The sequence below is a fragment of the uncultured Shewanella sp. genome (assembly GCF_947501665.1).
Taxonomy (GTDB): Bacteria; Pseudomonadota; Gammaproteobacteria; order Enterobacterales; family Shewanellaceae; genus Shewanella.
Genome location: NZ_CANMWS010000012.1, coordinates 1 through 57,671 on the forward strand (window position 1 = coordinate 1; position 57,671 = coordinate 57,671).

General features: G+C 39.4%; 48 protein-coding genes (1 of these 48 running past the window's edge). 27 read left to right on the plus strand and 21 right to left on the minus strand.

Annotated elements, in window-relative coordinates:
• Both Q0976_RS10550 and Q0976_RS10555 read left to right on the plus strand, forming a co-directional pair.
• A partial coding sequence (locus Q0976_RS10550) for a hypothetical protein (protein ID WP_299493748.1) occupies nucleotides 1–3,149 on the plus strand: 3,149 nt, incomplete at its 5' end.
• Between the two features lie 215 nt (nucleotides 3,150–3,364).
• Nucleotides 3,365–3,535, plus strand: coding sequence for a hypothetical protein (locus Q0976_RS10555; RefSeq protein ID WP_299493750.1), 171 nt, complete (start codon nucleotides 3,365–3,367; stop codon nucleotides 3,533–3,535).
• A 1,234-nt stretch (nucleotides 3,536–4,769) separates the two neighbouring features.
• Here the strand turns inward: Q0976_RS10555 and Q0976_RS10560 are convergent.
• The 5 genes from Q0976_RS10560 to Q0976_RS10580 form a co-directional block, all read right to left on the minus strand.
• On the minus strand, nucleotides 4,770–5,624 hold the full coding sequence (locus tag Q0976_RS10560) for a CsgG/HfaB family protein (protein WP_299493752.1): 855 nt from the start codon (nucleotides 5,622–5,624) through the stop codon (nucleotides 4,770–4,772).
• A 2-nt stretch (nucleotides 5,625–5,626) separates the two neighbouring features.
• Entirely contained in the window at nucleotides 5,627–6,037 is a 411-nt protein-coding gene (locus Q0976_RS10565; protein WP_299493754.1) for a curli assembly protein CsgF, read from the minus strand.
• Nucleotides 6,038–6,059: 22 nt separating this feature from the next.
• Nucleotides 6,060–6,533 (minus strand): CsgE family curli-type amyloid fiber assembly protein, encoded by a 474-nt coding sequence (locus Q0976_RS10570; protein ID WP_299493755.1) that lies wholly within the window; start codon nucleotides 6,531–6,533, stop codon nucleotides 6,060–6,062.
• On the minus strand, nucleotides 6,530–7,168 hold the full coding sequence (locus Q0976_RS10575; RefSeq protein ID WP_299493756.1) for a response regulator transcription factor: 639 nt from the start codon (nucleotides 7,166–7,168) through the stop codon (nucleotides 6,530–6,532). Before Q0976_RS10575 ends, Q0976_RS10570 begins: the two co-directional genes overlap by 4 nt.
• A gap of 939 nt (nucleotides 7,169–8,107) precedes the next feature.
• Nucleotides 8,108–8,668: a curlin gene (locus Q0976_RS10580; RefSeq protein ID WP_299493757.1), complete on the minus strand. Its 561-nt coding sequence runs from the start codon at nucleotides 8,666–8,668 to the stop codon at nucleotides 8,108–8,110.
• Between the two features lie 385 nt (nucleotides 8,669–9,053).
• Between Q0976_RS10580 and Q0976_RS10585 the strand changes: the two genes are divergently transcribed.
• On the plus strand, nucleotides 9,054–10,421 hold the full coding sequence (locus Q0976_RS10585; protein ID WP_299493898.1) for a M17 family metallopeptidase: 1,368 nt from the start codon (nucleotides 9,054–9,056) through the stop codon (nucleotides 10,419–10,421).
• 176 nt (nucleotides 10,422–10,597) lie between these two features.
• On the opposite strand, the gene Q0976_RS10590 is transcribed toward Q0976_RS10585, so the two are convergent.
• Together Q0976_RS10590 and Q0976_RS10595 are read right to left on the minus strand one after the other, a co-directional pair.
• A complete protein-coding gene (locus Q0976_RS10590) occupies nucleotides 10,598–12,190 on the minus strand; it encodes an ABC-F family ATPase (RefSeq protein ID WP_299493758.1) in 1,593 nt (530 codons plus the stop codon).
• Nucleotides 12,191–12,497: 307 nt separating this feature from the next.
• The gene (locus Q0976_RS10595) at nucleotides 12,498–14,747 is read right to left on the minus strand and encodes a heavy metal translocating P-type ATPase (protein WP_299493760.1); all 2,250 of its coding nucleotides are present in this window, start codon (nucleotides 14,745–14,747) and stop codon (nucleotides 12,498–12,500) included.
• A 132-nt stretch (nucleotides 14,748–14,879) separates the two neighbouring features.
• On the opposite strand from Q0976_RS10595, the gene Q0976_RS10600 reads away from it, so the two are divergent.
• Entirely contained in the window at nucleotides 14,880–15,293 is a 414-nt protein-coding gene (locus Q0976_RS10600) for a MerR family DNA-binding protein (protein ID WP_299493762.1), read from the plus strand.
• Nucleotides 15,294–15,349: 56 nt separating this feature from the next.
• Here Q0976_RS10600 and Q0976_RS10605 read toward each other — a convergent pair whose 3' ends face one another.
• The gene (locus Q0976_RS10605) at nucleotides 15,350–16,714 is read right to left on the minus strand and encodes an outer membrane beta-barrel protein (RefSeq protein WP_299493763.1); all 1,365 of its coding nucleotides are present in this window, start codon (nucleotides 16,712–16,714) and stop codon (nucleotides 15,350–15,352) included.
• Between the two features lie 399 nt (nucleotides 16,715–17,113).
• Between Q0976_RS10605 and Q0976_RS10610 the strand changes: the two genes are divergently transcribed.
• Both Q0976_RS10610 and Q0976_RS10615 read left to right on the plus strand, forming a co-directional pair.
• On the plus strand, nucleotides 17,114–17,665 hold the full coding sequence (locus Q0976_RS10610) for a phosphoglycerate mutase family protein (RefSeq protein ID WP_299493765.1): 552 nt from the start codon (nucleotides 17,114–17,116) through the stop codon (nucleotides 17,663–17,665).
• Nucleotides 17,666–17,798: 133 nt separating this feature from the next.
• Nucleotides 17,799–19,004, plus strand: a complete 1,206-nt coding sequence (locus tag Q0976_RS10615) for a hypothetical protein (protein ID WP_299493767.1) — start codon at nucleotides 17,799–17,801, stop codon at nucleotides 19,002–19,004.
• Nucleotides 19,005–19,157: 153 nt separating this feature from the next.
• On the opposite strand, the gene Q0976_RS10620 is transcribed toward Q0976_RS10615, so the two are convergent.
• The 3 genes from Q0976_RS10620 to Q0976_RS10630 are packed head-to-tail and all read right to left on the minus strand — an operon-like array spanning nucleotide 19,158 to nucleotide 24,216.
• A complete protein-coding gene (locus tag Q0976_RS10620; protein ID WP_299493769.1) occupies nucleotides 19,158–22,274 on the minus strand; it encodes an efflux RND transporter permease subunit in 3,117 nt (1,038 codons plus the stop codon).
• On the minus strand, nucleotides 22,271–23,581 hold the full coding sequence (locus tag Q0976_RS10625) for an HlyD family secretion protein (protein ID WP_299493771.1): 1,311 nt from the start codon (nucleotides 23,579–23,581) through the stop codon (nucleotides 22,271–22,273). The genes Q0976_RS10620 and Q0976_RS10625 overlap by 4 nt, the downstream gene beginning before the upstream one ends.
• Nucleotides 23,578–24,216, minus strand: a complete 639-nt coding sequence (locus Q0976_RS10630; RefSeq protein WP_299493773.1) for a TetR/AcrR family transcriptional regulator — start codon at nucleotides 24,214–24,216, stop codon at nucleotides 23,578–23,580. Before Q0976_RS10630 ends, Q0976_RS10625 begins: the two co-directional genes overlap by 4 nt.
• 919 nt (nucleotides 24,217–25,135) lie before the next feature.
• On the opposite strand from Q0976_RS10630, the gene Q0976_RS10635 reads away from it, so the two are divergent.
• A complete protein-coding gene (locus tag Q0976_RS10635) occupies nucleotides 25,136–25,381 on the plus strand; it encodes a hypothetical protein (protein WP_366525074.1) in 246 nt (81 codons plus the stop codon).
• A 169-nt stretch (nucleotides 25,382–25,550) separates the two neighbouring features.
• Here Q0976_RS10635 and Q0976_RS10640 read toward each other — a convergent pair whose 3' ends face one another.
• Both Q0976_RS10640 and Q0976_RS10645 read right to left on the minus strand, forming a co-directional pair.
• Entirely contained in the window at nucleotides 25,551–25,934 is a 384-nt protein-coding gene (locus Q0976_RS10640; protein ID WP_299493775.1) for a VOC family protein, read from the minus strand.
• A gap of 539 nt (nucleotides 25,935–26,473) precedes the next feature.
• Nucleotides 26,474–27,106 carry a helix-turn-helix transcriptional regulator gene (locus tag Q0976_RS10645; protein ID WP_299493777.1) on the minus strand — a complete coding sequence of 211 codons (633 nt, stop codon included), beginning with the start codon at nucleotides 27,104–27,106 and terminating at the stop codon, nucleotides 26,474–26,476.
• Between the two features lie 442 nt (nucleotides 27,107–27,548).
• Here Q0976_RS10645 and Q0976_RS10650 point away from each other — a divergent pair, with 442 nt between their 5' ends.
• From Q0976_RS10650 to nagB-II, 4 genes are all read left to right on the plus strand, one after another.
• On the plus strand, nucleotides 27,549–28,178 hold the full coding sequence (locus Q0976_RS10650) for a 3'-5' exonuclease (RefSeq protein ID WP_299493779.1): 630 nt from the start codon (nucleotides 27,549–27,551) through the stop codon (nucleotides 28,176–28,178).
• 7 nt (nucleotides 28,179–28,185) lie between these two features.
• Nucleotides 28,186–28,470, plus strand: a complete 285-nt coding sequence (locus Q0976_RS10655; RefSeq protein WP_299493781.1) for a hypothetical protein — start codon at nucleotides 28,186–28,188, stop codon at nucleotides 28,468–28,470.
• A 207-nt stretch (nucleotides 28,471–28,677) separates the two neighbouring features.
• Complete coding sequence (locus Q0976_RS10660; protein WP_299493782.1) at nucleotides 28,678–29,145, plus strand: hypothetical protein; 468 nt, start codon at nucleotides 28,678–28,680, stop codon at nucleotides 29,143–29,145.
• A gap of 61 nt (nucleotides 29,146–29,206) precedes the next feature.
• Nucleotides 29,207–30,205, plus strand: a complete 999-nt coding sequence (gene nagB-II / locus Q0976_RS10665; protein ID WP_299493784.1) for a glucosamine-6-phosphate deaminase NagB-II — start codon at nucleotides 29,207–29,209, stop codon at nucleotides 30,203–30,205.
• A gap of 263 nt (nucleotides 30,206–30,468) precedes the next feature.
• Here nagB-II and Q0976_RS10670 read toward each other — a convergent pair whose 3' ends face one another.
• From Q0976_RS10670 to gndA, 4 genes are all read right to left on the minus strand, one after another.
• Nucleotides 30,469–30,699, minus strand: a complete 231-nt coding sequence (locus Q0976_RS10670; protein ID WP_299493786.1) for a hypothetical protein — start codon at nucleotides 30,697–30,699, stop codon at nucleotides 30,469–30,471.
• The gene (locus Q0976_RS10675) at nucleotides 30,700–31,158 is read right to left on the minus strand and encodes a hypothetical protein (protein WP_299493788.1); all 459 of its coding nucleotides are present in this window, start codon (nucleotides 31,156–31,158) and stop codon (nucleotides 30,700–30,702) included.
• Between the two features lie 1,290 nt (nucleotides 31,159–32,448).
• Nucleotides 32,449–33,276: a hypothetical protein gene (locus Q0976_RS10680; RefSeq protein WP_299493791.1), complete on the minus strand. Its 828-nt coding sequence runs from the start codon at nucleotides 33,274–33,276 to the stop codon at nucleotides 32,449–32,451.
• 618 nt (nucleotides 33,277–33,894) lie between these two features.
• Nucleotides 33,895–35,442 (minus strand): NADP-dependent phosphogluconate dehydrogenase, encoded by a 1,548-nt coding sequence (gene gndA, locus Q0976_RS10685; protein WP_299493794.1) that lies wholly within the window; start codon nucleotides 35,440–35,442, stop codon nucleotides 33,895–33,897.
• Between the two features lie 361 nt (nucleotides 35,443–35,803).
• Here gndA and Q0976_RS10690 point away from each other — a divergent pair, with 361 nt between their 5' ends.
• The 9 genes from Q0976_RS10690 (at nucleotide 35,804) to Q0976_RS10730 (ending at nucleotide 45,685) form a co-directional block, all read left to right on the plus strand.
• Nucleotides 35,804–36,199, plus strand: a complete 396-nt coding sequence (locus tag Q0976_RS10690) for a MerR family DNA-binding transcriptional regulator (protein WP_299493796.1) — start codon at nucleotides 35,804–35,806, stop codon at nucleotides 36,197–36,199.
• An 81-nt stretch (nucleotides 36,200–36,280) separates the two neighbouring features.
• Complete coding sequence (locus Q0976_RS10695) at nucleotides 36,281–37,450, plus strand: isovaleryl-CoA dehydrogenase (RefSeq protein WP_299493798.1); 1,170 nt, start codon at nucleotides 36,281–36,283, stop codon at nucleotides 37,448–37,450.
• A gap of 121 nt (nucleotides 37,451–37,571) precedes the next feature.
• On the plus strand, nucleotides 37,572–39,179 hold the full coding sequence (locus Q0976_RS10700) for a carboxyl transferase domain-containing protein (protein WP_299493800.1): 1,608 nt from the start codon (nucleotides 37,572–37,574) through the stop codon (nucleotides 39,177–39,179).
• 42 nt (nucleotides 39,180–39,221) lie between these two features.
• Entirely contained in the window at nucleotides 39,222–40,037 is an 816-nt protein-coding gene (locus Q0976_RS10705; protein ID WP_299493802.1) for an enoyl-CoA hydratase-related protein, read from the plus strand.
• A 1-nt stretch (nucleotide 40,038) separates the two neighbouring features.
• Nucleotides 40,039–42,093, plus strand: a complete 2,055-nt coding sequence (locus tag Q0976_RS10710) for an acetyl/propionyl/methylcrotonyl-CoA carboxylase subunit alpha (RefSeq protein ID WP_299493804.1) — start codon at nucleotides 40,039–40,041, stop codon at nucleotides 42,091–42,093.
• A 13-nt stretch (nucleotides 42,094–42,106) separates the two neighbouring features.
• On the plus strand, nucleotides 42,107–43,012 hold the full coding sequence (locus Q0976_RS10715; RefSeq protein ID WP_299493805.1) for a hydroxymethylglutaryl-CoA lyase: 906 nt from the start codon (nucleotides 42,107–42,109) through the stop codon (nucleotides 43,010–43,012).
• Between the two features lie 155 nt (nucleotides 43,013–43,167).
• On the plus strand, nucleotides 43,168–43,884 hold the full coding sequence (locus Q0976_RS10720) for a CoA transferase subunit A (RefSeq protein WP_299493806.1): 717 nt from the start codon (nucleotides 43,168–43,170) through the stop codon (nucleotides 43,882–43,884).
• A gap of 26 nt (nucleotides 43,885–43,910) precedes the next feature.
• The gene (locus Q0976_RS10725) at nucleotides 43,911–44,567 is read left to right on the plus strand and encodes a 3-oxoacid CoA-transferase subunit B (protein WP_299493807.1); all 657 of its coding nucleotides are present in this window, start codon (nucleotides 43,911–43,913) and stop codon (nucleotides 44,565–44,567) included.
• 224 nt (nucleotides 44,568–44,791) lie between these two features.
• Nucleotides 44,792–45,685, plus strand: a complete 894-nt coding sequence (locus Q0976_RS10730; RefSeq protein WP_299493808.1) for a 5'-nucleotidase, lipoprotein e(P4) family — start codon at nucleotides 44,792–44,794, stop codon at nucleotides 45,683–45,685.
• Between the two features lie 287 nt (nucleotides 45,686–45,972).
• Here Q0976_RS10730 and Q0976_RS10735 read toward each other — a convergent pair whose 3' ends face one another.
• Nucleotides 45,973–49,758 carry an SIR2 family protein gene (locus Q0976_RS10735; protein WP_299493809.1) on the minus strand — a complete coding sequence of 1,262 codons (3,786 nt, stop codon included), beginning with the start codon at nucleotides 49,756–49,758 and terminating at the stop codon, nucleotides 45,973–45,975.
• A 272-nt stretch (nucleotides 49,759–50,030) separates the two neighbouring features.
• On the opposite strand from Q0976_RS10735, the gene Q0976_RS10740 reads away from it, so the two are divergent.
• The 6 genes from Q0976_RS10740 to Q0976_RS10765 all read left to right on the plus strand — a co-directional run bounded on the left by Q0976_RS10740 (nucleotide 50,031) and on the right by Q0976_RS10765 (nucleotide 55,241).
• Nucleotides 50,031–50,309: a hypothetical protein gene (locus Q0976_RS10740; protein WP_299493810.1), complete on the plus strand. Its 279-nt coding sequence runs from the start codon at nucleotides 50,031–50,033 to the stop codon at nucleotides 50,307–50,309.
• A gap of 107 nt (nucleotides 50,310–50,416) precedes the next feature.
• On the plus strand, nucleotides 50,417–51,034 hold the full coding sequence (locus tag Q0976_RS10745; protein ID WP_299493811.1) for a LysE family translocator: 618 nt from the start codon (nucleotides 50,417–50,419) through the stop codon (nucleotides 51,032–51,034).
• A gap of 444 nt (nucleotides 51,035–51,478) precedes the next feature.
• Nucleotides 51,479–51,997 (plus strand): hypothetical protein, encoded by a 519-nt coding sequence (locus Q0976_RS10750; protein WP_299493812.1) that lies wholly within the window; start codon nucleotides 51,479–51,481, stop codon nucleotides 51,995–51,997.
• 357 nt (nucleotides 51,998–52,354) lie between these two features.
• Complete coding sequence (locus Q0976_RS10755; RefSeq protein ID WP_299493813.1) at nucleotides 52,355–53,332, plus strand: TauD/TfdA family dioxygenase; 978 nt, start codon at nucleotides 52,355–52,357, stop codon at nucleotides 53,330–53,332.
• Nucleotides 53,333–53,335: 3 nt separating this feature from the next.
• Nucleotides 53,336–54,643, plus strand: coding sequence for a Na+/H+ antiporter NhaC family protein (locus Q0976_RS10760; RefSeq protein WP_299493814.1), 1,308 nt, complete (start codon nucleotides 53,336–53,338; stop codon nucleotides 54,641–54,643).
• 31 nt (nucleotides 54,644–54,674) lie between these two features.
• Entirely contained in the window at nucleotides 54,675–55,241 is a 567-nt protein-coding gene (locus Q0976_RS10765) for a LysE family transporter (RefSeq protein WP_299493815.1), read from the plus strand.
• An 81-nt stretch (nucleotides 55,242–55,322) separates the two neighbouring features.
• Here the strand turns inward: Q0976_RS10765 and Q0976_RS10770 are convergent, their stop codons facing one another.
• The 3 genes from Q0976_RS10770 to Q0976_RS10780 all read right to left on the minus strand — a co-directional run bounded on the left by Q0976_RS10770 (nucleotide 55,323) and on the right by Q0976_RS10780 (nucleotide 56,910).
• Nucleotides 55,323–55,619 carry a putative quinol monooxygenase gene (locus Q0976_RS10770; protein WP_299493816.1) on the minus strand — a complete coding sequence of 99 codons (297 nt, stop codon included), beginning with the start codon at nucleotides 55,617–55,619 and terminating at the stop codon, nucleotides 55,323–55,325.
• Between the two features lie 87 nt (nucleotides 55,620–55,706).
• Entirely contained in the window at nucleotides 55,707–56,156 is a 450-nt protein-coding gene (locus Q0976_RS10775; protein WP_299493817.1) for a DMT family transporter, read from the minus strand.
• Nucleotides 56,157–56,238: 82 nt separating this feature from the next.
• Entirely contained in the window at nucleotides 56,239–56,910 is a 672-nt protein-coding gene (locus Q0976_RS10780) for a type 1 glutamine amidotransferase domain-containing protein (RefSeq protein WP_299493818.1), read from the minus strand.
• Between the two features lie 134 nt (nucleotides 56,911–57,044).
• Here Q0976_RS10780 and Q0976_RS10785 point away from each other — a divergent pair, with 134 nt between their 5' ends.
• On the plus strand, nucleotides 57,045–57,671 hold the 5' portion of the coding sequence (locus Q0976_RS10785) for a LysR family transcriptional regulator (RefSeq protein WP_299493819.1). 258 nt of this gene lie beyond the right edge of the window; 627 of the gene's 885 nt are visible here — the first part of the coding sequence; the start codon lies at nucleotides 57,045–57,047; its stop codon lies beyond the right edge, outside the window.

The following is a 57,671-nucleotide window of genomic DNA, read 5'->3' on the forward strand; positions in this document are numbered from 1 at the left end:
ATAGATTAGCCGCTCAAGCTGCTCAAGAGGAAGCTGATAGATTAGCCGCTCAAGCTGCTCAAGAGGAAGCTGATAGACTCGCTGCCGCCGAAACCGTTAGATCTGATCTCATAGAAGCAGCAAGACTTACGGCCAACAGTAGAGAAGATGGTGGATTAGATAGAAATCCAACATTGTTGTTAGCTAAAGATATGCCCACCATGCCGACCCCAACTTTCACTGCACCTGATTTGGCATTAACCGCAAGAGAAGCTGAAGCGATGCCTGAACGCACTTTTGAAGCACCTGAGCTTACACTCACCGCTGATGAGGCCGTCACACCTGTTTTAGCCCCTATTGCTATTCCTGATAGAATGCCGGTCGTTATTGTTGATCCCACGCCCACCAATGAAGTCGACACCAGTCATACCAATCAGGCATACGGTGTTCAAGATGGTAATAATAACGCTCTGGTTGTCGATCAACGAGTGAACAGTGACACTAACTCAGCCAATCTATTCCAGTTTGGTAATGAAAACAATGCTAAGTCGATTCAGACTAACAGTAGTGAGTCATTTGCCGTGATTGAACAACTCGGTTTTAGTCAAGTCAGTACCATTAGTCAAAGCGATGTGATAAATGCTGATGCCGCTATCTTTGCTTTTGGTGATGATAATACAGGGGTTATTTATCAAGCTGATAACGCAAGTCACTCTAACGCAACGTTAGTGCAATCTGATAATAATCAGCAAGGCTATATTACCCAAACAGGCATTAACAGTGATGCATTTGTCACTCAAGCTGGGGCACTTAATTATGCTGAAGTCCTCCAATCAGGATACAGTAACTTTAGTAATATGGCACAAAGTGGCACCGACCATACAGCCTTTAACACTCAAACCGGTGATGATAACGACACAAATGCTTATCAACAAGGTAATGGGCAAACGGTGTATGTGTTACAAGCAGGCAATAGTAATAGCGCGACAACCAGTCAAACTGAAGGTCTAAATACGGCCGCTGTGGAACAAAATGGTGAAAACAGTTTCGCAGAGGTTCATCAAAATGGATTAAATCAAACTGCCTATATCATTCAAGCGATAACAGGAGACAATAATACTGCCGATGTCACTAATCAATCAGGCTCGCTCAATGAAATCGTGTTGCAACAATCTGGAATGAACGGGGTATTACGTACGTCTCAAGACGGAATGAATAATCAAAGTTATGGTGTACAAGGAGGCAATAGTAACACTGCATTGATGACTCAAAATGGTGAGCTTAACCGAGCTGATACATCAACCTATGGTAATGGTAATGACGTTAAGGTATTTCAAGTCGGTGATATTAACCAAGCTTATAGTTATACCTATGAAGGGGCAAATACCAGCAAACTCACCATCGCTCAAAATGGCGACAGCAATACTGCGACTGCGGGAGTTGAGGGCGGTAATGACAATGTTATTGGGCTGACTCAAACAGCGAATAGCAATACTGCCACAGCGGTCACTTTCGGAAACACCAATGACATAAAGGTTGTTCAAAACAGTGATTGGAATAATACTGAAGTCAGTAGCTTAGGCTCACTCAATAGTACGAGTATTAACCAATCGGATCTTAGCGGTGAAAGCCTAGTCGGCAACAACAGTGTGGTGGATCAAGTTGGTAATAACAACATATTAGGCATCACTCAATTAGGTGACACAAACCGAGCTTTTGTCAGTCAGTCTAGTGATCGAGTTGCTACCACTATTAATCAAACGGGAACCAGTCACAAAACCTTCATTGATCAGGGGGGGAATACTGTTAACGCGATTAAAACCCATATTGCTGTTACTCAAACGGGTGAGGGACAATCGGCTTATATACAGCAAAATGGCTACAGTACTTCAGAACAATCGATGAACGCTACTGTTAATCAATCAGGTAGCAATAACGCTGCTGATTTAACCCAAATAGGAAAAAGTCACGACCTAATAGTCACACAAAATGGTGCCCTAAACCGTGCTTATGGAGTACAAACAAGTAAGTACGGCAGCGCATCAATAACGCAGCAAGGTGACGACAACTCAGCATTTGTCGATGATAATGGTGGGAATAATACTTTAAATATTAATCAATCACTTAACAATAACCATGCTTATGGTTACACCGATAACACTGCTGATAATACAGAGATGACACTCACTCAAACCGGTAATGGTAACAGTGCTACCGCCGGTGTTGAGAGCGGAAACAGTAATGTTATTGCGCTGACTCAAACAGGGAATGGCAATACTGCCACTGCCGTGGCTTTGGGTGACACTAATACCATTAACGTGACTCAAGAGGGTTTTTCAAATAATTCAGAAATAAGCAGTTTAGGCTCATTCAATACGACCACCGCTAATCAAGACGGAGATCATAATATAAGTATTACAAATCAAGAAGGCGACACCAACTCTACAACAACTACACAATCTGGCCTTTACAACACCAGTTATATTAACCAGAACAGTGCTAACAGTTCCATTTCAGTTAATCAAACTGGAGATGAGCACCAAACATCTATTTTACAAACGGGTACTGGCCATTCATTAAACATTAGCCAATTAAACAGAGGAAATTCGACACACTTTACACAATCAGGAAGCAGTAACACCGCATTAGTCGAACAAGGAGCGGAAACAAGCCAAGCAGTGATTGACCAATCAGGTACAAATAACACTATATATGTTAAACAAACTAATACTTGGGTCGATCAAATATCAGATGGCTCAGATAATTTGGCTCTAGTCAATCAAGGTGGTTCAGGTAACATAGCCAGCATACAACAGTTTGATTCTTCGGTTCAAAATTATGCTGCTATTGACAATTATGGTAATGATAATATCGTTAGAATTAGACAACATGACTCTGGTAACCAAGCTTACGCTTATACCAATGAACTCGCAAATAATTCTGACATTAAAGTCATCCAATATGGTAATGACAACTCATTAACTGCTGGAGTAGAAATGGGTGACAGTAACATCATCGCAATTGAACAATTTGGGAATTCAAATTTAGCAACCGCTGTAGCAAATGGGAATTCGAACCATATTGCCGTTTTCCAAAACCAAAACAATAACATCGCACACGCGAGCAGTTATGGTAATAATAATTCGATTCACATTAATCAAGGCAATTAACATTGTAGGTATCAAATAATTAGTTCCACTCCAAACGCGACTGTTGATGAATCAACAGTCGCGTTTTTTAGTTTACAACAATGGCGTCTTTTCGATAAAGACACATCAACCTTCTCCACTTTCCACGTTAAGTGTGCTTCTTCTCTATAAAGCGACCAATCTCACGATAAGTCCTACAAACTAGATCACTGCTATCATTAGAACAAACCAGTCCCATGTCATTGTTTATTAAGAGCCAATGCCTAAAAACCTCAAAATATATTATTAATGATGATTATGTTGATATTGCATGGGTTAAATACACGCTTAACCGCTATTTTGGCACCGTCATTAGTGGCTGTTTTGCACACGCACTAGGCGGTGATGCATTATTATCCACTGATTGAGTTTTACCATTTCTAACATCGAGAGACCATTAGGGGAATTGATATTAGGTTACTAAACCGATAAAAAGGTCGACTTCCTCCATAGAACATCAGTGTTTTTCTAATGACTACCACTACAGCCATAATCTTTTATAACCCTTATTTATCAATGGCTTGATATAGTATCACAGATATTATTGTTTTAATGCCGATTGATACAAAGCATAGCGAGCACTGGAGATGTTACTGATGACTCTCTTTACTTAATTGAGCATAATTGGTGGGCGTTCACGACCCTGTAATTAAAATACATTTAACTCAAACATAATTAGTTCAAACATCATCTCACTAAAAGGTCAACCCCCCCTAAGAGACAAAATATTAGCTTACCTCAAGACCGTCCCATATTGTTCGGTTATGGGCCTACGTCACATACTCAGCCTTAAATGAGAAAGTCGCTATTCACATGGTAAGCACTATCTCAGTCGCTAATGATATAGTAATGGAGCTGTAAAACCGATATAAAACCCAATAAAATTAATGCTATTCCTGAATTATTAAGCCTATTGAATACCCAAGGATCATCATTAATACTATGGAGACTCAAACCGAGATTGCCATGCCATCATCAATAAAGGTGCGGATTTCCTATTGGCAGTCCAAGTCAACCAAAATCCTTTACATCAGCTCTGAAAGAGATTTTTCCAGCACAGCTGGTGTGATCTAAAAAACGTTAATGACATCAAACCTAGTGTGGCCAGTAACAGTATCGAAAATACCAAACCATAGATGAGCCTGAAGTACTGATTGCTACCAAGTGGCCAATACTACACATCTTTGGCAAAATCATTAGCTACCTAATACACAAAGGCAAAGAAACAACTCAAACACGTTATTGTATCAGCCCCACAATATTATTGACTGAAAAATTAGCTTCAATAGCAACGATTCGCTGGGCAACTGTAAGCCCGTTTCTTTGGAGGTTAAATATGACTATGCATAAGGTACTTATCTGATATCTCGGGGCAATGGTGTAGAAAACCTCGCAAGATTGCGAAAGATTACCATCGATATTCTCAAAAAAGAGACGAGAAAATGAAGCCTTCATTGAAAGAGATGACTCATTGCAATGGATTCAACTTATTTGCAAACACGAGAGCCTGTTGAAGTAAAAATATTCAGTTATCAGGCGGATGATAATTGCCTTTTTATATCAATTCATCTTAGTATTATTCAACCTGTACTGGTCAACCTATTATCCTTGTTTAATCCTTTCCATGACTCTATTATCATCATGAGCTTCTAACCAATACTTTTGTAATACAGGATTTTTAAGACCCGTTTTAGGGTCGGCTAAACTCCATGCCCTTTTCCAAATCCCATCGGCAATCATATGTACAACAGCACTTTCTATCGCTTGTGACACACATAAACTCACAGGTTCATTGGATGTATAACCCAGCTCACCTTCTAATAATTCTTGCGCATCCACAAATTTAAATACCCCTGCAGACAACTCTTTTGATAACACAGTTTTTGTCGTAGTCACACTGCTGAGTAGTCGTCCCGTTCGAATATCCACTGCTCGAAGATTAACAGTAATGCTGTCGACTCTAAACTGGCCCGATGCACCAATGCCTAAAAAGCGTGCACCAGCTCCTCCTGTTCTCACATTCGTGTCATAAGCAACAATGCCACCTTCCATTAATATTTGCGCCGAATTTAATTGTGGAATTTTATTCGCTTGGCCATTTAATCCTGCTCTTACAATTTTACGCTCAGTCAATAAATTCTGTAATCCCTCTCGCTCAACAGGAACAAACCAACTCGAATCATTCAATGCTTGAGCAAGAAAAGCAGTGCCGCTTTGCGGTACAGCCGTCGAAAAATTACTCGCAGGAATAGGTTTATACTGTCCAGTTTGATCCCTAAAGTCATATACGGCTGCTATCATTGCCCCTTGCGGCGTTGGTAACCCAATTAAATCATAATATGAATCACTTTTTGGCATCAAACTCGACGCAGCTTCAATATCTGGAAAATTGTCACTCGTTGTTGATGAGCAACCTGAAATAATAAAAATAACGAATATAACCAGTGACTTTTTCATTTTTAACTCCCTCCATCAGTGAGGCCACCCACTTCAATCACTGTGGTTTCTCCGGTTAAGACATCCACAACATTAACCATTAAACTGCCATCCTCATTAACGACTGAAATTTCAAAATCATCCGTTTTAAGATACCCTTCTCCACCGTTCGCAGCATCATTGAAGAGTTGTGTCATTAACCTTGACTCTAATGAGCTCGATAACCGTTCTAATGCTGTAGGCGGCACATAACCCGATCCGCTCCTGCTATTATGATCATTTTGAGCTGCTGCATTGGCCATTAAATAATTACCATTTAATGGATTTCCGCCAAAATTAGGATTCACTGGAGTATAAATTAGTTGAGTGGCGTTCGCAGACATCACGATAACACCTAGGCCAAAACTTGAGATCAACCGCATCAATTTTTTCATCTTAATCTCTCTATTAATCGACTCAGAATTCATCGGATGCTAAATCGGGATCGAGCCATTGTCCCCATCCAGCTTGTTGTTGTTGCTGCTTTAAAATTTGGGCCACTTTTCTTGCTGCTATTTCTGCGTGTTCATCAATATTATTATTCGCAGGTGAAATGATGGTTTTAAAAATCACTTTTCGATTATGAGTTATGGTAATAACACTGCCGCTTCTCGCTGTTGCTTTTTCAATAATCGTCAGGCCACCATGGGAAACCGTTCCTCCAATATCCTGATAATCAATAACGAACTCACGATAAAATCGATGGCCAAATCGTGTCATCGAGCGGTTTAAAATCAACCCCTCATCTAAATCGGCTGGTGTTTCGATGATTTTAGCTTGTTCATTTTGTTGTTGCTTATTGCTTAATACATTATTTTCAGTGTTCGCCATGACCATAAAATGACCGGTCAGTAACATGCTGATCAAACATAACCTTTGCCACAGGTTCATTGGTTTTCCTCATATAGGTTTATTTGCGCCCAAGCGATAGCTTCCCCTCGACTTGATACGCCTATTTTTTTAAATGAATGATACAGATGTGTTTTAACCATACTCTCACTCACAAACAATTGTTCCGATATATCAATATTGGAGAGTCCATGACGTAATGCTTGTAATACTTCACGCTCTCTCAACGTCAGCTCTTCGGCTAAGTTAGATAGCATTTTTTTGATTGATTTCTTTGCTTGCACTAGTTCTTGGGGAATAATCGTTCTACCAGCCACAATTTGATTTAATCCTGAACCGATTTTGTCTAACGAAGCATCACTGTAAAACACACCCGCAGTAATTGAGTTTTGGATCAAAAAACGCGCATTCATTTGAGTAGGAAAATGAATATAAACAATACGAATGGCTCGGTGAGACTTTTCGATTTTTTGTTGAAATTTATAAGCATCCTGTACATCAATACTGGATAAATCCATCACAACAATAGATAATTGACTATCATCAAATTGATAATCTGTATTTTCAGGAGACAAGGACACTAAAGTAACGAGAAACTCTTGTGGCCAACGAGCTTTTAACAAGTCAATCAGTAATGTTGCTCGTGATATGATCATCCAATGTTTCACTTTAAACATGTGTTACCATTCCTTTTGTTAAATTACATTTACCACTTGATATTATGACTAAAAATCATAATTTTCTTATATTGATACTCTCGTTATTATTTTTATAAGTCATCTATACCACCGTCTCAATTGCATATAGCTCATTATTCAACAGTATTCATATTTAAAAAATAATACCCAATATAGATTAACTAGCACCTTCTAACAGAATAAAAACAGCCAACATCTTCCCTAACATTGACTAAATAATTTATTACATTAATGACAGAATCATGAATAAGTTAGTTCATCTATTCTGCTATTGAATCAAAAATCTTGAACTTATTATCGAGCATTAATTAAATAACAACATCAACCTCAAGTATGAAAGGTCACCTATTCAGAGAGGTATAATTTAAAAAAAACTAATACTTTAGCATTACCTTATACTTTTAAGGTTACTAAAAATACAACAAAACAAAGGGTTAACTTGATCTATGTATGAGAACATAGAGTTTCATAATAATACAACTCTCTTTATATATAAGCTTTGACGGAAATAAATAGTTGACCAAGTCGTTTAATTAACCTGTAATAAAAAATATGACTATAATTAAGCCCAGTAAGGAGCTTCATCAATCTCCCAGTAGATTTTATCGATAACGTTTAACTAATTTAATACTATCGCCATTACCAATCTAAAAAGTAATATAAGATCGCCAATACAGGCCCAGTTATGCCTATTAATAATTAACATCCCTGTATCATCAATCGGGCTCACGTCACTTTATTTTTAACTAAATAACGATTAAAACAGCTACCCAGATAGAATCTCCACCGATATGATTAACTCACTTTAAGTCATCGTTAAATATAAAAATTGATTTAAACGTAAAAATAAAATATCAATTTAAGTCATCTAGATAAAAGGTGTTATTTGGCTTTGAAGAGACATTGAATACAAATCAATTAATGCTGAATGATCGTAACGGGTTGACGACCAAAGTGCACCACATTAACATTATGATCCATACCTTGCTGGTGGATTGAAATTTGACTCCCTTCACCAAGTTGGGCTGCCGATGCATGATTATTATGTCCTTGCTGGGTGACATCTAACACTAAATCCCCCCCTAATTGAATCGCACTGATTTGATTATCTGAGCCTTGTTGTAATATTTGAGCTTCAATTGCTGCACCTGATTGCAACAAGAATAATTGATTTGCCTCACCTTGTTGACTCGCGACAATATTATTATTGCTCCCTTGCTGAACAAGCTGCATTTGATTGGCGACACCCACTTGTGAAGTATTAATACGAAGTTCACTGCCTAATTGCGATACCAATACACTATTATCTATCGGATTCAGTTCATTATATTGGCTAAGATCGCCATTGTCAGCATCATTTGCCAGCACATTTAAGCAGAAGACACTACAATATAAAAAAATAAAAAAAAGGTAAAAGTCTTTAACTATATGCTTTTGATGATTAACCGACCAAATAAATCGCCTATAATAAATGTCCACATCTATCTCGCTTCATCATCTTAATGTTGTTTTATTATCAACCTCTCAGCTTATTCTAGCATCAATCTTGAGTATGAAATTCCCTTCCACTAAAGACTATACTTTCTTTTTTTGTAATACTTTCTTCTACGGGGTTTTCACTTAAATGCTCATCAAATAAGAAGGTCCGCTCGTATTGAAAACCAATCTAGATACTCCTGAGAGTCTTGCTATACCTATTATCAATAGTGAATAACAATTTGCTTCTCACACTAAATTCACATGAATGTAACCCACTTCTTCCCCAACCAGCCTATGCCTGCTACCCTAATGGCCATTCATTGTTTTAATTTAAGAGCTTAAAATGAACACTTCCTCATCAAATGCCGCCGAGCATACTGCAAAAATGCCGTTAGTGATTACTCCTTCCGCCGCTAATGCTACTGCGATCCCATTGTCCATTTTCACTCCCGATATCTTTGCAAGCTGGATGAAAGAGCAGCCTCTACTGACTCAAAATTGGTTAAGTCAGCAACATATTACTAAGCAAGGCCATAGTCTTATCCCTAATAATGAAGGTCAGATCATCCAAGCGATATTCGTGACCGAACAAGCAGACAGTTTTTGGGCCTGTGGCGAACTCGTCAATCAGCTACCCAGTGGCCAATATGCCATTCAAGGTGAGCCTGATCAAATAGAGAAAGCGGCCTTTAGTTGGGGACTGGGTGGCTATCGTTTTGAACGTTACAAGAAAAATCATAAGTCACTGCCGCAATTGCTTGTCCCAACCGATGAGATAGCCAACAAAGCAAACCGCTTTATTCGCGCCACATCGCTTACTCGAGATTTAATTAACACACCTGCTGGCGACATGATGCCCCAGCACTTGGCACAAACCTTAAGCCAAATGGCCGAAGAGTTTGGCGGCAAACTCACGCAAATTGTCGGTGACGAACTACTTGAACAAAACTATCCCACCATTCATATGGTCGGCCGCGCCAGTGTTCATGCGCCAAGATTACTTGATTTCACGTGGGGTGATGACAGTGCGCCACAAATCACACTGGTCGGAAAAGGGGTGTGTTTTGACTCTGGCGGCCTAGACTTAAAGCCTGGCGCCGGCATGCGCTTAATGAAAAAAGACATGGGCGGCGCCGCCCATGTCTTAGGGCTAGCACAGCTTATCATGGCCCATGAATTACCTATTCGCCTACGCGTACTGGTGCCTGCCGTTGAAAATGCGGTCTCGGCCAATGCCTTTAGACCCGGTGATGTTATTACTACCCGCCATGGTATTAGCGTTGAAATTGATAATACCGATGCAGAAGGCCGATTGGTACTGTGTGATGCACTTTCAGAAGCGAATCATGATAAACCCGATATGATCATCGATTTTGCCACCTTAACCGGTGCGATGCGGGTCGCGTTAGGCACAGAGTTACCGGGGTTTTTCAGTAATGATGATTTACTGGCCAACGGGATCACCCAGTCAGGATTAAATCGAGAGGATCCTGTGTGGCGCATGCCACTACATCAAGCATATAACGATTTACTCAAAAGTGAAGTTGCCGATCTATCCAATTGTGCCACCAGCCCTTTTGGCGGCGCAATTACCGCAGCCCTATATTTACAAGCCTTTGTCGATAAAGACATTCCTTGGGCACATTTTGATGTCATGGCTTGGAATAACCGTAAACTGCCTGGTCGCCCTATTGGCGGTGAGGCCTTTGGTATTCGCGCCGTGTTTGATCATTTACAACAAAAATATAAATAAAAGCAAGAAATCAATTTAACTTTTTGATTATTAATGAAATCTGGTTAGGACCAGACACTCATTATCCAAAATTAAGATTAAATAACCAATACTCGGCTAACATCACGGGTATAAGCAGACACAAAAAAGCCCGATTACATTCGGGCTTTTTTGTGTCTTTACGTTTAGAGGACGATTTAAGCCTCTACGCCTTTACTTCTTAAGAACTCATCGTAAGTCCCTTTAAAGTCATTCACACCTGTCGGAGTCACTTCAAGAATACGCGTCGCCAATGAAGAAACAAACGCTCTATCGTGACTGACAAACAACAGTGTGCCTTCATACATTTCAAGGGCGTTATTTAATGATTCAATCGACTCCATGTCCATGTGGTTGGTCGGCTCATCTAATAGCAAGATATTTGGCTTATCCATGATAAGTTTACCAAACAACATACGGCCTTTTTCACCACCAGAAAGAACCTTAACGGATTTTTTAATGTCATCAGAACCAAACAACATGCGCCCTAAAATACCACGAACAGATTGATCGTCATCATTCGGTTTGCGCCATTGACTCATCCATTCAAACAAGGTCATGTCGTTTTCAAAATCACTTTCATGATCTTGGGCATAATAACCAATCGCTGAATTTTCAGACCATTGAATGGTACCGCTATCTTGTGGCAAGTCATGTACCAAAGTACGCAACAAGGTGGTTTTACCCACACCGTTATCACCCAAAATAGCCACACGTTCACCCACTTCAACCATTAAATCTAAATTTTTAAATAAGGTTTCATCGAAACCTTTAGTCAAGCCTTCGGTGACTAACGCATTACGGAATAATTTCTTTTCTTGCTCGAAACGAATAAATGGATTCACTCGGCTTGACGCTTTCACTTCTTCAATCTTAATTTTATCAATCAACTTGGCACGAGACGTGGCTTGCTTTGCTTTTGACGCATTCGCAGAGAAACGAGCCACAAAGCCTTGAAGTTCAGAAATTTGCGCTTTTTTCTTGGCATTATCAGCCATTAAACGCTCTCGCGCTTGGCTGGCTGCCATCATGTATTCATCATAGTTACCAGGGAATACGCGTAGCTCACCGTAATCTAAGTCGGCCATGTGTGTACAAACAGAATTTAAGAAGTACCTATCATGGGAGATAATAATCATCGTACTGTTACGCTGATTCAACATTTCTTGTAACCAACGGATAGTATCAATATCCAAGTTGTTGGTTGGCTCATCGAGTAATAATACATCAGGATCTGAGAACAATGCTTGCGCTAACAAGACTCGTAATTTGAAACCCGGTGCAATCTCACTCATCAAACCAAAGTGCTGCTCAACAGGAATACCCACGCCCATTAATAATTCACCTGCGCGAGATTCTGCCGTATAGCCATCCATTTCGGCAAACTCCATCTCTAAGTCAGCAACTTTAATGCCTTCTTCTTCAGTCATTTCAGGCAAAGAGTAAATGCGATCCCGCTCTTGTTTTACTGCCCATAATTCTGGGTAGCCCATGATCACGGTATCAACAACATTAAACTCTTCATAACCAAACTGATTCTGACTCAACTTCCCCAAACGCTCATTGACATCCAAAGAGACATTACCTGAAGTGGGATCGAGATCGCCGGCCAAAATCTTCATAAAGGTTGATTTACCACAACCGTTAGCACCAATTAAACCGTAACGGTTTCCGCCGCCAAACTTTACTGAGATGTTTTCAAACAGCGGCTTAGCGCCAAACTGCATGGTAATATTTGCTGTAGTGATCAAAGTGACATTCCAAAATTCTGATTGTATGAATAAAACAAAAATGCGTTTATCATTTGCTTACTTTTAACGTTAATTTGTAAGCAAGGTTAGCAAACACCCACGCTTGCTAAAAGCAAGTGACGGAAGGCTTGAAATTAAAAGCCAGCCTAAGCACTCGCGCAATTTTTTAAGCGCGGTACTATAGCCTAATTTAGCCTCAATGATCAATGAAAAGCGACTGTGTATGATAATGAAAATCACACTCAACAGTCGCTTTAGTCGGTTCATTAACACTCACGTTTTCGCCATCATCATGGTACTTTCAATCTCAGTCCAGTTTCTGATGGCATAATCGATTCGCATTAGTGACCACAGTCAATGACGACAACGCCATCGCCCCACCCGCTATCACAGGGCTTAATAGCATTCCTGTTAAAGGAAATAACACGCCTGCGGCTACCGGGATCCCTAAGGTATTATAAATAAAGGCGCCAAATAAATTTTGCTTAATATTACGCATTCCTGCTTTGGCTAATTTAAAGGTACTGGCAAGTGTCATTAACTGATGGGAAAGTAAAGTTAAATCGGCGCTCTCAATGGCAATTTCAGTGCCACTACCAATAGCAATCCCCACATCAGCACTGACTAACGCTGGCGCATCATTAATGCCATCGCCCACCATGGCAACCACTTCTCCTTCCGCTTGTAAACGCGTCACATGTTGCTGCTTTTCTTCTGGCAGTACTTGTGCATTAATTTCATCAATACCGACTTGTTTTGCCACCGCTTGTACAGTTTTTTCGTTATCGCCACTAAGGAGCACCACCCTCATACCATCTGCTTTTAAAGCGCTAACGGCTTCCTTAACTCCCTCATGCAAAGGATCGCTAATCGCAATAAGTGCCACTAATCGCCCTCCTTTTGCCACATAAACCGGTGTTTTTGCCATCTCAGCCCAAGAGGAGGTAAGATCATTGATGTCATTAACACCGTCTATTTGCAATTTATCCATCAATGCTCGATTACCAATGGCATAATCACTTGAAACTGCTTTAACTGATGATGTTGAGACCGCCATCGTACCGACAATTCCCATCCCTTGGTGATTGGTAAAAACCTCAGGTTCAAGTAAAGTAAGCCCCGCCGCACTGGCCTTATCAATAATCGCACTGGCCAACGGGTGTTCAGAAGCTTGCTCAAGACTCGCAATATGCAAGAGTAATTGTAATTCATCCTCCGCTTGATCTATTAAGGTAAAGTCCGTCGCCGTCGGTTTACCTTGGGTTAACGTGCCCGTTTTATCCAACACCACACAGCTCACCTTACTGGCCGTTTGTAAGGCTTCACCATTACGAATAAGCACACCCATTTTTGCCGCTCGCCCCACAGACACCATTATCGACATCGGCGTCGCGAGTCCCAGCGCACAAGGACAAGCAATAATTAAGACGCTCGTCAGTACCACTAATGCATGGGATAGTTGTGGTGCAGGTCCAGCAAAGTACCAAATGCCAGCACTTAATAAGGCAATAACAATGACAACAGGGACAAAGTAAGCGGATATTTGATCGGTTAATCGACCTATGGGCATTTTTGAGGTTTGGGCTTGCTGTACTAGCTCAATAATCTTTGCCAAACGGGTATCATCCACTCCCGAGCTCACACGATAAATTAAACTCCCATTACCATTAACCGTTCCCGCACTGACGCTATCGCCCGCTTCTTTATTCACAGGCACTGGCTCCCCGGTGAGCATAGACTCATTGAGTAATGATTGACCTTCAAGGACTTCACCGTCTAATGCGACACGCCCGCCGGGTTTTAGCCGAATGCGATCGCCTAAGACTAATTCGGCAATTTCAACTTCTTCATCACCACTGTCAGTAATACGTATGGCCGTCGATGCTTGTAACCCTAATAAACTTTGTACCGCTTCACTGGTTTTTCCTCTTGCCCTGAGCTCTAATGCATGGCCTAAATTAATCAAGCCTAAAATCATCACGCTGGCTTCAAAATACACATGCCGTGTATCAAACGGAAACCATTGAGGCATTAAGACTACCAGCATAGAATAAAACCAAGCTGCGCCTGTCCCCAGTGCAATTAAACTATCCATATTAGCACTTTTGGCTTTCAACGCTCGCCACATACCTTGATAGAAATGTGCCCCCGTAGTTACCATTAATACCAGCGTTAATACACCAACTGCTCCCCAAATAAATTGATCGCTTGGATCACTAATTTGCATTTCACCGCCAAATAAGCCCCAAAGCATCAGGGGGATCCCCACACCTAACCCAATAAATGCTTGCCACATTTGCTTATGATATTGGCTCTGTTCTAATTCACTTTTCTCTTTAGTTGCCCGTTTTGCATCCAGTACCTGCTCACTGACATAACCCACGCTTTGTATAATGGATTTAGCTTTCTCAATATCAATCTCTTCATTGATAATGACTTGTTTGTCGGCTAAATTAACGCTGACACTCATGGCTGCCTGTGCTTGAAAAGCATTTTCAATTTTTGCAATACAACTCGTACAATTCATATCAGGTACTGACAATATCATGGTTGACATAAGATCCCCTTAATTGATAGATGAACTCAATATCGACTAAACAATATCTTCAGTTTATTGTCTCCCCTTATAGGAGAGTCAAACTGTTTTTGCTATCATTTTTAAAACGTATTCAGTCATTGGAAGTGGATCATGAAAATAGGTGAGGTTGCTAAAGCAACAGGCTTAACAGTCAAAAGTATTCGGTATTATCATGATATCGGCCTTGTTACAGGCCAACGAAATATCAATGGCTATCGAGAATATAATGACGCTCATGTTGAAGCATTGTCGTTTATTCATCATTGCCGAACGTTAGGCTTCGCCCTTGATGATTGCCGAGCTTTACTTGATTTGAAAATCAATCAAGCTCGCCATGCTAAAGATGTCAAAGCACTTGCCACACAACATTTAAATGCAATCAGCGAAAAAATTACTCAATTACAAATATTGGAAATGCAGCTCTCCTCTCTTGTTCATGATTGTGAAGGAGGCGAACAGCCTAATTGCGCTATTTTAACGGGCTTAGTTAACCCTAACACTTCAAAAAAGCCTTCCAATCAATAAAAAAGCCAATCTTGTTTAAGACTGGCCCTATTTTTTATAAAAACAACCGTAACAAATTACATGCCAAAGGTATAACTCATACCAATATTGAACAGATTATTTTGATAAGCCGTTTTCAGATCATACTCATAACCATCTGTATTGGTTAATACAGTCGATTTCATTTCTGGTGCTCTTAAATGACGATATTCTCCAAAGATCCTCATACTTTCGGTCGCTTGAAATCCAACACCAACAATCCCCTGATAAGCTACAGATGTATCCGTTTTATTATCCAAACTCACCATTTCAGATCCTGAAGCCGTCTGCATATAGACACTACCATCATATTTAGTTTCCATATCAATTAGCCCTACGCCTAATCCCGCATAAGGGATCCAAGCACTCCCCATTGGAAAATCATGTAATAGATTTAAACCGTACCAATTGCCAGACACTTTATTCCCTTGAGCAATATCATCCACTTTATCCATTTCGTCACTTAGGTAAGTGAATTGTAACTCAGTACGCCAATTATTATATTTAATACCTATGCTACCACCGACATTATAACCCGTATCAAATGTTGTTTTAACGCCAGCCACGCCATTTTCAGAGGTTGCAATTTGCTCTTCTAAATAACTCGCACCGCCAGATAAACTCAAATAAAACAATGCATGATCAGCGGGAGGTGGAGGAGGAGTCGGCTTGTGCTTAGGCACTCCATCAAAATAATAAGTTAATCCAAGATTAAACAGTGTCGATTGATAATAGCTTTCTAATTTATTGCTATTTTGGGTCCAATTATTAAATTGGCTTGAGCCAATATGCCGCACTTCAGCCAATAAACGCATCTCGGGAATAGGCTGATAAGCTATACCGACTGTCGCTTGATAAGCAAAAGCAGAATCAGATGAATCTTCATTAGAAACAAAACCACTTGTGTCATCTGTTGGATCGCTCCACTCACTGAGTGCACCAAAACTAGAATTAATAGTGATCCCCCCAACACCAAACCCAGCATAAGGGATCCAATGTTTACTGATGGGGAAATCTCTCAATACATTGAACCCGTACCAAACCCCTTGTTGCTGATTACCTTGATCAATGTCAAATACCTTATCCATGTCGTTATACAGATAAGTCATCTGAACTTCAAAGCGCCATAGATCAACTTGCTTCCCTAAGCTCACTCCAGCATTAAACCCCCAATCATATGAAACGATCCCTGTACCATTATAAGCTTCATCAGCAATGCTACGTTGTTTTTCTAAATAACTGGTACCAGCCGATGCGGTGACATAAAAACCATTAGGTACAAAATTAGGAGCAGGTGGCGGCGGTGGTGGTGGAGATTTAAGCCCATGATCTTCTTCGGCGTATAACGAATGGCACATGAGTGAGCACGGTAAAATAAAAGCAACAGCTATGCGTTTTTTCATTTCATTCATCCCTATATATTTATTATCAACATCCATCGTTTTACCTAGTACCTTAAACAAGTAAGTAAAACACAAAATAAATATAGTGCAGGTTTGAGAAATATCTAATAGGAACCTGATTAAAATACATCGAAAAATATGATAGGTAAAAGTCTTCCCTCTCCTTTGTCTGCCAAAATACGTTCTCACTTTGATACGGGAATGATATTTATCATCAATCGCGAATACATTATTTTATACCAACCTAAGTCATCCTTATTCATCATCACTAATCAAAATAAATCAACTTCTTCTGGATAGTTAACTATGTTAAAATTTAATGTTATTTATTAATAGCCTCTAGCAATCACTTGAAAATTAGCCCCTCCAACGGAATAACAACACACTAAGGGATCCTTAATGAAATTATTTTTTCCAACTTGCTTAGCTGCCATAATGTATTTATTAGGTACTCAAATCGCCTTTGCAGCTTGCTTACCCGATAGCCTCTATATTACTCGTCATGCAGAAAAATTGGATGAAAAAGGCAATCACGACCCTAATCTTTCAGAGCGAGGACAAGCAAGAGCCCAACGCATCGCTGATATGTTAGCTGATATCAATATTCACCGTTTATTTTCAACACCCTATAATCGAACAAAACAAACATTAACGCCACTCAGCCAACATAAAAATCTATCCATTACTGAATATGATCCTAGAGAGCAAGCAGCATTTATTCATCAACTTAAAAATAATTATTGTAACCAAACATTAGTGATTGCCGGACATTCCAATACTGTTCCTAGCATGCTACAAGACTTAGGCATTCATTTTAATGTCAGCTTAGGAAAGTATCGCTTTAACTATCAACCAAGTATTATTTTATCTGAACACGAATTTGGACAACTTTTTTTCATTCGCTTTAATAATGATACGCCAATTCTTGAAGTTCTCAGTAGTGATAGTTAACCTCATTAAACAACAATGCGCCGTCAAATCAGGCGGCTAAAATAAGCAAAGAGTATTCTACTTTCAACTTCCCCATGAAAATCTGCTCAATTCAACTACACTTTTTATAATCTTTCATTACAAAGGGATAGTTATGGCATGTGCGGGCATGGTTGTGATCCTCAATGGCGCTCCCCATTCAAAAAAACAAGCCATTATCGAGCAGTTTCAACAATACAGTCACCAACCTTTCTTTACCTTAGGTTTGCGAGACTTTTACTCCATCATGCGTTCTCCAAATAACTGCCTTCCCCTCGGCACAAACCCAGCCCAAGATGATAATGATTTAACGGCATTACACGCAGCGATTACCGGTATGGCAAAAGGCGGCTGCCATATGATTGTCGACCACTGTATAATTGCTGAAAAATACCTTTCACAGCTCAACTATTTTCTTCAAGAACTTGACGTCACTTGGATAGAAGTGATTCATGATGAAACATCACGAATAAAAAGCGAGAAGAAATTAGGCGCTAGACCTGAAGGCAGCACTATCGACTTAACACAAAAAATGGTAACAAAAATAAAGTATGATCTGCAGCTTGATAGCCACAATAATAGCGCTAAAACCTGTGCAGATGAAATCACCCAATACTTGCTTGAACGACCTTTAAGAGAAAACCCCGCATCCAGGTGGGTTCCCTTAACCTTTCCAAACCATACCGAAGATCTTGGTCATATTATCTTAATCGCGGGAACAACGAGTGCAGGAAAAAGTACTTTATGCCAAAGCCTTCAACAAGCCATGCATTCCCCTCGTATTCAGTTTGGAATAGATAATGTCGTCACTATGCTAGCCCCTAAACATTTAGGGATCCCAGTGACAAAAGAAGATACTCATCATTTCAAACCTAAACCCGAACAAGCACTCGGTTTTTACTTAATCATGCCAGGCCCCAGTATCGACAACCCCTATGAATATGCCACCGTTCAACTAGGTGAACTTGCAAGACTGGCTCTCAGTGCACATTTTCATGCTGTAAAATTTATCTCTCAGTGCGGTATTAATGTCATTTCTGATCAAGTTTTCTCTTTTAAAGATGAATATTTAGAAGCAAAAGCAGTACTAGAAGCCATGCCGACTTTTTGGGTGGCGGTGAATGCTGATAACGATACGCTTCTCGCCCACGAGAAAAAACGAGGAAATCGTTTTCCAGGGCATACCATAGGCCTGCTTTTACAAATGCATAAAGATATTGCCAATGATCTGGAACTCGATAGTGGGAAAATGACACCAGAAGAAGAAGCCAAAACAATTTTAGAGACACTAAAGCACAAGTATCCAAAAAGTGATTTTTAAACTAAAGGCTCAAACACCGATAAAGAATTGACCCATTGCCATATAAATATCACCCAAAGTTCAATAGGCGCTAATATATGATAACAAGTCCAGTCATCTTGCTTTTAACTGTACTTGTTATCACTTGTATTATTTTCAAATCATATAAAACCCTTAGGCTTCTTGTAATGACTGATGTGCTTTTATCAATCCAAAATCGGCTAAAATGGCATAAGCACAAGGCAATATCAATAAAATAAGCACAGTGGATGCCAGCATACCAAACACAATCGAGACGACTAAAGGCTGAACAATTTGAGCTTGTAGACTGGTCTCAAGCAATAAAGGCAATAAACCTGCTGTCGTGGTCAAGGAAGTTAAAAATATCGCCCTAAAGCGTTCTTTGCTGGCGGTAATAGCCGCCTCTTTGACCGCTTCACCTTGGCCCACATGATGACGGATATATTCCACCAACAAAATCGAGTCATTCACAACTATCCCCGCCAGAGAAATAAACCCCATCATACTTGGCATTGATAAATCATAGCCCAGCAAAAGATGACCAAAAATGACCCCTATCAATGCCATCGGAATCGCACTCATCACAATGACAGGTTCTATATAACTTCTAAATTGAAAGCTTAAAATCGCAAATAATCCAAAAATACCAATCAAAAACTTGATAGCAAAACTCTTTCCTGTTTTAGCCGTTTCTTTTGTCGCACCTTCAAGGCTCACTCTCACATCAGGAAATGCTTTATTTAATTCAGGGATTAAGTCTTGACTGAACTGGGCTAAAACTTGCTTGCCATTAGTCACATTGTTGTCTACATCCCCTAAAATGGTAATTGCTGGTAGGCCATCAATACGTTGCAAACGCACATAAGATCGATCAAAACTAAGCTTTGCTATCGCCGATAAAGGAATTTGAGTTCCATCTGCCAACATGATGGGGAAGTTAAGTAAAGTCGAAATGTTCCCAGCTTGATCTCGATTTAAACTCACTTCGATTTCTATGTTTTCAGTCCCCACCTGCACTCTATCAGCGATTTGCCCTAATAATGCACTTCTTAATTGATTGGCGATATCCGTTCCATCAATACCATAAGATTGGGCTGCATCACCTAAGGCTATATTAATTTCAGGTTTCCCTAGTCTAAGGTTATCCAGTACGCCAGTTACTCCTTTAAACTGATTTAAATATTGCTGAATATACGTTGAAGCCTGTTTCATTTCAGGCAAATTCTCCCCTCTTAACCGTATTTCAATGTCACGCCCAGCTGGCCCAAAAGCGGGTTGCTTAAAAATCATTGAAATTGGCGCAGCAACTTCACCGACTTCGGAGCGCCATTGGTTAATAAATTGCCCTATCAAGGTATTTCTTTTTTCAGCCGAGTAAATATCAAGCCTTATTGTCGCAACATGTGCACCTTTTTCTCCATCATCAGCATTCAAGTTATATTGTGCGGTAATATTTTGTACAAGGTTTTCTTGCTCCTTATTTTTAATGGTGAGCGCTTTTCCTACTTTCTGTGCTTTTGCGACAATCATATTGACTAATGTATTCGTTTCAGCAAGTGACGTGCCAGCAGGCAGGATAATACGCGCTTCAGCGACATCTCCATCAAGTTCAGGAAAAGCAGAAAATTTCACCGCCCCACCGACCACTAAAGCAATGCTCAACAGAAATAATGATAACATTGCACCAATAGTCAAATAGCGCCACTTAACAAGAAATGTCACTAAATCCACTAGCTGATTATTTTTGATAGACTCAAAACGCTTTAAAAAGGCCGCTTTCCATTTCCACTTTAAACTGGGATCGGTCTCTCCCACTTTCTCTAATGAATGATATAAATGATTAGGTAAAATAAGAAATGCTTCAATTAAACTCACCGTTAATATAATAATTAAGACTAAAGGGATCACAGCAAGAACCGTTCCCATTTGTCCATCGAGTCCCAGTAAACTGCCAAATATACAAATTGTTGTTAAATAAGATGAAAAAACCCCTGGCGCCACTTTCTTAACGCCTTCAATGACGGATTGATCAACACTCAAGCCTTTATCTCTTTGAGCAGCAATCGACTCTGCAATCACAATAGCATCATCCATCATAATCCCGATAGCCACTAAAAAAGCGACTAACGACATCATATTAATGGACAATCCAAACAGGCTCATCATATAAAGGCCGCCAAAAAATGCGACCGGTAAACCTGCTGCCACCCAAAATGAATAACGTAAAGAGAAAAACAATAACAATGAGAAAAAAACCAGTAAAATCCCTTGCCACGCATTGTTCACCATCATCTTTAATCTATCTTTGATCAAAGAAGAAGTGTCGTTTGTTAAAGTAAGTGACACGCCATCGGGTAAGTTTGTACTTTCTTGAGCAACAAACCCTTTAACCTTATCTAATACCCTCAATGCATCTTCAGATTTATTTTTACTGATTTTCAAAATAGCAGCGGGTTGACCATCAAATTGGATCTTATCTTCTTCTAATTCAAATCCATCCGTAATCGTTGCAATATCCCCAAGATAAATCGTCCCACCGTTTGGTGTTGATTGAATGACGATCTTTGCTAATTCATCCGCTGTTACTTTACGCTCATCAAATCGAACAAGAATGCTTTTATCTTTTAAATCAATCGTTCCAGCGGGAACTTTAATATTTTGCCGACTGACTTTATCGGCCACTTGTTCAGCGGTCAAACCTAGGCGTCGCATATCGATTTCATTTAATTCAATACGTAGCTGCCTGTCAGAAAAACCTTGAATATCAACTAACCCGACTCCCGCATCCACTTTTAATCGACGCTTGATATCCTCAGCATAGTCTTTCAATTTGGGTTGACTCATATTGGCTGAAATAGCCAAATCAATCACAGGATCGGTCCAATTCGACTCTTCAACTACAGGGGGTTCAATCGATGTAGGAAAATCTTTCACGGCATTAATTTGGGTTTGCACATCAATCAGCATGCGACCAACATCAATGCCATTATTCAAGTCTAAGGTTAAAGTACCTACCCCTTCTTGTGCATCACATTTAACTTCTTCTATATTATCGAGTCCATCCACTGCATCTTCCATTCTCAGGCACAAACTCTCTTCTACCTCTTTTGGAGAAGCACCAGGATAAACAATCGTTACGGTAATATTTGGGGACTCAAAAACAGGAAAGGTTTCTCTTTTAAGTTGTGTAACACTGGCAATACCTAAAAAAATAAAGGTAAACATTAACAAATTAGCAATGGTCGGATGACGAGCAAAGTAAGCAATCATAATAACGTCTCTCCAACCTTATTGGATGTCCGTAATGCCATACCATTTACCGCAGGTGCAATATCATTCATGATGAGTCGATCGCCCTCTTCAATATTTCCTTCTATTGCGACTTTGTCATCATTTCTAAAAAGAACATTAACAGGTATTATTTTCAATGTATCATTTGCCTTCATCACATAGATTTGATCCCCTTGTATCGCTTTTTCAGGAACAACATACTGAGATTGCATTTTCCCTTTAATTATGGCCGTAACAAACATGCCTTTGCCAAGAGGAGGCTTCTTTGCGATATTGATCTGACTCATATCTTGCTCAATATTGAGATACACACCTATCATGCCATTTTGAGCATCCACTTCTTGGGCAACTCGTTCAACGTTTGCGGGCCAACTCACCAACTGGTTATTAATGTTTAAATTCACTGAGGCTGCCAAATCAACACCTTTAAAAGATGGCAAATACCCTTTTTTAGGAATAGCAGGTAAGCTACTTAATAACACCCTCAAATCATCAATTGAAAACTCAGCCATTACTTGAATCGTCCCCAATTCATATGCAACAACCATAGTTTCATTTAATTGAACAAACTGATTATTTTCAATATTCACATCGGCAATACGCGCATCAAAAGGCAAGGTTATTTCTGTATGTTGAAGATCCCGCTCAGCACTTGCTAATTTCGATATTTCTACATCTAATTGTGCTTCTAATATTCGGCGATCATCAGGTAATAAGGTTAATTGACTTTTTATGTCCTGCACTAATTTGAGCTGATTAAAATAGTTCTGTTGTTGATTTTCTAATGCCGATTCAGACAATAAGTTTTTTCGATTAAGCTTTTTATTCCTTTCAACTTCATTTTTCACTAAAGTTAACTTATTTTGTTCTATCTCTAAGCTCAACTTTAAGTTTTTTTCATCTAAATTCAACCGAGTTAACTCAACTTCTGATGCTTTTTTATTGGCTTTAGCTTCAACAACTTTTAATTTATATTCAGTGGGATCAATAGCCAATAGTAAGGTATTTGCAGGCAAAAATCGGCCTGAAGCCAACGCAGGATTACGATAAACAATGCGACCACTAACTTGAGAAACCCCACTCCAAGTATGCTCAGGTTCAGTACGACCAAAACCTTTAATTGCTGGCGCAATGTTTTTCTTAGATAGCGGCATAACATCCACTAACTTTGCTCGACTGATTTGCGAACGAGTATCTGGCGTGCTCTTTAATAGTACCGCCAGAATAATAGCCAATAGCCCTAAACCGACACCCAGTAATAATGTTGTTTTTTGACTTAACTTCATTTAGATGTATTCCCATTCATAATACCATGACTAATTAATGCTGTATTATGCGCAGCCAGTTTAGATAAAAAATCGGGCGTAATATCTATACCTAATTTAGACTGTAATAAATTAGGCATAATAAAAGGAAAAATTAATAAACTAATAAAACTAATTCTTGCCAACTGCGCATCAACATCCTGTCCTAGCAATCCATTTCGTTTTAATACTTCAAAAAAAATTATCTCTTGAGGTTCAAATAACTCATTAAATACCTCTATGACCTCTCTATTTTTTGCCGTCTCAGAAGTACAAGCTAAACGATACACAAGCCTTGGAAAGTTAGGGTATTTCGCCATAGTTTGATAATAAAGTGTCATCAATCTTTTAGGTTGATTAATGTCCATATTTTCTTCTATTTTAAAGAAAACTTTCGTAATAGGTTCCATCGTTTCCTTCATCATAGCAACAAACAACCCTAATTTAGAGCCAAAATAATATCGGATTAAAGCAGGATCTGTTCCTGCTTTTTTCGCAATTTTTCGCACAGATACTAAGTCAAAATCTTGCTCAATAAACAACTCTCTGGCAGATGAGATAAGAGCTGCCCTATGATAGCCATTCACTCTCGGTCGCCCAACTTTAGCTTTATTCACTGATCTCTCCAACATATTCTCTACCTGAAGAATATAGTAAAAAAAATTTCATCTTCCATCTATTAGATTAATTCCACAAAAACAGCTTAGCTGTAGAATTTAGATAGCTTATGCCTGTAAAAAACATTTCAACTGTATAAAAACTATCTTTTAATTAGTGATTTTATGAAAATATTCTTAAATACTAGACATTCATGAGAAAGTAATCACACTCAATCTCACTATTAGGTAACAGAATCATTAATATAACAATGGATCCCAACTAAAAACCCGCCTGACAACCAAATAGTTAACTATAATTAATCTTTATTGAATATAATCATTCTCATTATAAAATCAATTATATTTATGCTCTCTATCTACAAAATTATGCCTGCGGTTATTCTTATTAAAATATTTTCCAAAAAACTTTCTTATGTATCAAATATAAGAATTACATTTTTCACATATGCTAAATATTTTTCTTACATTAGAGAGGGGGACCACCAGACACATAGATAATACATTTATCACAACTGATAACAACTAAATATAAAACATAATTACTATCACTATATATGAACACATTTATACATATAATAAACCTAAATTAGAATTAAGCAGCGCCGTTAAATATCACTATTGAACACTCGCTTTTGTTGTACTTCCTACTAATAGCAGACGATTAAACACGAAACCTCACCTTGATATCGACAAAAGTATCCGAATTTAGAAAAAAGTGAAATAAAAAACATAGATAGTGACTATTCGATTTATTTTAAATTATATTTAATAAAATATGTCATACTCATCATTCCGATTTTAGGCTCATTAATAGATTTGATATATATTTTAGATAACATGTCAATCAAACAAATTTATCAGGCATTGAAACAACCCTACCCTTAATTTTTTCAACCCACTTTATTGCAATAAAACTATTGCGGAGTTTAATAATGTAATCAAAGGTACATCAGCAGATGACACGTTTACTGGTAGAGCAGGTGATGACTTAATCTTAGAATATAAAGGTAACGATATTCTGTCAGGTGATATGGGAAATGATTGTATTTATCACGGCGATGACAATGACTTTATTAAAGGAAATGGCGGCAGTAATCAATTATATAGTGAAATGGGCACAGAAAGATTAATGGGAAAACAAGGGGAGGAAGATATACGATAGGCATAATAGTCACCATTATATAGTACACATAGAGGAAGCGCTCTAGTTTCAAAAAATTGACCATAACCAATGAGCAATTGAGGCCATAAAAATCATCTAAAAATGAGCCCTATCAAAAACAAAAGTGCTCCGAAAGCTATCAGCCTCAGAGCACTTCACTAATAAAAAATTACTCATTTATCCAGTTAAGAGCACAAATCTTATTCCCAGCAGGATCACGTAAATAAGCAATATACATTTTCCCCACTGAGCCCTCTCTGACACCTGGAGGTAATTCACACTCTTTACCTCCATGGGCTACTCCTGCTTTATGCCAAGCTTCTACACAAGCAACACTTTGTGCAGAAAAACCAATTGTACTCCCATTCCCATGGCTCGCGGTATCACCATCAATAGGTAATGTTATGGCAAATACCCCGCTACGCGTAAAATAAAAACAACGCCCTTTTTCATCAAATACACCCGCCTCATAACCTAAGGTTGCAAAAGTGGCATCATAAAAGGCTTTAGACTGATGGATATTTTTTGCCCCTAACATCACATGGCTATACATGATAATCTCCCTATTCATTTAATATGAAATTGCTTCAATTCCTTGCATTAATACCAATCTAAGTAAGTGATCACTCAGCGGGAATTAAAAATGCGGTAGGCAAGGTGGTTAATTGCTCCTGCTTTAACTGACAGCCCCATCATCCATGGCAGTCGTGGCAGTTTGACGCTAATCGTTATTCTATATCGAAAACAGACAACGCAGCATAACGTATTTTTAAACCCGCACAGAGTGAGTCACTCAGGCATTTCACTTCTTTGTTGCATTAATTTGAAAGGAAATGACCCTTCCTGCATCAATGCGCCTTGAATCGAAAAACCTGAGTAGCTCTGAACTGATCATTTACTTACTTAGATTGGTATAACATGGCAGCTTAACATGAGTCCAATCTATTAAGTTAACGGCAGTTGATCTTTTTAGAAATGATTTCTATGGCACAAAGGCTGTCTTCATTCTTTTACAAGTAAAATCCACTAATAGTGTTTTACTCTTTGTTGTAGCCCTCTTTATTAAAAAGGGCTGAGCAGACTAGGGCCTGTTTATCTTTTCTTTACGCTCTCACTACCGGCTATTGCTATAACTGAATGTAAATATTGACATTCACTTCGATTAACGACCAATAAATGACTGTCCTTTTCAAACCCAATTAAATGCACTTTTCCAGCCCTTTCATATAAAAAATGCATTAACTGACGATGAGTTTGATAAACAACATATACATCATTACCTGACACTAATACTTGTTGAGGATCGGCGTTCAAAATCGCCACTTCTCCTTCTAAATAACGCCCAGTATTTTCTGTTATCTTCAATCCATAATAAGTGTTATTTCGACTGAACTGCAAATCAACACATTCTGTTGTTAACGGCCTTTTTTCTATACTCTCTTCTAACCAATCATGCTCTGGGCCTGAATCCTGACAACCAATAATCGCAAGCATATTTGAACGCTCAGGCAACGTATTGACCTCATAACCAAAAGCCAATGCTTCAGGACTTAGCTGTAATAATTTAGCTAATTTAACCCCAGTAATAAAATCGATACCTGATGTATGGCCATTTTCAAATAACGATAAACCTCCAGGACTCAATCCGACTTCCTTTGCCACATATTTAGCTTGATAACCTAGTTGAATGCGCTTTTGTTTAACCCGTTTACCTAATGCTTGCATGGCATTTCCTATAAATATGCAAAAATAACACTTAAAAAACCAAATTTTATGTCGCGCCATTCATGCCAATAATATTAAACACACTTTTTATCATTTAAAATCAATTAGTTAAACCAAATCAAGAGGAGTGGAACTTGTCTCTATTTTTGGACCTGCACATTTAACATCAATTTAGTATAAAAAACTTTTTGCTTATTAAAGCTAACATATGCTAGTTTACAGCCTAAATTTAGAATGACAAATTTATTATACTAAATTTATCCAGGGGAGATAAGCTCACTTTAAGGGATCCACAAGGAGAGTGCTAAAAAGCCCATAAGTGAGTGTAGAATGAAATAGCATTGTATTTTTCATTCTAATACCAATGTTGGTATTACTAGGTAGACGGGGCACATTGCCCCGCGCCTATATCCTAGCGTAAACAACCACCAAGGATGACACAATGAGAATATTGAACCCATTCCAATTATCACCACTTGTCGCTTTAATTAATATTAAAACGTTAGGAAAAAGAGAAGATGCCGTCATAGCCTCTATCGGTTGTGTTGTTGTCAATGTTGTCGAATCCAACATTGTCGATGAATATTATATTCGCTGCCAAACCGAACTTCAGGCCCACCGTACAACAGATAAAATTTGTCATCACTTTTGGCAACAACAACGCATGACCAATCCAGCATCATGGCAAGAATTATTTGCACCTAGTATTCCACGGCGGCCCTTAAAAGGGGCCTTAGAAGATTTATCACACTTTATTAGTCAGCAATTTCCAACCAATAGCATCATACAATTAATGGGTAATAATGCAGAGTTTGATAATGCCATTTTGACACAAGCATATGAACAGGCAGGCTTAACAGCACCAATATTTAAGTATGAAAATCAATCATTAGCCACTATGAGCTGGCTATCAAAAATGATATTTGGTTATGATCCTAATAACATTCTGCCTTTTATTGGAACAAAACACCACGCACTTCACGATGCTCAACATCAAGCCAAAGTATTATTAGCTATCATGGATAAACTCTTTATGTGTACAGCCGATCACCTTGAAGCAGACATAGCTTAAATTTAAAATGAAAATCGATCCTCAACTGTTTTCCAACATACTCAATTTAGGCCATTTATTAGATCATTATCAAATGGCCCTAAAAGAGCTCCAGCTCACAACCACTATCAACGCGCAAACCACACAGCTTAAAGTCTGTAAAACAATTTTTGTAGACATGCAATTAGCGTTGAAAAAAGTAAAAATATCCCAGGCAAGCGCTCAAGTTCACCCATTAGCCTCAGAGTTACTCGAGCGAATCAATAAACTAGAACATCACATGAATAAAATTCAAATGTTAATTAATAACTAAAAATAAATTAGAAACAATTGAATAAAAGCAAGCATTATTGAGGAGTTTAATGTTAATTTCAGCAGCACTGATATTACAACCTTCCTTTACTTGTCCTGCCATTTTTTTTCTTCCATACTCATTAATGACGTATTTTTATAACTGGCTTAAATGACGTCATATTAGTCAATATCTAGCGAGTCTACTTGCATAATAGAGGTATCTTTCATGATGCACCATTCACTCTATTTTATCCTTATTGATGTCGATGCCATTCAATGCAAGACAATATTCGTTGATCAGCACAACACAACTTTAGGGGAAGGTATATCAGGGGCTATCAATCCTATAGTTGACGATAAAGAGGTAGAAAATATCATTGAACAAATCACTCTTTTATCATTAAAGCAAGAAAACACGCTACAACTCACCTTGAATATCATCATAAATGCATTAAGAATAAAGGTGCTTCATTATCATCCACACGTTATCAATTTCTCTCACCCTTTCTTATATTCTTATCTTACAACTTATCTGCATATTGTTTGTATTAATGCACACAATAATCACGATCAGATAGCAAACATCATTGTTACTGACAGTTACAGCTTTTTTGTATATCAACAACAAAAAATCGAATTAAGGGATATCACTTTCTCAACACAGATAAAGTCAGTTGTACTTGGCAAGGATTAAAGCGACTTTTTAGGACTGAAAACAGACTTAATCAATGTTAAAAAATATTTGAGGACAATCTATGACCGCTTGCAAGATGGAATTAGAAACAAAACAAACATCTGACCTTATTGAAAATCAATTAAAGACAAACTTACCCATTGTCACAAGAATAGGGACAAAACTCAGACAAATTAATCCCAGTGTCGTTGTTTTTATTGGCCGTGGCTCTTCAGATCATGCAGGTGTCTTTGGGAAATATTTAATTGAAATTGAAGCAGGCATTCCTGTCAGTCTTTCTTCACCTTCTGTATCCAGTATTTACCTTAAAAAGATGCATTTCAAAAACGCCGTTGTCATTGTCATTTCTCAATCCGGACGAAGCCCTGACATACTCACTCAAGTGAGAATGGCCCGCACCCATGGTGCTTATACCATTGCCATTATCAATGATGAAACCTCTCCTATAGCCAATTTAGTTGATGAGGTACTCCCTATTCGAGCCAACAAGGAAATTGCTGTTGTGGCAACAAAAAGTTACTTGTGTACACTAACGGCCCTTATTCAGCTAACAGCCCAATGGACAAAAAATAACGTTTTACTTCAAGAGCTTACTAAACTCCCAATGGCATTAAATAAAATTAACGCCCAAAAACCGCTACTTAAACCTTCTGATTTACAAACCTTATCAAGCTTAGTCATTTTAGGAAGAGGATTTGGTTTTGCCATCGCTAAAGAAATGGCACTCAAACTAAAAGAAGTATATAGCATTCATGCTGAAGCCTTTAGCAGCGCTGAATTTCTTCATGGTCCCATCGCACTCATTCAACATGAAGTTGTATTATTGGATATAGGTGTGCAAGATGAAAGCCTCAGCGTACACCAAGTTAGAATAAAAGAATTAGAAGAAAAAAATACCAACATACTGCATTTATCACCATTAGGTGACCATATTCACCCTAGATTATCTCCTCTATTGATCATGCAGCGATTTTACCTCGATATTGCTCAAGCGGCTGTCAAACTTGGATTTAATCCTGATGCACCTGAAGGGCTCAAAAAAATTACGAGAACATTATGACCATCGTAAACTCTTTAAGTAACTCACACCATCTTGACGGCTAAACACTTTATCAAATCCCCTTTTTGAAAAACCTCTTCTCTTAATTGAAATAGGCGCTCAAAATGCCACTTGAAAACATACCTCTTATTTTAAGATGGTTAGGTATATCGCTAAATCACAATAAAATTCACAGTACGCGCATTACGACAATAAAATTAGCTTTACAACACCACATTGACCTTAAGAAACCGACAGAAACTAACTAAAAAATGTAACCGCTTTTAGCCAATCATAGATAAATCATTGTCCATCAGCCACAGTGAATTTCTGCTGATGCCCATCCCATTCGCTTCGATTTTAGTTGTATGACTATCAACAGCTGTTTCTACATTCGTCATCCTAGCAGCTACATTATCTATAACCGTCGTTTTTGTTTGAACATCCGTCAATGTTTCACCTATATTTGTAACCGTCGTTCCCAATTTGGTGGCCGTATTTTCTATTCTATTCACTCAGCCAGTGATATCATCACCAACAATATTCACCTTTCTTTGCAATGCATGAAGTTGAGACAATGTCGCTTTGGTCTCATCGGCTGTCACTTCTTCTTTTTCACCAAACAACGCCTTACGCTTAAATGCTGTCTCTTTATCTTCAAATTTTACATGCACTCTTTCAAAAGTATAATTATTGGCTAATAATGAAAGAGTATTTTTCGATGCAATGCTCGTATCCAATTTAGCCCCAACTGTCAGGCCAACAGAGCTGCCTAATTTCATATTCGTATATGCACCAATGGTATTTGACCAAGATGCCCCCAATACCAACTTAAAACTATTTTCAGCAATCGGTTTATACCCCAGAAAATCGAATTCATGTTTAACATTCATTTTCCCTTCGAGTTTATTTATATCAATAGGCTTAGACTTTGGCTTTTCACCTGTTGCCGTATTTGCTGTTGCACCCACCATGACTCACCTCTTAAAAGTACGATTTTAAAATGATCAACAAAATAACAATAAAACGTCAACTCAAATGGATATAAAACTTATAAAATTAGATATTTACAACAACACCCAATGTTATAGATTAAGAATGAAATCGATTAAGTTTTGTTATATCCATAATTCAATTTTTTCGGATCACGATCACAAGGGTATTTAAGACTTCATGGAAAGACTTTCATAAATTAAAAAAATAATGAGATATTTTTAATTTTGTAACTACAACTTATTCAGAAACATATATAAAAATACACCCAAATAATTGAAATTGACATTAACTAGAGTAAACACTTTACTTATTACACAATCAACAAAGAACCAATCAAAACTGACATAAGTTTACAAAGAGAAAAATATAACAAAGAATAGAAAACTACCTGCCCCCAAAATAATAGCAAAAGTATTATCGTTGAAATAAAGTTAAACACATTCCTTCTATTCGGACTAATGCCACCATCACAAAAGCCAATCTCAAAGCAATTTACGCCAATAAAATAGCATAAGGTAAAGTTAAGTCTGATATAAAAATAAAATGAGGAAACATCTCGAGTGCCAATGATGAATAAACCTTGTCCACTCACTATTGGCGCTTATGATTACATTACAACAAGATTATTTTAAGCGGGACCTCAATAACGTGGAAGGTAGCTTGATGTCATCAATGACGCAGACTTTTGAAACGTTTTTTAGTTTAGATATAGGTGAGAATATCGATATTTTGTCTTCTACTCATATTATCCTGCTGTACATAGCCTACTATTCAAGTCAACATTCCATCTTGGTATTGACAATATATTTAACCTAAACTCGGGATAATGAGTGTCTAGTTTAAACCAGATGATATTAAAAATCAATGAATTAAATTGATTTCTTGTTTTTATTTATGTCATTTTTTGCTAAATGTCGATATCAAGGCGGGATTTCGTGTCTAATAGCCCGCTATGAGTAGAAAGCACAACACAGATAGGGGCCAAAATAGCGATATTTAATGGTGCTGCTTAACCCGAGTTCAGGTTATTTAGGCATTAAGCCAAATTTGCCAATAATAGGCTTATTGTTAACTCATTATCAGCAAATGGATTGTTGATCCTCTTGAACACTCCTTATTTCGAGTTCAGATTAATTACCCAATAATATTAATGCCATTATCTTAAATCTTAGTACTTCCAGACTCTATTTCACTGGGAAAATCCGCCATACACGTCCCCGCAGTCGCCATTTTAGTGAAATTTATTATAACAATAAATCAGAACTATATTAGCTCAGCATTGTCATTCCAGCATCAACAATATTGATCCCACTCGCTGCAATTGAGGCTTCATGATCTGCGAGATAAGCCCCTGCTTTCGTAATTTTAGCCTCCGCTGTATCCATTCTAGCCACAACATCATCTATAGCCGTTGTTTTGGTTTGAACATCTGTCAGTGTTTCTCCTATATTTGTAACAGTAGTCCCCAATTTTGTAGCCGTATTCTCGATCCTATTCACTCTTCCTGTAATATCATCACCGACAATATTTACCTTTGTTTGTAAAGCTCTTAACTGAGACAGTGTTGCTTTTGTCTCTTCAGCAGTCACTTCTTTCTTGGTAGCAAACACAGTACTGCGCTTAAAAGACACCTCTTTCTTGCTGAAAGATACTCTCGTTTTTTCTAAACTATAATTATTGCACAAAAGTGATATGCTGTTTTTTGAAGCTATGGTCGTATCAAACTTCACACCTATCGTCAAAGAAACTGAGGTTGCCAACTTCATATTATTATAGGCTCCTACTGTCGTAGAAGTACTCACCCCTAATGTAAATGAAAATTTATTATTTACAATCACATTCAAGCCAGTATTCAAAAAATTTCTTTGTCTAGTTTGCTGATTAAGGGCAACGGGTGAGTTAATATTTTTTTGAGTATCCTCTTTATCTCTTGCCTCTTTATCATCTGCTTTCTGTTGATCAATTGCAGCCTGATCCGCTGCGGCTTGATCCTCTACGGCCTGATCAGCTGCCGCTTGCTCAGCTTCTGCCAATTTAGCTTCTAAATAAGCCACTCTCTCTTCTAACGTCTGAGTTGTATCTGCTGTTTCAGTCATTACCTTCCCCCCAAAAACTGCTTTCATTAAAAAATAAAAATCAATGGAAATCTACCAAAGTAATATGACGACCAATCACTCAAACAACACAATATATAAAGTAATTAACCCCGTTCCAAAGCGGCCTCATTATTGAAGTAGTGGTAGACCTTTTATTAAAATAATTAAACCTACATAACCAAATCTATATCAATAAAATAAATTTAATGCGATTAATCTAAAACTACAATACTTTATTGCATATAAATTCAAACAATTATAAAGCAAAAACAAAACAAAGGTAAAAACAAGAAGAAAAAGAAAATAAAAAACAATCATTTATTTAAAAACAGATGATTATTATCTGCTTTTGTTATAATAACACCCTATAACAAATGATAATAAAACAATTAAAATTAATTAACATCAATGTTTTGGCTTTATTTTTAAACACCACAATTAAATCAAGGCATATAAAAACTAAAAAAATTAAAAATACAGAACAAACCAACAGTAAAGCATCAAAAATAAGTTAAATATAAAAAATACACCCATAAAAATAAATAAAAATACCTAAGTCATTTTGTATAACTTAGGTATTCGCAGCTTTATCTACACTTATTATTTTAAGCCATTCAACTAATTCACTTTATGTAACTTTCGCTCTTTAGTACTCCAATTAAGATGATACTTCTCACCTATCGGTGCATCAATCCTTTCAAAAGTATGGGCCCCAAAGAAATCACGTTGACCTTGTAATAAATTCGCTGGTAACACCGCACTTCGATAACCATCATAATAAGCCAATGCTGAACTAATACAAGGAGCAGGAATCCCCTTTAACACAGCATAAGACACGGCTTGGCGCCAATCACTTTGCTTTTCAGACAAAGCGATACTGAATGTCTCCGCCATTAATAGGTTTTCCAGCTCACGATCAGATGACATTTGATAAGCTTGGGTAATTGACTGCAAAAATGTCGCTCGAATAATACAACCTGCTCGCCAAATTTTTGCAATTTGTGCAAAATCGAGCTGCCAACCTTGCTCTTTGCCTGCCATCGCCATCAATTGAAAGCCTTGCGCATAACTAGAAACCTTCGCGCAATAGAGGGCATTTTCTAACTGATCAATAAAGGTCGACGCCTCAGTATGATCAATACGTCCTTTTTTCACCGTATTTGGGCCAGATAAAAGAGTACTGAGTGTCACTCTTTGTGTCTTTTGGGTACTTAAGGCTCTCGCATACACAGCTTCAGCAATGGTGGGAGCAGGACAGCCAATTTGCAAACTACTGACCGCTGTCCACAAACCCGTCCCTTTTTGGCCCGCTTTGTCTAAAATCATCTCAACTAAAGGCTGGGACGTGACAGGATCGTCTTGTTTCAAAATATCGGCACTGATCTCCATCAAGTAACTATTAAGACTACTCTTATTCCAACGTTCGAAAATGGCAGAAATTTCAATAGCCTGTAAGCCTAACCCTTCACTCAATAAATGATATGCCTCACAAATAAGCTGCATATCCGCATATTCAATGCCATTGTGCACCATTTTAACATAATGCCCTGATCCCGCAGGGCCAATATAGCTGGTACAAGCTTCTCCCTCAGTGACCGTTTGACCAGGCACAGTACGCTCAATAGGTAATCCCGTTTTGGCATCGACCTTAGCGGCAATCGCTTCCCATATAGGTTGAATGCGCTGCCAAGCTTTTACATCACCACTGGGCATTAAGGAAGGACCAAAGCGTGCTCCCACTTCTCCACCGGAAACCGCGCAACTAAAAAAAGTAAACTGGTGTCGATACTGCTCTTCTCTCGCAATGGTATCTGTCCACAAACTGTTGCCAGTATCAATAACAATATCATCTTGCTCAATGCCCGCCTCTATCAGTGCCTGACACACACCATCTACAGCCCCACCAGCAGGTACAGATAAAACGATAATCCGAGGTTTTTCAAGTTCAGTTAACATTTCAGATACGTTATCACAGCCTTTCACGCCCAAGGTTCTATTTAATCCCACTTCCTTTTGAGCTTGCTTAATCAGCCCAGAGACTTTTAATGCATCAAGATCAAAGGCAGACACTCGATAATGATTGTCTGCAATATTTAATGCTAAATTTTTCCCCATTACTCCTAAGCCAATAACGCCAATATCATAAAACTCGGTTTGCATGTTCATGTGTATTTGATCCCAAAGATCTTAATTTAAATCTCAACGATTAATCGGTTATTTGCTCCTGAGTATATACCTAAGCTAGACGTAAAAGCGAACATTTCATACCCGCTTTATACTGTTAATCAAACAATCAAAGTAAAACACAAACAACTTTAATAACATATACATAAACCAAAGCACCACAAATTAAAACAAAAAAACAACAAACATCTTTTGACTTAAGAAACAATTATTACCCCTTGTCTAACATGCTCTCTGGCAAGGGCGCTTTACATTCAAGGATGCTGATAAAAGTTGCCTCAAGCTTTACCTTTACGTAAACTTCATATATCTTGAAATTAAAGTGATCCTTAGGGCATTATGTATGGCCAATAATCAACACTCATCCATGACTTATTCTATCAGTGATTTATCAAAAGAATTTGATATCACCACCCGCAGTATTCGTTTTTATGAAGATCAAGGGTTACTCAAACCTAAGCGTCGCGGACAGACTCGCATTTACAGCTTAAAGGATAAAGTCAGATTAAAACTCATTTTAAGAGGAAAGCGCTTAGGTTTCTCTCTTGCTGAAACACGTCGATTATTTGAGCTTTACGATGCAGACAAAAATAGCAGTACGCAGTTACATACCATGCTCGATCTTGTTGAAGAAAAAAAACGTGCACTCCAACAACAAATGGATGATATCAAAGTAGTATTAATGGAATTAAATTCTGCAGAGCAACAATGCCGCGCCGCCCTAGAACAGCAAGAATAGCACTCACTGATGGGGCTATTCACGTTTTATGCCATCACACTCATTTAATAATAATAACTAGATTATCAGGATAATACACTCATGAGCCAACTATACTCCACTTTAAACTTCGGTCTCGGCGAAGAGGTTGATATGTTACGCGACGCCGTTCAAAGCTTCGCGGCAAATGAGATTGCCCCCATCGCAGAAAAAACCGACGTTGATAATGCCTTTCCTAATTCACTGTGGCCCGTATTAGGTGAAATGGGATTACTTGGGGTAACCGTACCAGAGTCATTTGGTGGGGCCGATATGGGGTACTTGGCACATGTTGTAGCCATGGAGGAAATCTCACGAGCTTCGGCTTCCATCGGTCTAAGTTATGGCGCTCACTCTAATTTATGTGTCAACCAAATTAACCGTAATGGCAACGATGCACAAAAAGCAAAATACTTACCAAAACTCGTTAGCGGTGAACATATTGGTGCCCTCGCCATGAGTGAACCAAACGCTGGTTCAGATGTGGTTTCAATGAAACTCCATGCCCGTAAAGAAGGCGACCGCTATATTCTTAATGGAAATAAAATGTGGATCACCAACGGTCCAGATGCCCATACGTATGTCATTTACGCCAAAACAGATTTAGACAAAGGGGCCCATGGCATCACCGCCTTTATTGTCGAGCGAGGTTATAAAGGTTTCACCCAAGCTCAAAAACTCGACAAACTTGGTATGCGCGGTTCTAATACCTGTGAGCTGGTATTTGTTGATTGTGAAGTGCCAGAAGAGAATATTCTAGGCGGACTGAATAATGGCGTTAAAGTCTTGATGAGCGGCCTCGATTATGAGCGTGTCGTACTCGCAGGTGGGCCCCTTGGGATCATGACAGCTTGTATGGACATTGTCGTGCCTTACATCCATGAACGTGAACAGTTTGGCAAATCAATTGGTGAGTTCCAGTTAGTGCAAGGTAAACTAGCCGATATGTATACTGGTATGAATGCCGCTAAATCCTATGTCTATAATGTTGCTCGAGCATGCGATCGCGGTGAAGCTACTCGTAAAGATGCCGCAGGGGCCATTTTATATGCTGCCGAATTCGCCACCAAAATGGCACTCGACGCCATCCAATTATTAGGTGGCAACGGCTATGTCAACGAATATGCCACGGGTCGATTACTACGTGATGCAAAATTATACGAAATCGGTGCAGGTACATCTGAAATCAGACGTATGTTGATTGGTCGTGAACTCTTCACAGAATCAAAATAATGCTCGAGGTGAAAATACCCCTTCAGAGACAACCGAAGTAACGCTCGAGGTTGGAACTCATTTTTCTTGAGCCTATTGTATATCCATTCCATAGGCTCACAGTACTAAAAGGATGTAAACCGTGACGCAGATCAGCAGCCGCATTAACACTCGCAGTGATGAGTTTAAGGCCAAATATGATGATATGCTTGCGCTAGTGCAAGATCTGAAACGCAAGTTAGCCGACATAGAACAAGGTGGAGGGCCTGCTGCCCTTGAACGCCACCTCTCCAGGGGCAAACTTTTACCCCGTCAACGTCTTGAAAAATTACTTGACCCTAGTTCACCTTTTTTAGAGTTATCGCAATTTGCGGCCTTTAATATGTATGGTGAATCGGTGCCCGCTGCTGGGATCATTGCCGGTATTGGGCGTGTGAGTGGCGTGGAGTGCATGATTATTGTCAACGATGCAACGGTCAAAGGCGGTACCTACTACCCCATTACAGTCAAAAAACACATTAGAGCGCAAGAAATTGCTGAGCGCTGCCAATTGCCTTGCCTCTATTTAGTCGACTCAGGCGGGGCAAACTTACCGAGACAAGATGAAGTCTTTCCCGATAGAGATCATTTCGGGCGTATTTTTTACAATCAAGCGCAAATGTCTGCCAAAGGGATCCCTCAAATTGCCGTGGTCATGGGATTATGTACCGCAGGCGGCGCTTATGTACCTGCGATGGCAGATGAGTCGATTATCGTAAAAGAACAAGGCACTATTTTTCTGGCAGGCCCCCCCTTAGTGAAAGCGGCCACAGGAGAAGAAGTCTCAGCCGAAGAGCTTGGTGGCGCGGATGTGCATACCAAAATATCTGGCGTTGCTGATCACCTCGCCCAAAATGACGAGCATGCACTTGAACTTGCCCGTCAAAGTATCACACGCTTAAACCATAATAAGCCCATTACGAGTCAATTAAGCGCCACTCGCGCACCACAATATGATCCCCATGAACTTTATGGCATTGTGGGTACCGATCTCAAAAAACCCTTTGACATTAAAGAAGTCATTGCCCGTATCGTGGATAATTCAGACTTTGATGAATTTAAAGCCAATTACGGTAGCACCTTAGTCTGCGGTTTTGCTCATATTCATGGTTATCCAGTGGGCATAGTGGCCAACAATGGTATTTTATTTTCAGAATCCGCCCAAAAAGGCGCCCATTTTATTGAACTGTGTTGTCAACGAAAAATTCCCCTTTTATTCTTACAAAATATCACCGGTTTCATGGTCGGTAAAAAATATGAGCATGAAGGTATTGCTAAACACGGCGCTAAAATGGTCACTGCTGTCTCTTGTGCCAATGTGCCTAAATTTACCGTGATTGTCGGTGGCAGCTATGGCGCAGGAAATTACGGCATGTGCGGCCGTGCATTTAACCCTACTATGATGTGGATGTGGCCAAATGCCCGCATTTCTGTCATGGGTGGCGAACAAGCAGCTGGCGTACTGGCCACTGTTCGCCGTGATGGATTGGCTCGTAAAGGGGTCAACTGGAGCGCTCAAGAAGAGCAAGATTTTAGGGCACCCATTGTTGAGCAATATGACAAAGAAGGTCACCCTTATCATGCCAGTGCGCGTCTCTGGGATGACGGGATTATAGATCCGGCACAAACGCGAGATGTCGTGGGCCTTGCGTTATCTGCAGCCCTCAATGCCCCCATTGAAGACACGCGATTTGGTGTGTTTCGCATGTAAAGCATGCTCCCTGTTGCCTAATTAGTGAATAAAGAGAAATGCATGAGTACAATGCCCAACTTTAGCTTTATCCAATGCCGTATCCATCAGGGTGTCGGTGAACTTATTTTAAATCGAGTGGACAAACATAACGCCTTTGATGATGTCATGATAAGCGAGATGTTGCTCGCCTTAAGCTATTTAAGTACATCCAATGATTGCCAGCTGCTTGTTCTCAAAGCTGAAGGAAAAAACTTCAGTGCAGGAGCAGACTTAGGTTGGATGCGCAGACAAGCAAACATGGATTTTGAACAAAATCTGGATGATGCACATCAACTGGCAACCTTGATGTCCACTCTAGATGACTTTCCAAAACCGACATTAGCTTTAGTGCAAGGCGCCGCTTTTGGTGGAGCCCTTGGCCTTATTTGTTGTTGTGATATTGCCATTGCCACCTCTCAAGCCCTTTTTTGCCTCAGTGAAGTCAAACTTGGACTTATTCCAGCCGTTATTAGTCCTTATGTGATCCGTGCTATGGGGGCAAGAAACGCAAGACGTTACATGTTAACCGCTGAAACCTTTAGCAGTGATACCGCACAAAAGCTCAATGTTATTCACGACATTAATGACAGTTTAGACTTAGCCGCTGTGCCCATTATGACGGCCTTAAAACAAAATAGCCCACAGGCCATGGCGTGGAGTAAAACCTTAGTTAAGTACCTTGAAGATGGACACATCAATCAAGCGACACAAGACTATACCAGTGAACGTATTGCCCGCATTCGTGTCTCCAAAGAAGGCCAAGAAGGACTCAATGCGTTTTTCGATAAACGTACACCACACTGGAAAGTGGACTCAGATCCACAAGGAAACCCCTAACATGATAATCAAACTATTAATTGCCAATCGTGGTGAAATTGCTTGCCGGATCATTCGCACTGCCAATATGATGGGCATTGAAACTTATGCACTTTATTCAGACGCAGATAAACATGCTAAACATGTCGCGCTGGCGGATCATGCCTTTCACTTAGGTGGCAGTGCCCCCAGTGAGTCATACCTAAAAGGCGATATGATCATAGATATCGCCAAACGAGCTGGCATTGATGCAATTCATCCTGGCTACGGATTTTTATCAGAAAATGCCGACTTCGCCCGTCAATGCGAGCAAGCTCAAATACACTTTGTCGGCCCAAGCAGTGATGCCATCGATGCTATGGGTAGCAAGAGCGCAGCGAAAGTCATCATGGAAAAAGCCAATGTGCCGTTAGTGCCGGGTTATCATGGCGATGAACAAGATGATGATAAACTGATCCTTGAAGCTAACACCATGGGCTATCCATTACTCATTAAAGCAGCCTTTGGCGGCGGGGGTAAAGGCATGCGCATTGTTGAAAGTGAAAATGAACTACTTGATGCGATTCACTCCGCAAGACGTGAAGCCAGTACCTCATTTGGTAATGATAAACTATTAATGGAGCGTTATTTACGTCAACCTCGCCACGTGGAAGTGCAAGTCTTTGCTGACAGTCAAGGTGAGTGTATTTACTTATCAGATCGTGACTGCTCCATTCAGCGTAGACACCAAAAAGTCATTGAAGAAGCGCCAGCGCCGGGCTTAAGTGACCGTTTACGTCAGCAAATGGGAGAAGCGGCAGTGGCTGCGGCAAAAGCCATTGATTATCGCGGTGCAGGCACTATCGAATTTCTTCTCGATACCGATAATCGTTTTTACTTCATGGAAATGAATACAAGGCTGCAAGTCGAACATCCGGTAACCGAAATGGTCACAGGGTTAGATTTAGTGCAATGGCAATTGTGGATTGCCGATGGTCAACCGCTTCCTCTCAAACAAAGCCAAGTGAGCATTAACGGCCATGCCTTTGAAGCACGGATTTACGCCGAAGATCCTTACCGTGATTTTTTACCTGCCAGTGGCAAATTGACCTTTTTACGCGAGCCAACAGCCGGTCCCCATGTCAGAATTGATTCGGGCATTCGTGAACATGATGAAATCAGCACCTTTTACGATCCTATGATAGCCAAGCTCATTGTTTGGGAACCCAGTCGTGAGCAGGCACTGCATCGTCTGCATAGTGCTTTAAGCGATTACCATATTGGTGGGCTGACGCATAATATTCCCTTTTTAGCCAGCATTGCCACCCACAGAGCCTTTGTTGATGCCAATTTCAGCACTGATTTCATTGAACGTTATAGTGACGCATTATTAACGCCGCCACAAACGGATAGCGTGATCCCACTTGCATTAGCAGGGCTTTATCAAGTATGCAAGCGTAAACAAGGCCTTAACGCACCGCAAAGCGATCCACATTCTCCATGGGGATTAAGCTCTGGCTTTAGACTCAATCAAGCCCAAACCCATCATGTCACTTTACTGGATGATAATCACCAGGTACAAGCATTAACCTTATTTGAAATTCAGGCTGGCAATCAGGGCGCCCCTAGTGTTTATCAATGGCAAACAGACCATACCGTATTTCATTTAACAGGCCAATTAAATGGACAAACACTGGAAGTTGAGCTCCGTCAAGAGTCAGTTAATAACAGCTCTGCTCAATCGCATTATACTGAGCAGCTAACTGTTTTAGTCAGTCACATTAATGATGACTTCACACTATTTATGAATGCACAGTCTTTTCACTACCGCGCCATTCAAACACAAGCTGTAGAAGAAGAGGACAATTTATCAGACAAGCTCAATGCCCCCATGAATGGCACTGTAGTCACCCATTTAGTCAAACTCGGCGATACTGTTTGTGCTGGGCAAGGATTATTAGTGATGGAAGCCATGAAAATGGAATACACCATTGAAGCTCCTTTTGATGGCATCGTCAGCGCCTTTTATTTTGAGCCCGGAGAGCTGGTCAGTGATGGCACTCAACTGGCTGAAGTTGAAGCCAGCACTGACTCATAGTTAAGGAGGAACCATGACAACAAAATCGACGCTGCCCAAACGTGTCAGTATTTTTGAAGTGGGTGCAAGGGATGGCTTGCAAAATGAGCGAGCCGTCAGCACTCAAGATAAAGTCACCTTGATAAATAATTTAGCCAAAGCAGGACTCACGCGTATTGAAGCGGCCAGCTTTGTCTCACCCAAGTGGGTGCCACAAATGGCTGATTCATTAGATGTGATGGCAAATATTACCCGTCACCCAGGGGTGGTTTACAGTGGGCTCACCCCTAATGTCACTGGACTTGAGCGAGCACTCGAGGCTAACATTGATGAAGTGGCCATCTTTGGCTCTGCCTCTGAAAGTTTCAGTCAGCGTAACATCAATTGCTCAATAGCTGAGTCACTTGAACGCTTTGCCCCTGTTGTTGCTCAAGCCAAACAACACAATATTCCTATTCGTGGTTATGTTTCGTGTGTATTGGGCTGCCCCTATGAAGGAAATATCGCCATCGATAATGTGGCTAAGGTTGCAGAAAAACTCCATCAACTGGGCTGCTATGAAATCTCATTGGGCGATACTATTGGTATCGGTACTCCCCTTCAAGCTCAACGCATGGTTGAAGCCGTGAGTAAAGTGGTCCCCATTCATCAATTAGCCTTACATTTTCATGACACTTATGGCCAAGCCCTCGCCAATATTTTAGCCTGCTTAGAAACGGGGGTTAGCGTGGTTGATAGCTCAGTCGCAGGGCTTGGCGGCTGCCCTTATGCTAAAGGCGCATCGGGCAATTTAGCCACTGAAGATTTAGTCTATATGCTGCACGGCATGGGCATTGAGACAGGTATTGATCTTAAATTGCTTGCCCAAGCGGGGCAGCAGATAAGCGATGTATTAACCCGCTCAAATGGCTCAAAAGTTGCCAAAGCGTTATTAACATAAATTCATCGCGAACAAACACGTTAGTAATGATTTTAATATAAAAAAGTGCTATTAATTTAGGCTGCTGTTTCCCCAGCTAAAAAAATGTATCTTCAAGGGGATGGCAAATAAAACAAACACGACACCTCACCCTCACAATAAAGAGAGAATAAAGAATGGCGGGACTCAATAAAGTGGTAACCAGCTATGAAGAAGCAATGGCGGGTTTGAGCGATAATATGACCATCATGGTGGGTGGTTTTGGCCTTTGTGGGATCCCTGAAGGGCTCATCAATCAAATGGTGCTCATGAACACCAAAGGATTAACAGCGATTTCCAATAATGCCGGTGTCGATAATTTCGGCTTAGGCTTACTCTTAAAGCACCGACAAATTGATACCATGATCGCCTCATACGTCGGCGAGAATGCCACCTTTGAGCAACAAATGCTCAGTGGCGAGCTCAATGTCATTTTAACGCCTCAAGGTACATTAGCTGAAAAAATTCGAGCTGGCGGCGCAGGTATTCCTGCTTTTTTCACCGCCACAGGGTATGGCACTCCCATTGCTGAAGATAAAGAAACTCGAGAGATCAACGGACACCATTACGTGCTTGAACCATCATTAACCGCCGACTTTGCCTTAATACGCGCTTGGAAAGCCGATACCATGGGCAATTTAGTATTTCGAAAAACCGCTGCCAACTTTAACCCTATGATGGCCACTGCAGGAAAAATCACTGTGGTGGAAGCCGAGCATATCGTTGAGCCAGGAGAGCTTGATCCGGACCATATTCACACGCCAGGTATTTATGTCAATCGAGTTATTCAAGGTGTGTTTGAGAAACGCATCGAACAACGCACAGTACAAACAACAGTACCAGCATCAGCGTAAGACAAACACATAGGAATAGATTGATTATGGCTTTAAGTAGAGAGCAAATGGCACAGCGTGTGTCTCAAGAACTCAAAGATGGCTTCTATGTAAATTTAGGGATCGGTATTCCCACCTTAGTAGCAAACTATATCCCTCAAGATATCCATGTCATGCTGCAATCCGAAAATGGCTTGCTGGGCATGGGGGCCTTCCCCACCGAAGACACCATAGATGCAGATTTAATCAATGCAGGTAAACAAACAGTCACCGCTGTTGACGGTGCCTCTTTTTTCTCATCTGCAGAGAGCTTTGCCATGATCCGTGGTGGTCATGTCGATTTAACGGTACTGGGTGCGTTTGAAGTGGATGTACAAGGCTCTATCGCCTCTTGGATGATCCCGGGAAAACTCATTAAAGGCATGGGCGGCGCCATGGATCTGGTGGCGGGTGCTGACAATATTATTGTCACCATGATGCACGCAGACAAAAAAGGCAACTCCAAATTACTGCCAAAATGTGAACTGCCCTTAACGGGTTTTGGCTGTATCAAACATGTCTTAACCGATCTCGCCTTAATGGATATTAAAAACGGCGCTTTTCATCTTGTTGAACGTGCACCGGGTGTCTCCATTGATGAGATTAAACAAAAAACCGCGGGCGAGTTAGTGGTGCCTGATCATGTCCCCGAAATGACACTCTAACCGCATCGCCGTACATCACAAAGACCCCGCCCATGTCAACGGTTTACTCACCGTCATGGGCAACATTTTAAGCGTAATTTCTTTCATTTTTTGTTACAGCCATACATACATTTATCTGTAAACTTCCTCTAACCTGCTCCAGCCCATATTAATATGTTGCACTTACACACAGTTAAAGACAGGATAGCGCAAAATCGGCATTGAATAATTGAATACGCTCTCTTATGAACAAAATCTCACAGATCTTCACCCGCGCCATAAACGCACTGCTCATCACCGCGCTAGCAACCCCCATTGCCATCGCTGCCCCCACTCAAACAAACAATGTCACCAACAGCCATCACACGCAGCCAACAACCAAAACCATGACCACTAACAAAAATGATAATCTGCTCATCTCTGCCGTCGCTTGGAAACAAACGGCAGCCGAATACAAAGCACTTTACTATCAAGCCTTTAATATGGCAAAAATGCAAGTAGACTTAGCTCTTGCAAAACAACAAGCCAATGATAAACCCCTTGCCGTGATTTCCGATCTTGACGACACTCTGCTCAATGCTAGCAATTATTGGGGTTACATGATTGAGCACAATAAGGCTTTTTTTGACGATCCCATTTGGGATGAATGGGTACCCACAAATCACTATACGGCCACTCCCGGCGCACTGGATTTTGTCAAATATTGCCAGTCAAAAGGGGTTGACGTTTTCTATGTGAGCAATCGGGATCAAGGAGACAGTACCTATCAGTATGCCGTCGGCAACTTAATCCATTTAGGCTTTCCCTTTGTCGATAAACAACATTTAATCGTACAGCGTGACGCGTCCAATAAAGAGCCCGCTCAACAAAAAATCATGCAAGATTATAATGTCGTCGTTTTCCTTGGCGACAATTTAAATGATTTTCAGCGTAAGTACTATAGCCAGAATGTGGATGAACGCACCCGCTTAATGGAAGAAGATAAAGCCTTATTTGGCAGTAAATTTATTTTGATGCCTAACCCTACAGACGGCCACTGGATCCGGGCAATTTTTGGTGAGTCTGAGCCAAAAGACACACCAGAGAATCGGCAGCGCTTTTTTGAGGCGGCAACCAAGTCGGCTTGGAAAGGGAACTAACTGTATGACCGACAGCAAGACGGTTTATCACTCTCACCTGCGGTGAGGCTAACGTCGTGGATTCCCAATCACACAGGGGCAAGGAGGACTGCTCGTCCTTATCCTCCTTGCATCCACCATAACGCCCAACGGAGTGAGACCACTTAAATTTTCAATATACAAAAATATTTACCGCCTCATATTCGTCATCCTTGGCTCAACTAAGGCTATTTTCGACATCCTGTCTCAATCACAATATTTTTTATCGAAAAATTAAAGCTACTCCGATGGGTAATTAAATCAATACGCTACATACTATCCACTATATTAATAAGTCGAATAAATCGTTTGTCTCTAGGTAAAATAGGAGACGATTCTTCAATTTTACCTAACAGCGTCTTTAAATCATATGGGACATTTTCTAACCCGTTTGAAATAACTGCGTCACACAGCTCTAAAACATCTTCAGGGTAGATTGTTGCCAATGACTCTTTATCCTTGGTTTCATGATGAAATTCAAACATCCAATTACGGTCTATCTCCACTTGAACTAAACACCAACGCATCGCCTTTAACAAATCTGGGAAAGCCTTCCCTGAACTTCCTAATAAGCTAATCAATGACGATATCAAAGTAGAAGTCCTAAATCGTTGCTCTCTTGGCCAAACGTGATGAAAAAATGGAATAATATCAGAGTGAAACTTACTATCTCTGTTACCTATAAAACTGAGATAGCGAATAGCACTTTGCCTTTCTCCATCCCTCATCTTTCTCAGACTATTTCTTGTTTCAGAAGGTGTAAATTTATCTGAAACATCACTTGCTGTTAAAGCAAGCACTATTATCATTTCAGAAGCCACTCGTAAACTTTCATTCGGCCAATCCCAATCATATATTTTTGGAAATAAACACAAAAAAATAGGTTTTAGAATACTTCCTAATTCTTCATCAGGTACACACTTTGTCGATATTAACCCATTCCAAGCAGGTTCCGATAAATTGTGTGTAAAATTGAACCATGGCAGCATAAAACTCTTTACCCACACTGGATCTAAGTCATAAAGAAGATGAATATTGTGTGTCAACATCAATACTGCATGATCTCCTCCTTCCCCAGATACTTTAGTTAGTACCTCCATAAAGTTTTTTATGTCACTAGGAACACCGTCTTTTTCCTGAAGAGATCTTGAGTTAAGTTCCTTCATAACGCCATTAACGATTGCACCTACTGAACTGTTAATAGCATAATGATATGTACGACGAGATTGCTGTACTAGCTTTCCACCAGAATATACTTCACCGATATGGCTCTTGGTTGCTTTTCCATTATCAAACGCATTAATTTTAGATATAATGAGATTGAAAGTATCCCATGCTAATTCTTTATCCATATTTAAAACAATTGACATGTTTCGCTCTACCCAACGAGCAATATGATTAATAAATGAACTCATTGCATCACTTGGTAATTGACCAAGTCGAATTAATAATACTCGCAATAATTTTGGGCTCACCTCACTAGGCCATTTATCAAGTAATATTGACCAATATTCTGTTGGGTATTCACCACTTTTAGATTTATATGAGAGAGAAGACAGTGCCTTTCTTGGATTTTCTTTAACTAATCCAGTAAAAGGTCGTTTCTGTGTTCGACTTTCCAACTCACGAGAGTGAACAGATTTAGCATATTCAATAACCTCAGTTACTGGTTTATTAATTATATCTCGAGCAGATTCATCAGAGTTTACTCTATAAGTTTTTGTATTTTGGGTGTCGGTAAGTGTCAATGCCCAACTATCACTCCAATCAGGATATTGAGAGAATAATTTTTTAATTTTGTTCTGATATTCTTGACTAAAAGTAACATGATTTAATTGAAGCCATCTAACATATTCTAATGCATATACATCTCGTTTATTAGCATACTCCTCTTCTGACCAACCTTCCTTTTTATCTGGACCAGATAAAATTCTTTCGATAATGCAATCTTTCCCACTAGTAGAGAAATCAGGCCAACGATCTCGTAGTAAAAATAATAACTCTAGCTGAAAATCACTACCCCAAAAAGTATTTTGTGGCATATCCATTATTAAAGGTAAAACTTCCTTTCCTTCAAATAACTCTGGCTGATTTAATGAAAAGAGCTTTAACTTACAAAAATATAATCCATCATCCCATGACCAGTTTAAACATATATGCTTAGCAATCTCTGGCTTTGTTTTTATGAGTCTCTGAAAAAGGATCATATACCAATTAAAAACACAGTGACTTTCACTATTTCCGTGAATTTCGTTTTGCCAATTCACGCTAGGATAACAAGTTGGAGCGTCTAAAAAGTAAGTATTTTTGAGCTCTCGGTACAACTCCATAGCAGAGTGTAATTGTGATTGAAGTATACGCAATACTCTAGGTAGTAGCTCATCAGGAACATCAACAGGAGGGTTGTTTCCCATAGGGAACTTCACCTCCCATTGCCCTACTTCCCTTACAGAAGTATTTTCCCAACTTTGGAAAGGAGGCTTTGATGCTTCAAGTCCAAAGGGGGCACTGATTTCAACATAAGGTGCCATATTTAATTCAAAAAACCTAAGAGTACTGTTAGTCCACCCTTCCTTTATTACTCTTTCTGAAAAAATATACCAAGCATGATCTTTATGTAAGTCACTGTTTCGTGACATAGAATCTAATAATAAATACCAAGTATTTCTAGCTTCAAAGTGCATACTAGGATCTCGCCAAAGCTCCCTCTTAATCTCAAAAACAAGATCTGGATGTAATCCATTTGTTCGCACTGCCCACCAAGCCGTAACGGGATGATTTAAATGCTTAATAATCCATTTAAGCAAGTACCTTAACCTACTGGGTAGCCTATTTGTGATATTATCCAAACCAATACTATCATTTAATGGACCATCCTCATGTCGCCAATCTAGTAGATGCTCATAAGGGCATTCTCTATGCTGAATTTGACGAACAGGATCATCATCGAGTCCATATTCTTCGAGTGGATCAAATGTCTCTTCATTACTGTAATCTGACTTCTTTTCAGATCTTCTTCTATATGCATCAAATACACAAAGCCACTCAGCTGGTGGTGAAGGTTCAGCTTCAGAAAATATTTTTGCTCCAGCTGTAGTCTTGATAATATGTGCAATTTGTCCACGTTCATGAGCATTTAATTTTCGTGGGTTTTGTTTTGCTAATGTCATAATACTATTATGCCATTTTCTAGGATCATCAGCTCTCTCTGCCCATGCTGTTAATGTCTTCCATAAATCACTGTGCTCAGTGTAAGCAATTGGAGTGACTCCACGATCACGCCACTTTGTCTCAATATCCTCATGTACTCCTTGATCGAAAGAAAATATTCTAGAGCGATCAAATTTCTTATCATGATTTAACCCTTGCAGTAAATATTTCACTTGCGGGTCTTCAGCTTGATAGCCAACCAGTACAACCGTATATGACTTTAAAAGTTTAAGAATGAAATTGGTCGCCCATCCTTCAGCTAGGTAAGCTCGACCAAAATCAGCACTACTTAAGATATAAGGATGATGCTTTTCTTCTGAATTTTTCAAACGTCCATGTAGATACGTTATGCCTTCCAAAGATACACCCAAGTCTAAATCAGGAAAAGCAGGGGGCTCATAAAAGGGAATTGTTGGATCATCCAATTCAAATAAACGATCAAAGTTAGTCGTAACTATTTGAGGTTTACCATTAGAATTTGTTGACAACCTTTTAATCAATTTATGTTCAAATCCACATTGAGTATTTTCGTTAACTGTTGCTAAACGTTGAGCAACTACCTTATTAACTTCATTACACCCATACTCCTGAAAAAGAAGGTGAAAAATTTGATCTAGCGGTATTTTAGGACCATCACTCTTTTCTTTCCAAGGCTCAAATGCTGTGTGTATTTCAGAATGCAAAGGAGGATCGAAAAATTCAATCACATCTTCCGTTAGCTTGTCGAATCCCGGTAAACCTGAGGCAAAAGACACTCCTGCACCACAGAGAAATACCACACGTCCTTCATCACGTTGCTCTAAAAGAATATCCGGAATACTGGGCCCATCAGCAAAGAAACGCATTAATAATTAATTCCCTATAATTTACTCTGATTTTAATCAAAACAATGATTAAGCCATCCATTATTAAGTTTTGCAACTGCAAAAAATGCACATACCCTCTTTCCTTGGTGCAATACTGCTTTGACTTTTATGAAGCAAAACAAAAATAACTTAAGTCACCTGAATTGTTTGAAGCATTATTTTTAAAACCTCATGAAAAAGCCCTTGAGTGTTACTACCCTCTGCAAGAGGACCCTATATGTCAGGATTGTTGTCTACCCTATCGAGAGTTTATGTATGTGGCATGTAAGGCTGCAATATTGGGGGAAATTGAGCTCATTGGGTACGTGTCGCTGATCTGCAATGAAGTAACATCAATAACGTTGTGGGTAGAAGGCAGGGAAATTCAGTTTCTCCGTGCAGATAGGTTATCAGCTGATGAAGATAACCCTGAAAGTTTGGCATTTATGACTCAGTATTATGGCATAGCTCACTTCAATGAGATTCACTATGAAACGAATTATAGTGATTCATATCGCCATTTAATCAAAGGAAAGTTGCAATTAGCATAGGCATAACAAACTGTTAATGAAATAAAAAATGGTTGACTTTATCTCCTTGGTCGCTAATGCTAGCCAAACATTTTATGCCCATATTGCAGCTTTTTGAAGGAAACATTGTGGAGATCTGGACATTACTTTTCTTTATTCCGGCATGTTTTGCCCTCAACATGGCACCGGGTCCAAATAATCTTCTGTCTATGAATAATGCCCGAAGCTACGGCTTTCAAGCTGCCTTCATTGCGGGCTTAGGTCGAATTGCTGCTTTCTCGGTAATGATTGCCTTAGCGGCTTCAGGTTTGGCAGTTGTTCTGTATGCATCTGAAACCTTGTTCTTCATCATCAAATTATTGGGTGCAGCCTACTTATTTTGGATTGCTTTTAATCTATGGCGTTCAACCACGAGCCCAGTGACAGATATAGAGACAACTCAAAGTCATTTCGATCTAGCTAAACAGGAATTTGTGTTAGCCGCCGGTAACCCTAAAGCCATTTTAATCTTTACCGCCTTTCTGCCCCAGTTTGTGGATGTCTCTTCGAGTGTAAATGAACAATTTTTTGTATTAGGTTGTACGTTTTTATTACTCGAGTTGGCTGCAATATCTCTCTATGCCTTGTTTGGCCTATATTTGAGACATTGGTTTGTTAAGCCTAAAATGGCCAAGCGGTTTAATCGATGCTGCGCGATCTTTCTAGCCGTGTCCGGAGCCAACCTGTTATTTAATCGTCAACAATAATGAGAAAATAACCCAGCCATTGTTCAATTTATTATGATCTTTACTACTTTAGTCTGTCAATTGAGAACAAGTAGTAATTTCTTTGATGCCAGTATAGCAGACAATAATAGCGTGAATTAAGCCATTATTGATAATTAATACAGATGTATGTATTGTGCTAAGAAACTGTGCAGAATACAGGGATTGCTCCACTTGCTTCCTACTCGACCACACTATAAATTCTTGCGAAAAATGGCAATTGATGTGTATGAAAGCCAACCGTTAGAAAAAACTTACCACTAACGTGTTACCAGTAAATTGACAACACCGATGCAAACAAGAACAAAGTCGCAAGTCGTCGCATTCATGCTTACACTGTAATGATTGCACTAAAACAATGGCCCGTTAAATAGGCCTGCTTATATACCCTTATTATTAGCATCAGTTTATAAGTAGAGGATAACGATGTTACGCATTGCGATTGCTATTATCAGTATTGTCTTTCTCATTTTAGTGGTGGGTTATGGGCTACAGCATGAAGAAGAGTATCAGCATGCTCTCCCCAATACATTAACAGGCCGCATATTAACAGGTGACATCACCATTAATCATGGGGAAACATTGTATGGCCGCTCGACGTTACACAGTGCGTTATATAATGTGTTTAGTAGTCCAACGACCTTTTGTGCACTGCCTTTTGAAGGCGCTAACGCTGGCAAGGCATCCAAGATGAATGTCGGTGGTGATTACACTTATCAAAAAACCGCCCCCATGCAAGCAACATTATGGTTTACTCTGGATTATCCTAACCACTATAAAGGCTTAAAATTACGTGTACTCTTATCTTTTACTCACGAAATGGCCGGCACCTTTGTGTCTCAATATTATGACGAAAACAATCAACCAGAAAAAGCCACACAAGAGGGCAATTTTCAGTTACATATCAATACTGAAAATAAAACCTGCCCGTTACCTAACGCATAAGCTAATTAGAAAACCATCAAAAACACCAGCATTATTGCTAGCATCAAGCATAGAGGTTCTCTTCCTCAGCCTGTGACTCATTATCAAAGTTACAGGTAAATATTAACCACCTTTTAGTTATTAACGGATCTTTTTCTCACTTTAATACATAAGCCACTAAAAACTTAATTAAAACGACTTAAATACAAATTAAGTCACAAACCACAAAACATAATATCAACTTACCCTATTTTATTAACCTTACTGTTCTTTTGCTATGCAGTTAACCCATATTGTGACTTAATACCTGAAATGTAACTAATTGTTACTGTACTATTCGGGCGATTTTTTGGATTTTAAGTGAAAGGAATAAAGGATATGTCACTAAAAAATATCGACAAAATTAGCTCTGATACTCAATTAAGTACTTTCTTAGCCCATGGAAAATGTCGCCGATTACATGATATCAATTTAAATGGAGATTTAGTTGACGATAATTTAAGTTTATTATTTAACCCTTTTTTATTGTCAAATGATAAAGACAGTATTAAACGTTTTAAAAACGGAGAGATAAACTTTATTGTATTAAGAAATACGGGCTTTAACCTAAAAGATAGCCTGATCACTAATGATGCAGTCAATACACAATTACCCGCTAGTTTTATTGCATCTGTATTTACACACTTAGGTATTTCTCCTGTTACCTATCAAGGAGAAAATAATGGTTTACTCTTTAGAAAAGTCACCCCAATTAAATCATTTGAGCATACCCAAAGCTCATTAGGCGCTAAAGAATACTTAGGTTTTCATGTCGATAATAACCATATGGCCCTCAGTAATGAACATGACAATAATCATGGTAGTGTATCACCCGATTATTTAAGTTTATTTTGTATTCGCAATAATGAACGTATTTCAACAGAGTTAGCAGATATCACACTGGCACTAAATCAATTATCTCCAAAAGAGATAAACATATTAAAATCTCCAAGATTTCGCATTGCCTTTCCTGACTCTTTTGAAGTTCAAGGTGATATTGTGGCACCGGTGATCGTCAAAAATGAAAATGGATTATGTTCAAGGTTTGATGCGGCTTTTACGGAGCCTGTGGATAATGAAACACAACAAGTATTTAATAAACTCAATCAGCGCCTCAACGCATCTGCAATAAGCATTACTTTAAATTCTGGCGATTTATTAATTTTCAGAAACCAACAGATGGCCCATTCAAGGCGCTCCTTTATACCAAAATACAATGGCTACGATCGTTTTTTACTGAGAGTCTTTGGCGTAGATTCTCTGACAGGAGTGAAATCGGTATCCCCTACCACTCCTTATTACAGTATTGCGGTATAAATCATGAATGCGGTTATTATCTCTGTATTATTATTGGTTGGTTTAACCTTATGCCGACTGAATATTTTAAGTGCCATCATCGTCAGTTGCTTTATGGGGGGCTGGATTGCTGGATTAAGTGTGAGTGCCATTTGGCAAGCTTTTCAATCGGGTCTTGGGCATGCCTCACCATTAGCACTCAGTTATGCCATCATCGGTGGTTTTTCCTATTTAATCGCCAGCTTTGGATTAACTGACATCGTCAGCGGCCGACTATCGACCATGATGAATAATCAAACCAGTCAGCTAAAACTGATTATTATCATTACCCTCACTAGCCTTGCTATTTTCTCGCAAAATCTCATTCCAGTTCATGTTGCGTTTATACCACTGCTTATTCCACCTATGCTGTTAATATTCAGTCGATTACAACTTGATAGACGGTTAATAGCATGTCTACTCAGTTTTGGGCTGGTTACACCTTACATGTTTTTACCGCTCGGTTTTGGTCAACTATTTTTAAATGAATTAATTCGGCCTCAAGTGGCGTTACAAGGTGTCTCAGGAGTCGACAATATCAACATGATGCGAGTCATGCTACTACCAGCCGTTGGTATGTTAGTGGGTGTGAGCATTGCGGTATTATTTTCCTATAACGCTCCTAGACAATATCACATTCAAACCAGTCATACTGATACATCGCCTAAAACCCTGTCCAATAAAAATAGCGCTATTATCATAATCGCATTATTGAGCTTTTTTGTTGTACAACTGATGACAGATTCCATGGCCATCGCGGCACTTGTGGGTTGTGGCTTATTAGGGATAGGTAAACGGGCGCATTGGGGGAAATCCAATTCACTCTTTCTTGAAGGCACACGACTCATGGCCAGCATTGGTGTTATCATGATGGCGGCGGCAGGTTTTGCTGAAGTCATGAAGTTAACTGGCCACATACAATCACTTATTGATGTATCTGTTGTCGCTTTTCAAGAGCGCGCGATGTTATCAGTATTCATTATGTTGCTTGTGGGCTTATTGATCACAATAGGCATTGGTTCTTCTTTTGCGACAGTACCTTTACTGGCCACTATCTATGTGCCTATCGGGCAAGCAATAGGATTGAGTTTGGAGGCCATCATTTGCTTATTAGTGTCTGCTGCTGTACTCGGTGATACGGGCTCCCCGGTCTCTGAAGTGACCTTAGCCACATCAGCGGGACTGAACCATGACGGCCAACATGATCATTTAAAAGATACCGTTATTCCCACTTTTATTCACTTCAATCTCCCTTTATTGGCATTTAGTTCACTGGCTATTTATCTATTATGATTTCACTTTTTTTATCTCACTTTTAGGCTCTATGGTACCGGGAGCCAGTTTTGTAATGACATTAAGAAGCAGCTTATTTGGTTCTCGGCTATGTGGCCTAATGACGGCATTAGGCTTGTCTTTAGGTATGGCGTTACATGCTGCTTATTTGTTACCCAGTTTATATTGGTTTCAACATAACAGCTCGTTTTTATTGCAAGTCATCACTTGGTTTGGTGCTGGTTACTTATTATTTATCGCCGTTCAATGTTTACAAGCCAAGCCCAAAGGAAAATTAGCCATAGAAAAGAATCAAGAAAACATAACGCCTATCCGTGCATTATTCATGGGTTTTTTAACCGATGCATTAAACCCCAAAATCATTATTTTCATTTTGGCGTTATTAAGCCAATATATTCAGGGTGAATTAACCTTTTCTCAGCAACTGAGTTATGGTGCAATATTAGTGAGTGTACAGCTCATCTGGTTTAGCGCTGTGGCGCTGTTTTTCTCTCTTCCCGCATTAAGGGAAAGGCTCTACAGCAGTTCACATTGGATTGAAAGGTGTTCTGGTATTTTATTAATATTACTCGCGATTAAAATACTCTGGAGTCATTAACATTAAGTCACATTCGCTTAAAAAGAGGCACTGACTCTTTTTAAGCGCTTTGGAAAGGGGCTCTTATAAAATCATTATATTTCAATGTAAATCTGAATATTGCTTAATCACAGCTTCAGTCGACAATAACGGCGTCAACTTTGCTAACGTTAATTTTAAATGATCCATTTCCCAGTGCATTTGCTCTGCTTCTCTCGATTCCCAAGTCTCATAGGTCATAAACACATTGGCTTGGTCCCATGATTGTAATATCTGATATTGAATGCAGCCCGATTCAGCTATGGAATGAGTAGCAAGCTCACTTAATAACTCAGCGACTTGTTTAACTTTATCTTGGTGTGCAGTCACTTGGGCTGTGACATAGAATTTTTCTTTCATATCATTACTCTTAAGTAAAATGGAGGCGTTACAGCTGAATAGGTTATTTAACCTGAATTCAGGTTATTTAAAGCAGTCGCTGATTTATTAGGTACGTTTAATCACTAAAAATACACCTACAACCATCAATACCAGTCCCAGTATTCGCCCTGAATCTAATAAGGTTTGACGAGCACCTAACAGTCCAAAGTGATCAATAATGCTAATGGCAATAAGCTGCCCAAGTAAAACAAAGGAGACGGCATTACCAATACCAAACTTAGGCGATACCCAAGTGATACTGAAAATATAAAATGCCACCAATGCACCACCTAAGTATAAATACCACGCAATGTTATGACTAAACAAAGATGAAAAATCGCCTTCAGCTTGTGTCAAATAAGCCAGTGATACCAGTAAGCCTACAAAAAAGACAATGGTGGTCGCCAAGGCAGAGCTGCCTAACTTCACTCCTAAGTTACTGTTTAATGCCGCCATGACAGGGATACCAATACCAGCAAGCAACATAATTGATGGGTAAACAATTGAATTAGGCATAATATAACCTCTATTATGTGATCTAAGGCTTTGAAAAATTAACTCAAAGCCTTTATGTGCTAACGAACTAGAATGCTAAAAATTAGCCAAGTTGCTTAACAATGGCTTCACCTACTGCATGTGCACTGCCAGGATTTTGCCCAGTAATGACTCGACCATCTTCAATGATAAATTCTGCCCAAGGCTGCACTTTATTAAAGCGGGCCGCTTTACGCGTTAATGCTTCTTCCATTAAAAAAGGAATGTCATTAATGGTGCCATAATCGATTTCTTCCTCGCGAGTAAAACCGGTCACCGATTTTGTCGCCAGCAAAAATTCACCATTGCTCAGTTTAATTGGCAATAAACCAGCAGGGCCATGACATACAGCCGCTAAGATCCCACCCTTTTCATAGTGTTGTGCACTTAATTTGGCAAAATCTTCGTTGGTCGCCAAATCAGATAGTAAGCCAAAACCACCGGGGTAAAAAATCGCATCGTAATCGCTGATATTAACCTGAGACATAGGAAGCGTATTGTTAATACGATTCTGAAAATCTTCATCGCCTAGTATGCTGGTATTAACATCATCATTTTCGATATCCGTTCCATATATCGGCGCCTTGCCCCCTTGAATCGATGCCACTTCGTAATCAATTCCCGCTGCTTTCAATACATGAACAACATGCGTTAACTCAGGTGAAAAAGTGCCATTTGCTTGATCGGTTTCGCCTAATGTTGCGTGGTTAGTAACTGGGATAAGTACTTTTTTCATGGTATAGCCTCGTTTGGTTCGTTAATTTTGTGGTTCTTTCTAAACCGTGAAGCTACTTTAATTCATTCCTATTTTAATGTTAATATGCTAATTTGACTAAACAGTATTGCTATATAGCAACAATAGGGGCTTGAATGGACACTTTTGATGGCATAATAGAATTTGTCGCCGTAGCAGAAGCCCATGGTTTCTCTGCTGCGGCCAAACAACTTGGCTGTAGCACCAGCCATGTCAGCCGACAAGTGGCACGTTTAGAGGACCGCTTGGAATGTGCTCTCTTTGCCCGTTCAACTCGTTTAGTGACACTCACAGAAAATGGCACAGCCTATTATCAACAGGCTAAAAACCTTGTTATAGGCCTGCAACAAGCTAATGAACAAGTCAATCTCAAACAAGTACATCTCAGTGGCGTATTAAGAGTCAGTGCGGCTGGCGGCTTTGCTGAGCATTACCTAGCTCCTGCATTGATGGAGTTTGTTTCAAAGTACCCGGAGCTCAGTATCGATCTCGATCTCAATAGCCGTAAGGTTAACTTATTAGAAGACGGAATTGATTTTGCTATACGCTATGGAGAGCTAACGGATTCAAGCTTAATCGCTCGAAAATTGGTTAAACGCCCTATGATGGCCGTTGCCAGTAAAGCTTACCTGAATGAAAAAGGTGAGCCAAAACACCCTAATCATTTAAAACATCACACTTGTATTATCTCTAATAAGGATACGTGGGAATTTAATATCAATGGCAATAAAGAAGCCATCAAA

What these genes read in the sequence shown, in the direction of transcription:
- Q0976_RS10735 (WP_299493809.1), bottom strand. Translation starts at nt 49,758, where the DNA reads ATGCGTTTCTTTGCTGATGGGCCCAGTATTCCGGATATTCTTTTAGAG.
- Q0976_RS10595 (WP_299493760.1), bottom strand. Translation starts at nt 14,747, where the DNA reads ATGTCAACCATGATATTGTCAGTACCTGATATGAATTGTACGAGTTGT.
- Q0976_RS10770 (WP_299493816.1), bottom strand. Translation starts at nt 55,619, where the DNA reads ATGAAAGAAAAATTCTATGTCACAGCCCAAGTGACTGCACACCAAGAT.
- Q0976_RS10740 (WP_299493810.1), top strand. Translation starts at nt 50,031, where the DNA reads ATGTATGTGGCATGTAAGGCTGCAATATTGGGGGAAATTGAGCTCATT.
- Q0976_RS10650 (WP_299493779.1), top strand. Translation starts at nt 27,549, where the DNA reads ATGAGAATATTGAACCCATTCCAATTATCACCACTTGTCGCTTTAATT.
- gndA (WP_299493794.1), bottom strand. Translation starts at nt 35,442, where the DNA reads ATGAACATGCAAACCGAGTTTTATGATATTGGCGTTATTGGCTTAGGA.
- Q0976_RS10615 (WP_299493767.1), top strand. Translation starts at nt 17,799, where the DNA reads ATGGCATGTGCGGGCATGGTTGTGATCCTCAATGGCGCTCCCCATTCA.
- Q0976_RS10755 (WP_299493813.1), top strand. Translation starts at nt 52,355, where the DNA reads ATGTCACTAAAAAATATCGACAAAATTAGCTCTGATACTCAATTAAGT.
- Q0976_RS10680 (WP_299493791.1), bottom strand. Translation starts at nt 33,276, where the DNA reads ATGACTGAAACAGCAGATACAACTCAGACGTTAGAAGAGAGAGTGGCT.
- Q0976_RS10720 (WP_299493806.1), top strand. Translation starts at nt 43,168, where the DNA reads ATGGCGGGACTCAATAAAGTGGTAACCAGCTATGAAGAAGCAATGGCG.
- Q0976_RS10585 (WP_299493898.1), top strand. Translation starts at nt 9,054, where the DNA reads ATGCCGTTAGTGATTACTCCTTCCGCCGCTAATGCTACTGCGATCCCA.
- Q0976_RS10675 (WP_299493788.1), bottom strand. Translation starts at nt 31,158, where the DNA reads ATGGTGGGTGCAACAGCAAATACGGCAACAGGTGAAAAGCCAAAGTCT.
- Q0976_RS10710 (WP_299493804.1), top strand. Translation starts at nt 40,039, where the DNA reads ATGATAATCAAACTATTAATTGCCAATCGTGGTGAAATTGCTTGCCGG.
- Q0976_RS10655 (WP_299493781.1), top strand. Translation starts at nt 28,186, where the DNA reads ATGAAAATCGATCCTCAACTGTTTTCCAACATACTCAATTTAGGCCAT.
- Q0976_RS10610 (WP_299493765.1), top strand. Translation starts at nt 17,114, where the DNA reads ATGAAATTATTTTTTCCAACTTGCTTAGCTGCCATAATGTATTTATTA.
- Q0976_RS10620 (WP_299493769.1), bottom strand. Translation starts at nt 22,274, where the DNA reads ATGATTGCTTACTTTGCTCGTCATCCGACCATTGCTAATTTGTTAATG.
- Q0976_RS10645 (WP_299493777.1), bottom strand. Translation starts at nt 27,106, where the DNA reads ATGCAAGCATTAGGTAAACGGGTTAAACAAAAGCGCATTCAACTAGGT.
- Q0976_RS10605 (WP_299493763.1), bottom strand. Translation starts at nt 16,714, where the DNA reads ATGAAAAAACGCATAGCTGTTGCTTTTATTTTACCGTGCTCACTCATG.
- Q0976_RS10715 (WP_299493805.1), top strand. Translation starts at nt 42,107, where the DNA reads ATGACAACAAAATCGACGCTGCCCAAACGTGTCAGTATTTTTGAAGTG.
- Q0976_RS10600 (WP_299493762.1), top strand. Translation starts at nt 14,880, where the DNA reads ATGAAAATAGGTGAGGTTGCTAAAGCAACAGGCTTAACAGTCAAAAGT.
- Q0976_RS10705 (WP_299493802.1), top strand. Translation starts at nt 39,222, where the DNA reads ATGAGTACAATGCCCAACTTTAGCTTTATCCAATGCCGTATCCATCAG.
- Q0976_RS10660 (WP_299493782.1), top strand. Translation starts at nt 28,678, where the DNA reads ATGATGCACCATTCACTCTATTTTATCCTTATTGATGTCGATGCCATT.
- Q0976_RS10570 (WP_299493755.1), bottom strand. Translation starts at nt 6,533, where the DNA reads ATGAACCTGTGGCAAAGGTTATGTTTGATCAGCATGTTACTGACCGGT.
- Q0976_RS10760 (WP_299493814.1), top strand. Translation starts at nt 53,336, where the DNA reads ATGAATGCGGTTATTATCTCTGTATTATTATTGGTTGGTTTAACCTTA.
- Q0976_RS10765 (WP_299493815.1), top strand. Translation starts at nt 54,675, where the DNA reads ATGGTACCGGGAGCCAGTTTTGTAATGACATTAAGAAGCAGCTTATTT.
- Q0976_RS10750 (WP_299493812.1), top strand. Translation starts at nt 51,479, where the DNA reads ATGTTACGCATTGCGATTGCTATTATCAGTATTGTCTTTCTCATTTTA.
- Q0976_RS10730 (WP_299493808.1), top strand. Translation starts at nt 44,792, where the DNA reads ATGAACAAAATCTCACAGATCTTCACCCGCGCCATAAACGCACTGCTC.
- Q0976_RS10780 (WP_299493818.1), bottom strand. Translation starts at nt 56,910, where the DNA reads ATGAAAAAAGTACTTATCCCAGTTACTAACCACGCAACATTAGGCGAA.
- Q0976_RS10640 (WP_299493775.1), bottom strand. Translation starts at nt 25,934, where the DNA reads ATGTATAGCCATGTGATGTTAGGGGCAAAAAATATCCATCAGTCTAAA.
- Q0976_RS10690 (WP_299493796.1), top strand. Translation starts at nt 35,804, where the DNA reads ATGGCCAATAATCAACACTCATCCATGACTTATTCTATCAGTGATTTA.
- Q0976_RS10625 (WP_299493771.1), bottom strand. Translation starts at nt 23,581, where the DNA reads ATGAAGTTAAGTCAAAAAACAACATTATTACTGGGTGTCGGTTTAGGG.
- Q0976_RS10555 (WP_299493750.1), top strand. Translation starts at nt 3,365, where the DNA reads ATGTCATTGTTTATTAAGAGCCAATGCCTAAAAACCTCAAAATATATT.
- Q0976_RS10775 (WP_299493817.1), bottom strand. Translation starts at nt 56,156, where the DNA reads ATGCCTAATTCAATTGTTTACCCATCAATTATGTTGCTTGCTGGTATT.
- Q0976_RS10575 (WP_299493756.1), bottom strand. Translation starts at nt 7,168, where the DNA reads ATGTTTAAAGTGAAACATTGGATGATCATATCACGAGCAACATTACTG.
- Q0976_RS10560 (WP_299493752.1), bottom strand. Translation starts at nt 5,624, where the DNA reads ATGAAAAAGTCACTGGTTATATTCGTTATTTTTATTATTTCAGGTTGC.
- nagB-II (WP_299493784.1), top strand. Translation starts at nt 29,207, where the DNA reads ATGACCGCTTGCAAGATGGAATTAGAAACAAAACAAACATCTGACCTT.
- Q0976_RS10695 (WP_299493798.1), top strand. Translation starts at nt 36,281, where the DNA reads ATGAGCCAACTATACTCCACTTTAAACTTCGGTCTCGGCGAAGAGGTT.
- Q0976_RS10725 (WP_299493807.1), top strand. Translation starts at nt 43,911, where the DNA reads ATGGCTTTAAGTAGAGAGCAAATGGCACAGCGTGTGTCTCAAGAACTC.
- Q0976_RS10565 (WP_299493754.1), bottom strand. Translation starts at nt 6,037, where the DNA reads ATGAAAAAATTGATGCGGTTGATCTCAAGTTTTGGCCTAGGTGTTATC.